The sequence below is a fragment of the Roseovarius autotrophicus genome, assembly GCF_018069895.1.
Lineage (GTDB): Bacteria > Pseudomonadota > Alphaproteobacteria > Rhodobacterales > Rhodobacteraceae > Roseovarius > Roseovarius autotrophicus.
Genome location: NZ_JAGQDH010000007.1, coordinates 109,936 through 157,150, shown reverse-complemented (window position 1 = coordinate 157,150; position 47,215 = coordinate 109,936). Strand labels below are relative to the sequence as shown.

Sequence of the window (47,215 nt, the reverse complement as noted above, 5' to 3'; positions counted from 1 at the left end):
ATCTCCATACCGGCCCGCGGCACGTTAAAAGCCGCACAGAGAGGCCTGACACATGACCGCACTCGATCACATGCTCAGAAAGTCAAAATTTTCCTTGCACAACGGGAGGCATCCACACATGGCTTCCGGCAGGTGGCCCGCCAGAGTTGCCGCGAGTCGAAACCGGAGGATGAGTGCATGAGCGAAGTGCGGCTCACGTTGGAAGAGGACGGGCCATCTGCGGATGCGACGCCTGTTTCCTACGCAATCCTCGATCAGTCTCTGTGGCTGCGGTTTCAGCAGGCCGAGACGCTGCACGAATTCCTGGAGACCTGGCTGGCGCTTGTGACACGGCAGGTGGACGGGCTGTCGAGCGGTCTGCTGCTGGTTGGCGAAGTGCCTGACGTGGGGCCGTTTCAGGCGGTCGCGCACTGGCCCGCAGGCAGCAGCGAGGCACCGCAGGATCTGGCCGATGCGGCCGGTCGCGCGGTTCAGGAGCGCAGCAGCATCGTTCTGGGCGAAGCGACAGAGCGGCGTGTGCTGGCGCATCCGCTGGTGGTGACAGGCCGTCTGTTCGGGGCCCTGGCCGTCAGCGCCCCGCCGAAGGCTGCGGCCACTCCGGTGCTGTTTCGCCGCCTGCAATGGGCCGCTGGCTGGATCGAGGTGCTTTTGCGCCGCGAGCAGGAAGCCAAGGATGCCGAGTTGCGCGAACGGGTGACCGTTGCCTTTGACATGCTGGCCAGCCTTCTGGAGCATCCGCGTTTCGAGGAAGCCGCCGCAGCGCTGGTCACGGAGCTTGCGCGCAGACTTGACTGTGAGAGCGTCAGTCTGGGTTTTCTGGGTCGTCGCGGGGTGCGGGTCCGCAAGGTATCCAACGCCGCCAGTTTTGGCCGCCGCAGCAGCCTGATCCGCGAGGTCGGCAGGGCGATGGACGAGGCCGTGGACCAGGAGGCGGTGATCCTCTGGCCGGTGCCCGGGGACTGGGAGTTCCGCGTCACCCGTGCCCATGAGCATCTCGCCCGGTCGCATGACGTTGGCGCCGTGCTGACCATTCCGCTGATGGCAGAGGACCGCATCGTTGGTGCTCTGACATTCGAGCGACGCGAGGGAGCGCCGTTTTCCGCCCAGGACGTCGAGGTCTGCGATGCCGTCGCCGCCGTGGCCGGACCCATCCTGGAGGATCGCCGCCGGCTCAGCCGCTGGCTGCCGGTCAAGGTTCTCGCCAGTTTGCGCGAACAGTTGGTGATGCTCTTCGGGCCGACGCATTTTGGGGCGAAGCTGGCAACCGTGAGCGTGGCGGCGGTGGCGGCGGTATTGTGGTATGGCTCCGTGGAGTATGCCGTCAGCGCACCCGCGCGATTGGAGGGAACCGTGCAGCGCAGCATCGTTGCTCCGTTCAACGGTTATCTCGCCGCGCAGAACGCCCGCGCCGGCGATCTGGTGGCCGAGGGAGAGATCATCGCGGTGCTGGACGAGAAGGATCTCTCGCTGGAACACCTGCGGCTTGCCACCGCGCGTCAGCAGCGCATGCGCGAACTGGACCGCACCATCGCCGACCGCCAGATGGCCGAGGCCAACATCATTCGCGCCCAGCTCGATCAGATCGAGGCACAGATTGCGCTGGTGGACGAGCAACTGTCGCGCACCCGCATCCGCGCGCCATTCGACGGCTATATTGTCGAAGGCGACCTGAGCCAGCAGGTCGGTGCCTCCATCGAGCGGGGGCAGACGATGTTCCGCCTCGCCCCGCTCAATGCCTTTCGTGTGGTGCTCGAGATCGACGAGCGCGACATCGACGAAGTCGCGCCCGGTCAGCGTGGCAGCCTCCGGCTGGCGGCATTTCCCGAAACCGCGCTGGACTATGCGGTCACGACCGTCACGCCGATGGCCCGGCAGGGCGAGGGGCGCAACTATTTCCGCGTCGAGGCCAGCCTCGAGGGCGATCTGGAGCGGCTGCGCCCCGGAATGGAGGGGGTCGGCCGCACCGCCATCGAGGCGCGCAGGCTTGGCTGGGTGATGTTCCACGATCTGGCCGACTGGTTCCGGCTTCAGGCCTGGCGGTGGTTGCCATGAGGATCGGTGGACGATGACCGGGCGCAACTGGACCAGCTCTTCGTGGTATCGGGTCTCGGCTTACCGGCCGAGGTTGCGCAGCCACGCCCGCATCCACCGCCACCTCTATCGCGGCAAGATATGGTTTGTGCTGCAGGACCGCGTCTCGGGACGGTTCCACCGCTTCACCCCAGAGGCGTATCGGCTGATTGCGATGATGGACGGCGCGCGGACGCTGGATGACATCTGGCAACTCGCCGTAGGCCAGTTCGACATCGACGCGGTGACCCAGGATGAACTCGTACGGCTGGTTGGTCAGCTTTATTCGGCGGATGTTCTGGCGGGCGATGTCCCGCCCGACATCATGGAGATGTCGGAGCGTGGCCGACGCGCCGCGCGGCAACAGATCGTGCGGTCGGTGCTGAACCCGCTGGCGCTGCGGCTGCCGCTGTTTGATCCGGACGACTTTCTGACCGCGACCATGCCGATGGTTCGCCCGCTCTTTTCCTGGTTCGGCTGGTCGGTTTTCTTCGGCGTTCTGGCCTATGGTCTGGTGCTGGCCGCGACGCATTGGGGTCCGCTGACCGAGAATGTCACCGACCGGGTTCTGTCGGGCGAGAACCTTGTCCTGCTGCTGGTTGCCTATCCCCTGATCAAGGCCTTGCACGAACTGGGCCATGCCTATGCCATAAAGCGCTGGGGCGGATCGGTGAACGAGATCGGGGTGATGTTCCTCGTGCTTATGCCGGTGCCTTACGTGAACGCCTCGGACAGTATTGCCTTTTCCTCCAAGTGGCGGCGGGCCCTGGTGGGGGGCGCGGGCATTCTGGTCGAACTCTTCTGCGCGGCCATTGCCATGATCGTCTGGGCCGGCGCCGAAGAGGGGCTGGTGCGGGCCTTTGCCTTCAACGTGATGCTGATCGGAGGGGTCTCGACGCTGTTTTTCAATGGTAACCCGCTGTTGCGGTTCGATGGTTATTACGTCCTGTGCGACATTGCCGAGATCCCCAACCTGGCGCAGCGGGCCAACCGCTATCTTGGCTATCTGGTGCAGCGATACGGTTTCGGAATGCCCTGGGTCGAGAACCCGGTCACCGCGCGTGGCGAAGCACCATGGCTGTTTGTCTATGCCATTGCCGCCTACCTGTACCGGCTGTTCATCACCGCCGCGATCGTGTCTCTGGTGGCGACGCGGTTCTTCGTGGTGGGGCTTTTGCTGGCGATCTGGGCGGTGTTCCTGATGATCGTGCTGCCGATGCTAAAGGGGGTATGGTTCCTGCTGACGTCTCCTGTGCTGCGGCGCCACAGGGGGCGGGCCTTTGCGGTGACGGGCACGGTGCTGGCGCTTGTGCTGGGCGTGCTCCTCGCCTGGCCGGTGCCGCACAACACCCTGGCGCAGGGGATCGTGCTGCCCGAAGCGGACGCCTATGCCAATGCGGGCGCCGAGGGCGAAATCGTCGCGCTGCATGTCGTGCCGGGCCAGCAGGTGCGGGCGGGCGATCCGCTGCTGAGCATCGAGGATCCGCTGATCCGGGCGCGGCGCGGGGTTCTGGTGGCACAACTTGCCGAGATCGAGCGCAGGCTTGCCGCCGCGCGCCCGTCGGAACAGACCACATTGCGCATCTTCGAGGATGAGCTTGCCGCCATGCGCGCGGATCTTGCGCTCACGGACGAGCGTATCGCCCAACAGATCCTGCGTGCACCAGTGGACGGACAGGTGATCCTGCCAGTCGCCTCTGATCTGGTCGGGCGTCATGTGCGCCGGGGCGATCTTTTGGCGATGGTGGTCCCGTTCCAGGATCCGTTGCTGCGCGTGGTTGTGCAGGCTGACGCGGTAGAGCTTGTGCGCGGGCGCACTCTCGGGCTGGAGGTCAGGTTTGCCCGTGATCCGGGCGTTGCGCATCCGGCGCGCGTGCTGCGCGCGGCACCGGCGTTGTCGCGGACGCTGCCATCGCTTGCGCTGGCGACAGAAGGGGGTGGGCGCATCACCCTCGATCCGTCGCAGCCGCGCGAACGACTGCAGGCTATCGAAGGTGTCTATCAGATCGACCTCGCGCTTGAAGGCGCCTTTCCCGTTGCGGTCTATGGCGACCGCGTGCATGTGCGCTTTGCCCATGGCGAGGCGCCGCTGGCCGACCGACTTTACCGCGCTGCGGCGCGTGTATTCCTGAAATACTTTGTAACCCGTGAAACCGTGGCATAACCGGATCACAGACCCGGCGCCACCTGCATTGAGAAAGGATCGATATCATGGCTACGCAACTTCTTTTCTACGAACGGGCAACCCCGGTGACGGCCAAGGCGCATGGCGATGTGAGCGTGCGTTCCAGCGTCGGCTATGGCTTTTCCCGCAAGGTCAATTCGGTGCCGCTGACAGCGGTCGAGTTCGCCGCCGCAGCAGCGCATTACCCGATCGTTTTCGCCGGTGCCGAGGACCGCGTCATGCCTGCGGTGATCCTGGGCGCGCGCAGCAACGAGAATTTTTTCGTCGATGAGGCCGGAAAGTGGCGTGCGGGAACCTATGTGCCCGCCTTCGTGCGGCGTTACCCTTTCGTGTTCTCGACCGATCGCGACGGGCGCAACTTCATCCTCAACATTGATGAGACCTATGAGGGCGTGAACCGTGACGGTCGTGGCGAAAGGCTGTTCGACAGCGACGGCAACCAGACGGTGTATCTTCAGAACATCCTGCGTTTTCTCCAGGAATATCAGGGTCAGTTCCGGCGCACCGAGGCGTATTGCAAGCGTCTGAAGGACCTCGACCTGTTGCAGCCGATGCAGGCGCAGTTCTCTCTGCCCGACGGCGAGCGGCGCTCGCTTTCTGGCTTCATGGCGCTGGACCGCGAGAAGCTGAAGGCCATCAAGGACGCGGATCTGCGCGCCATGTTCGATACCGACGAACTGGAATGCACCTTCCTGCACTTGTTTTCGATGCGGCATTTCCAGAACATGGTGGAGCATCTGGCGACACCCGCCCCCGAGGCCGCCGCTGACGCAGACGCCGGCGCGAGCCCGGCGCAAGAGCCCGCCGATACCTGAGCCGCGCTGGCCCGGCCATGAGCGATACCAGCCCCATATGCGCCGGGTTCGCCCCGCCGCCCGTTCGCTACTATGCCGAGCGGCGCGACCGCGATCCCGGTTGGCTGGACGAGGCGGGGCAGGCATTGCTGGGCCGTGCCGCGCGACTGGTTGCGCGCGGTGCGGTGCCCTTGTCCGACCGGCTGGAGTTGCTGGCTATCCTGCGCCAGTCGCAACGCCTGGCCGGTCTGGACGAGGCCGCGTTTGACGAGGAGATCGCGCAGGCCCGCACGCGCCTGCGCCGCGAAGGGTTGGGGCGCGGAACGATCCGGCTGGGTCTTGCGCTGGCGGCCGAGACCGGGTTCCGCTGTCTCGGTTTTCGCCCGCGCAAGGTGCAGATCCGCGGTGCGCTGGCGCTGCTGCGCTGCCGTCTTGTGGAGATGGACACAGGCGAGGGCAAGACGCTGACCGCCGCACTTGCTGCCTCGGTGGCGGGTATGGCCGGGGTCCCCACCCATGTCATCACCGTCAACAGTTACCTGGCCGAACGCGATGCCGTGACGCTCGGGCCGATCTATGCGCGGCTCGGTCTTTCGACCGGCATGATCCTCGAAGATGCTGGCCCGGACGCGCGCCGCCATGCCTATCGCTGCGACATCACCTATGGCTCGAACTCGGACATGGCGTTCGACTACCTGCGCGACCGGTTGCGTTTTGGTCCAGAGGGGCCGCGCGGCCTTCGCCAGCGGCTGCGCCGCGTGACCGAGCCGCCCGACGCGCGCGACGAGCCGGTGATGCGCGGGCTTCATTTCGCCATCGTGGACGAGGCCGACAGCGTTCTGGTTGACGAGGCGCGCACACCGCTGATCATCTCGCGCCAGAGCGACCCCGAGGAGGAAGCCGCCTGGGCCACCGTCGCGCTCGATATTGCCCGGCGTCTGACAGGTGGCAGCGATTATCGCATCATCGGTGACGAGCGCCGGGTGGAACTGACCAAGGCTGGCCGCGAAACCGTCGCGCGCCTTGCGGCCGGGCGCGACGGCATCTGGCAAAGCCCGATCCGACGCGGCGAAGTGGTTCACCAGGCGTTGACGGCGCTGATGATCTTCAAACGTGGCGAGCATTACCTCGTCAATGACGGCAAGGTGCAGATCGTGGACGAATACACTGGCCGATTGCAGCCCGACCGGTCATGGTCTGACGGCATGCACCAGCTGGTAGAGGCCAAGGAAGGCGTCGAGATCACCGGCCAGAACCTTGCCATGGCGCGGATGACCTACCAGCGCTTCTTTCGCCGCTATCTGCGACTGTCAGGGATGACCGGAACAGCCCGCGAGGTCGCGGACGAGTTGATCATCGTCTATGGGCTCGTGACCGAACGGGTGCCGCCGCATCGCCCCTCGCGGTTGCGTTATCGTTTTCCTCGGGTCTTTCGCACCGAGGCCGCGAAGTGGCAGGCAGTCGTGGCCGAGGCGCAGGCCGAGGTCGCGCACGGGCGTCCGGTGCTGATAGGCACCCGGTCGGTGGCCGCCTCGCAGGCGGTATCCGCGGCCTTGACGGTGACAGATGTGCCGCACCGTGTGCTCAATGCCGAGACGCACGCCGAGAGCGCCGCCATCATTGCCGAGGCCGGGATTGCCGGTCGCGTGACGGTGGCCACGAACATGGCCGGGCGCGGGGTGGACATCGCATTGGGGGCAGGGGTGGCCGAGGCCGGTGGCCTGCACATCATCCGCACCGAGCGCCACGACTCGGGACGCATAGACCGCCAGCTTGCCGGACGTGCCGGCCGACGCGGCGAGCCCGGTTCGGTTTCGACCCTGCTGTCGTTGGAGGATCCCTTGCTCGACCTGATCCAGGCGCCGGTCACCCGGTTTTGTGCGCGGCTGCCGCTGATCGGGCTGGGGCCGCGCCTTCGCCTTTTCGACCTGGCGCAGGCCCGGGCCGAGCGTAGCCACGCCCGCGCCCGCAAGGATCTGGTGCGGCAGGATCGCCGCCTCAATCAGTTGATGGCATTTACCGGAGGACTGGAATGACCTGCAGGATATCCGTCATTGCCGTGGCGCTGGTCGCCATGGGCCTTTCCGCAGGGAAAGGCGGGGCGCAGGAATTCGACTGCATCATGGACCCGGCCGAGGTAATAGAGTTGGGCAGTGCCGCGACCGGGCTTCTCGATGTGGTTACGGTCGAGCGCGGCGACACGGTGCGCGCGGGGCAGGTGGTCGCGCGCCTGAATGCGCAGATCGAGGAAACCACGGTGGAGCTGTTGCGCATCCGCGCCGGTTCGGTCGCGGTGATCGAGGCGCAGCGTGAGCAACTGAAGATGATTTCTCGACGCCACGATCGGGTTGTGAAGCTGCGCGACCGCGGGGTGGCTACCGAGGAGGCACTGGATCAGGTCGAGGCAGAGGTTATCGCGGCCCGGAGCAATCTTTTGCAGGCCGAACTGAACCTGGATATCGCCCGAATGGAATTGGCCCGTGCCGAGGTCGTTCTGGCACAGCGTAGCATTCGCAGCCCCGTCGATGGCATCGTGCGCGACCGCGTGCGCACCGCAGGCGAATTCGTCGGCAGCGACGATCATATCCTCACGCTCGTGCGGCTCGATCCGCTGCGGGTGGAAGCGTTTCTGCCTGTCGGCCTGTTTGGTTCGGTTGTGCCCGGCGATCAGGCAATCGTGCGCCCGGTGACACCGTTGCAGGGCGAGTATGTCGCCACGGTCAGGTCGATCGACCGCGTGTTCGATGCCGCTTCGGCAACATTCGCGGTGCTGTTGGATCTGCCAAACCCCGACGGCGCATTGCCCGCCGGTCATCGCTGTCGGCTGTTTCTGGGCGAGGGCTGAGACGGCAGGCCCCCGGCGTTGCCCACTTCACAAAGGAATCACCTTTTCGTGAACGACGATTTGCAGTATACTCCGGTTAATTTTAAGCTCGCGTTCTCGCCTTTTCGGTTCTGTTGGGCCATGGAATTTTCATAGTGGCGTCAGGACATAGCCGTTTGTGTTCGGGGCCGGTCGAGCCTTCTCGCGGGGGGCTGCCATGTCTTTTCCTTTTGGACGGAACTCATTCGAGGCCGATGCCTCGGCGTTGATACCGGCAGATGCGGGCGAGGCATCGCGGCGTCCCAGGTGGTTCGCGGGTGAGACACCACACCGTTTCCTCAACCGTCTGAAGGCCGTTCGCAGCGGCCGGGTCCCGGTTCATGTCGCCGCCGTGCGGATCGAGGCGCTGGAACCGCGCTACCTTCTCTCGGCCGATATCATTCCGATGGCCGATCTGGACGGGGACGGGGCCTCTTGGACGCTGCGCTATGACGCCGTGGCCGAGGCATTTCGTATCTACGACGACGAGACCGGCGAACTGGTCGATGAGCGCGCGCGGGCCGATGTCAGCGAACTGCGGATCCAGGGCACCGGGGGCAATGACCGCCTGACACTGGATGTGGCGGGCGATTTCCCCGCAGGCGTGGATATCCTTTTTGATGGTGGCGCAGGCAGCGACACCCTCGTCGCGCGCGACGACGCCACCTGGGTTATCGACGGGCCGGACCAGGGCGCGCTGCAAGGGCTGCGCTTTGTCTCGGTCGAGAATCTGCAAGGTGCCGAGGATACCGACGATCTCTTTATCGTCGAGCAGGGGGGATCGCTTTCGGGCGGGCTGGACGGCGGCGACGGCGGCTGGGACGTGATGGAGGTGCGCGGCGCCTACACGAGTTTCGGCTACACCGCCACCGGGGCGCAATCCGGCTGGGTCGAGATGGACGGGGCGCGCGTCGTCTTTGACGGCCTGGAACCGGTCAGCTTTTCCGGCGCTGCCAACGATGTGACGGTCACATTGTCGGACCAGTCGGATGACGCGGTGATCAGCCAGTCGGGCAGTGATGTGACCATCGCGGGCCTGACCTTCGAGGACGCCACGATCAGCCTGCCGGTTGCCTCCATCACCGTGAACATGGGCGGTGACCAGGGGATATTTCCGAACCTTGACGATTTCATCGACGATGTGGATTTCGACATTCTCGGGCTGAGCCCGACCCGGTTCGCGCAGGGCGATATCCTGACGGTGCAGGGGGTGGTCGATCTGGGCGGTGCCGCCTTTGCCGTGAATGGCGAGGCCGGTCTGGACAAGGTGGTGTTCGCGGCAGGCAGCTCGCTGACCGCCGGTGCCATAACCATCAACGCCGAGCAGATTGTGGTCGAGGCGGGCGCGTCGGTAACGGGCAGTTCAGTCAGTTTCGAGGCTGTGGGCAGTGATAACGGACTGATCCCGATCGAGTTGACAGAGGGGCTCTACCTCGCTGCGCCCTATGCCGCGGTCGAGGTGATGGGCAACGTCAGCGCCTCTGACGGCGACATTGCCATCGCCGCGCGGACGGAGTCCTCGTTGGCTCCGTCGCAGGCCCAGGTGGGCAGCATCGGCGGTGCCGTGATCGTCGGGCTGCCGCGCGCGCTGGTGATGCTGGGCACCAAGGGGGACGGGGCCCCAGCCGGCGTGCTGAACGCCTCGGGCAATGTGGATATCGATACGGCGGTGATGGTGACGGTCACGGCCGAGGATGCCGCGGATGATACCAAGACGGATGCGGCGCAGGACGCCGCCATTGCCGTGACAACGTTGATCACCCGATCCGTCATCGGCATCCACGGCGCCAGCACCATCGATGCCGGCGGCGAGGTTACGGTGGATGCGGTGACGACGCTGGTCGTCGAGAATATCGCCGACGGCGGTGAGGGCGGGGCAGGGGCCACGCTGGCAGTGTCGGTCATCGTGGCCGAAACCGGGGTAACGCTGGGTGACGCCGCCAGCATCGGTGGCACCACCGCGCCCGACTCGGTTGCCCTGAGCGCGGCTGCCACGAGCGATATCACGACCAAGGCAACCTCTACCAAGGGCGGCGCGCAGGAAGGCACGGGCAATGAATCGCAGGCCCGTCTGGCCGATCCCAACAAGGATGGCGACACCTCGGATCGCGTCGCGACCGAAACGGGCAATGTGACCTTTGCCGGCGCGGTCGCGGTCTCGGTCCATGTGCCGACCACGCAGGTGCTGGTGGACACGTCGGGCGGGATCAAGACGCAGGCCGATGGGTCGGTTGTGCTGACCGCCACTCAGGTGGACAGGATCGACACCTCGGCCAGCGGCGAGAACAGTGACTCGGATGCCACCGGCGTGGCGATCGCCGTGGGCGTTGGCGTGGTCGAGGCGGATGTGCGCGCATTGCTGGGCGGCAGCACCGTCTATAACACCGGCAGCGTGACAGCCACGGCCACGCTGGAGGCCTCGGGCGGCTACAGTGTGACGGCGGTGTCTGGCGCGACGAATGCTTCCGAAAACAGCATCGCCGGGAGTGTCGCCATCCATGTCGTCCTCACGGATGTGGCGGCGCTGGTGCTGGATGGCGCGACGCTTGCGCTCAACGGCGCCAACCTGACCCTCTCGGCCAGCAGCACCACAGAGGTGGTCACCTCGGCCACACCGACCGAAACCGGCGGAAGCGGGGGCACCGGCATCGGCGTCGGAGCCTCGGTCGCGCTCTATGTGGGGGCGCATACCGCAGAGGCGGCGCTGCAAGGCAACGCGCTGGGCAATGGCACGGATGCGGGGCTGGGTTCGCTGTCGCTTTCGGCCACGGGGCTGCATGCCGACGCCACCACCGCCAATGGCGGTGCGGCCGGTGGGGGCACCACCGTGGGCGGCGGTGTGGCCATTGCCGTGGTGGACAACGCCACCCTCGCCGACCTGGGCGAGTCCGGGACGCTGGAGGCTGGCGGCGACATCTCCGCATCGGCCATCCATTCGGGCATCAGCACGATCCTGTCCGATGGCACCGCACTGGGTGGCTCGACCGCAGTGGGCGCGGCGCTGGCGCTTGCCTTCGTGGACAACCGTGCGTCCTCGACATCGCGGCGCAACGTGACCGCGGGCGGTCGGCTGTCGCTCGAAGCCGAGTCGGGCGGCAAGTCGTCGGCCACGGCCAAGGCTTCGGCCAAGGGGACCGAGACCGACAAGGAAAGCGCCAACACCGCCGACCAGCAACGCGATCAGCAGGTGGCCTTTGCCGATGGCCGCAGTTCGAAGGATCTGGGTGGCACATCGCAGGGCTCTGCCTCCACTTCGGACGGGGATATCGGCGTGGGCGCGGCTTTGGCGCTGAATGTCGCGTCGAACACGGCTCATGCAACGGTCGCAAGCGGCACCCTGCGCGCGGCCGACGTGACGCTGGTCAGCCGCGTCGAAATGGACGCGGCCACCAGCGCCGATGCCTCGGCCACGGCGACGGGAGGTGGCACGCAGATCGGCGCCGCCGTGGCGCTGACCATCGCGACGTTGGACAACAGCGCCTCGGTCGCGCCGGCGGCGTCGGTGATCCTGACGGGCAGCGGTGGGTTGAGCGTGCTGGCCGGACGTATCGGCGACGCGGTGAACGATTTCGGCGCAGCAGCGACCTCGGGCGCCTCGGGTGGCGACACGGGCATTGCCGGCGCCTTTGCGTTGCTGGTGCTGGATGCCGACACGCGCGCCGGGCTGGACGGCAGCGTGGAGGCCAACAACGGCGATGTCACGCTGACAGCCTCCGAAACCAGCGTCGATACGGTCAGCGCCACGGCCACGCAGAGCGGCGGTGCCTCGACGGGGGTTGGCGCCTCGGTGGCGATTTCGGTGGCCGAGCACCTGACCGTCGCGGAACTCGCCAATGGCGCGGCATTGACGGGCGCCTTCAGCTTTGTCGCCATGGCCGAGGGCGCGCAGACCGCCACCACCACAGCCGAGTCGGGCGCCGCATCCACAGGCACCAGCGTGGGCGGGTCGCTTGCCATCGACGTGCATGACCGTTCTGCGCTTGCGCGTATCGGCACTGGCGGGTTGCTTACGCTGGGCGGCACGGTCAGCCTTTCGGCGACGCAGTCGGGCGCAAGCCATGCCCGTGCCAAGGGCGATGCCACGGGCAATACCGCCGTGGGCGTGTCGCTGGCGCTGTCCTTCGTGGATGACGCCGCCGAGGCCGATCTGGACCGTGACCTCGTTGCCGAAACCTTGTCCATGAGCGCAACGGGCAGCGGCGCATCCAAGGCCGAGGCCATCGCCTCGGCTGCCGGAACCAGCAAGGCGAACGAGGCCGGAAAGGGCAACGATACGGCAGACAAGCAGGTTGCCGGCGCTGTCGGGACGGCCAGCTCGAAGTCGGGCAAGTCCCTCGATCCGGCAGCGGGCGGCAAGGACACCGCTGCCGGTGACGGCAACGGCGGTTCGGTCGCGGTGGGCGCGGCGGTGGCGCTGAACGTCGCCGCGGTGGGGGCGACGGCGGTGCTGGAAAACCGCACCGTGAGTGCCGATGTCACGCTCGAAGCGCGCGCCGACATGGATGCCGAGGCCATTGCCGACGGATCGGCCTCCACCGCCACGGAAAGCGAGGCCGACAGCGGCGACAGGGTGGGCATTGCCGTGGCGATCAACGTTGCCACGCTGGACAATCGCGCTGAAATCCTGGGCGGGACAATCAACGGCGCGGTCAGCGCCCGGGCGCTCATGGCAACAGGCGGGGATCAAACCCATGTGATCGGTGCCAGGGCGACCTCGGGTGCCTCGGGTGGCGATAACCTGGGCATCGCGGGCTCTTTTGCCTTGTTGATCGCCGAGACCGATACGCGCGCGGCCGTGGCAGGCACGGTCAACGCCGACGAAGGCGATGTCACGCTGGAGGCGGCGGCGACGCAGACCACGGTCGTGGAGGCCACGGCCAGCACCAAGGCGGGTTCGACCGGGGTGGGGGCCTCCATCGCCATTGGCGTGTCGAACATGCAGGTGGAGGCGGTCATCGCGGATGGCGTCGCCGTCAACGCTGCCCGGGATGTGACCCTTTCCGCGACGGGCAGTGGCGAAAACACCCTGCTAGGCCGCGGTGGTGCCGAGGCGAAAGCCGGAGGCACCGCCGTGGGCGGTGCCGTCGTCGTGGGGGTGATCGAACAGACCACGCTTGCGCGAATCGGCACCGGCGGCACGCTGCTCGCCACCGGGGCGCTGTCGCTTGACGCAGACCACCACGGCAAGACGACCACCACCGCCGAAGGAAATGCCAGCGGCAGCACCGCCGTGGGGGCCTCGATTGCCGTCGGTTTTGTCGAGGATACCGCCCGTGTCGCGGTCGCGCGCAGCCTTCAGGCCGCCAGCGTTACGCTGAGCGCGGTTGGTGATGGTGCCTCAGCCACCGCGGCGACCGCATCGGCCAAGGGCGCCGCTGATGACGGCAGCAAGGCCAACGACCAGAAATCCGCGGCCACCAATCTTGGCAATGCGAAGGCCGCAGGCACGGGTACCGGCTCCAAGGGCACCTCCTCTTCGGCCTCGCAGAATGGCAGCGATGTGAGCGTCGCCGCGGCGCTGGCCGTCAACGTTTCGTCCTCCGTTGCCGAGGCGGTGTTGTCGGGCGCCACCGTCACGGCAACTTCTGGCAACGTGGTGTTGCGCACCGAAAACAACATCGCAGCGGCTGCCAATGGCAGCGGCGAGGCGGCAACCAGCGCGGACAGCACAGCCGTCGGTATCGGGGTTGCCATCAACGTGGCCACCATGAGCAACGCGGCCAGCGTCGCATCCGGCACCGCGATCACGGCGCAAGGGCTGACGCTGGCCTCCACCATGCGCGAGGTGGACGGTAACGCCACCCATGATTTCAGCGCCAGGGCATCCTCTGCCGCCAGCGGAGGCGACACCGGCATCGCTGGCTCCTTTGCGCTGGGCGTCGTCACATCTGACACCACGCCGCTGTTCGAGGGCAGCATGCTGGCGCTGTCCGGTGGCGCCATCGACATCGACGCCGAGAGCCAAGCGCGCCATACCGTTCTCGCCTCTTCCAAGGGGCTAAGCAAGGGCAACAGTTCCACCGGCGTGGGTGCGTCCATTGCTCTGGCGGTTGTGTTTGACACCACGGATGCGGGTATCGCCGAAGGGACCGTGATGAACGGCACCGCAAACAGCGTCAGCGTGAAGGCCGTGTCGCGTTTCCTCGCCGCCGAAACGGACGGTGCCATCACCGAGGCGCTGGGCGGTGCGGCGGGCGATGGCACCGCTGTCGGCGGTGCTGTGGCGGTGACCTATGTCGAAAACACCACCCAAGCGCGGATCGGCAGTGGCGCGGGCAACTTCACCATGACCGGGGGGGCGTTGTCGGTGACCGCCGATCACGTTGCCGACATCGTCTCGAACGCCGATGCCGAGGTCGCGGGCTCGGGCACGGGCGTCGGTGTCGCCGTGGGTGTCAACATCGGCTTTGACCAGACCGATGCCCATGTCGGTCGGGCAATGACAACGGGTGAAAACCAGATCGCCAGCGCCACGGTCACGGCGGATGCGACGCTGCGCACCCTGGCCACCACCAAGGCCAGCGCCAAGGGCGCGGACAAGACCAAAACCGGTGATTCCGACAAACAGACCGAGGATGCGGGCAGTTTCGCGTCGCAGCAATCGGGCGGCAAGGCCACCAGGACGCCGACCCAGAGCGGCGACGGGATGTTTGGCTCTGCCAACAGCAGTTCTATCGATAATTCCGGCAGTGGCCTCAAGCAGGGGGCCGGCGGCTCCAACCAGTCGAGCGGCGGCAAGACCATCGCGGCGACTGTAGCCGTCAATTATCTCGGTGGCGGAGTGACGGCCGAAATCGCGGATGGCGCCAACGTGAACGTGGCGGGTGCGGTCACGGTCGAGACCACCAGCCGGATCACGGCCAAGGCACTGGCGCTTGGAACAGCCGTCAACATCGAGGACTCCAACAGCACCGGCGTCGCCGCCGCCGTGGGCCTGAATATCGTCGAGTTCGACGGTCTTGCGCGGATCGGCAATGCCGAGGTGACGGGCGGGTCGGTGTCGGTCCGGGCCGTGCAGCCGACGGACACGGCCAACATTTACCAGGTGCGGGCGCTCTCGGGTGCGGCGGCCGGGGCGGACGCGATCGCCGGGTCCATAGCCATCACCTATATCGATGTCTCGAACGCGGCGTTGGTGGCCGATGGCGCGACGGTGATGGCGACGGCGGGCGATGTCACGGTCGAGGCCGCGACGCTGATCGAATTGCAGAACCTCTCGGGCGGGGCGGCGCTGTCCACCTCGAACGGCGCGGGCGCTGGCATTGCGGTGTCGATCAACATCCTGAACGAGATGGATACGACCGCCGCGATCGGTGCAGGCGCCACGGTCACGGCGCAGGGCGGCCGCGTCACCGTGACGGCGACCGGCAGCTTCACCCCCTTCGAGGAGACGCTGGGCCTGAACACAGGCCTGGGGGCGCTGGACAACCAGAAGATCGGCCTGACCAACTTTGCCGCCGGGGTGGCGGCCGCGGGCAATGGCGCGGCCGTCGGGGGGTCGTCGGCCATCAACGTGCTGATGATCAACACTTCCGCCACGGTGGGCGATGGCGCCGAGATCGCCGGTGAGAACGGGATCAGCGTCAGCGCAGAGGACACGCTGACCCTGTTCACTGGCGCCGGCTCTATCGGCCTGTCCGCGGGCGGGGCGGGCGTGGGCATCGGTATCAATGTCGATGTGGTCCTGCGCTCCACCAGCGCCCGGGTCGGCAAGGGTGCGGAACTGATCTCGACTGACGGTGACGTGACGATCAAGGCCACGGCGGTGGAAGACCTGACTTCGGTCGCGGCGACCTTCGGGGTGGCTGCGTCGGAAGTGGCGGTGGCCTTCTCGGTCGGGGTGGCGGTTCTGGATACCACGACCGAAGCCATCGTTCAAAGCGGCGCGGGGAATGACGCCTCCTCGGTAGACGCCGGGGGCGACGTGACCGTCGCGGCATCGGGCAGCTTTGACATGCTGTTCATCTCGGGTGGTGTGGCTGCCTCGGGCAGTTCGTCGGCCATGGGCATCGCCAGCAGCGTGCTGGTGCATCTGGACACGGTCGAGGCGCTGGTCGGCGACCATGCGGAGATCATCACCGGCGGGACGAGGGGCTTGTGGGTCGATGCCTATAGCCACGAGAACGTGCTTGACCTCGTGGTGGCCGCGGGGGTGGCCGGGGGGGACGTGGGGCTGGGTGGCTCGGTCCTCGTTTCAGTGATGGAAGAGACGACGCGTGCCGCAATCGGCGATCACGTCACCATCCGGGCCTGGAACGAAGATGCCGGTATCGCCCCCGGCGTGTTCGTTACTGCCGAGGCGGAGAGCACCATGCTTTCGGCCGCAGGGGCGGTGGGGCTTTCGGCCGGCGTCGCTGGCATCGGGGCTGGCGCGAATGTCCATGCCGTGACCAAACGCACCGAAGCGCTGATCGGTAATGACGTCACCATTGCGGGCGACCCGGACGTAGAGGGGGCCCTTGCCCAGGGCAACATCGAGGTGGACGCGCGCGCGACCGAGGTTTTCAAGACCTTTGCCGTCTCGGCGGCGGCGGGCAACTCGGTGGGCGTGGGCGTGGCCGCCGACGTGATGGTGCTGACGCTGAACACCCATGCGCTGATCGGTGACAGGGCCGATGCCCGGACGCGCGGCAGCGTCAAGGTCCAGGCGGTGAACGAGACCGAGGCGGACATGATCATCGTCGGTGCCGCCGTGGGCGGCACGGGCGGCGTCGGCGCCAGCCTCGGCGTTGCGGTGATCGACAAGACCATCGAGGCGGCCATCGGCACGAACGGCACGGTGACGGGCCTGGGCTTTGCCACCACGAACGCGCGCAGCGGCGCCTATGAGATCGGTTCGCGGACCTCCAGCGAGGGTGTGAACACCGACGCCTTCACCTTTGAGGATGGCGCGCGGCCGACGGCGGACGATTTCGAGGTCGGGCTGCCCGGAAGCGAAACTCCGACCGATCTGGCGACCGAGGCCGACCCGACCGTGAACGATGGCGGCCAGCCGAAGGAGAAGCCCAAGCAGGACGAGATCGACTCGCCCGACCTGACCGTCGAGCGCACGGCCACCCTGACCGAAACGGCGACGCACGGTGTGGTGGTTTCGGCCAGCGGCAAGGATGACATCGAAGCCTTTGCCATCGGCTTTGCCGGGGGGGGCACCTTTGGTGTTGGTGTCGGAGCAGCGGTCAGCGTCGTGACCACGCGCACCACCGCGGATATAGGCGCCGACACGCGGGTGAACATCGACGGCGGCGATGGTCACGCCGCGCAGTCGGTTTTTGTGGTGGCCGCAAGCGATTTCAGCCATGTGGGCGTCGGTGCGGGCGGTGCCATCGGCGGGACGGTGGGCGTGGCACCCGGGGTGGATGTTTCGGTCATCGACCAGACCACCGCAGCCACAATTGGCGCCGGTGCCAAGGTCGCGGCGGCCGACGACGTGATCGTTTCTGCCGTGGCGCGGGAAAGTTTCTTTGTGCTTGGCGGTGGCGTCGCTGTCGGCGGAACGGTGGCGGTGGGTGGCGGCATCGCGGTGGCGACGGTCGAGACCAAAACCTCGGCGCTGATCGGGAATGGCGCGGTGATCACCGCTGGCGGCGATGTGGCTGCGATCGCTCAGGATGACACCGATTTCACCATGATCGCCTTTGGGGGCGGTGTCGGAATCGCTGCCGCGGGCATCGGTGCCGGTGTAGGCGTGGTGACGATGGTCAAGGACACCACAGCCATCATCGGTGAGGGGGCTGTCGTCGATGCGAAGGGCCTTGGCACGGGCGTGGGCGGCATTCTGACGGGGGACACGCCGACAAGCGGCGATTTCACGACCGGCGCGGCGCATGGCGTGATCGTTCAGGCCCGCAGCTCCGAAAGCCTGCTCAACCTTGCCTTTGCCGGCGGCGGTGGCCTCGTCGGGCTGGCCGGGGCGGTCAGCGTTTCGGTCATCGACAGCGATACCCTTGCGGCCATCGGCAAGAATGCGCGGATCAACCAGGACAGCGGCAACTTCGCCGCGAATGACGTGGGCGCGGCACAGGGCGTCTGGGTGATGGCGGCAAACCGCTTTTCGCTGGTATCCGCCGCGGGCGGTGTGGCTGTGGGCTTTGTCGGGGCCGGCGCTGCGGTCAATTTCGGCAGCGTGCGCAACGAGGTGGGCGCGCTGATCGACACCGGTGCGCAGGTGAAGGCCAAGGCCCGGGTGGAGGTCGCCGCATTGGCGGACAAGGATCTCAGGGGCTATGTCATCATGGGCACCGGCGGGGCCGTGGGTGTCGGCGGGGCGATCAACGTCTTTGCCATCGGCGACAATTTCGACGCCAGCTATACCGATGAGAACGGCACCACCGACAACGCCGCCGAGCTTGATGGCCAAAGCGTTACAGGCTACGCCAGCGACGAGGCCGGTGCGACCAGCAGCGCCAACGACGAGAGCCTCAACGCACTGATCGACGGCAGCGCAAGCGCGGATGAGAAGAGCGCCGACGGTCGCACCGCCGGTATCCTGGGCCAGGCCAAGCTCAACAAGAGTTTCAATCTCGACAACGATCTCGCGTATACGCCCCAGCCCGAAGCGGGGGTGACGGCGGTGGTGGCCGCCGGGGCCAGCATCGTGACCGCCGGCGATGTCGAGGTGGCGGCCAGCGAACGGATCGGGGTCCATTTCATCACCGGCTCGGGCGCGGTCGGCGTCGGGGCGTTTGGTGTCGGCGTGACCGTGCTGACCGTCAACAGCAATGTGCGCGCGCGGCTTGGCGGGTCCACGACCGCAGGCGGCGCCGTCTCGGTGCTGGCCAATGGCGCGCGGGAGGCCGATATCGTTTCGGTCGGCGTCGCAGGTGGTCTGGTAGCCATGGGCGCGACGGCGACCGTGGTCAACGACCGGGGCCAGCAGGTGGCCGAGGTCAGCGATGGCGCATCGGTCAACGGGGCGGCCACGCTTTCGGTCGAGGCGATCAACACCCAGGATTACACGTCGCAGGTCTACAGCGTATCCGGCGGAGGGGTCGCGGTGGGGGTGAACTTTGCCCGACTGAACCTTGACGACGGCCAGACAGGCACCGATGAGACAGTGGCCCGGATCGGGGCCAACGCGACGATCGGGACCACGCAAAAAGTGGGCGATGTCACCGTCTCGGCCAATTCGACCATCGACGCGCGCTCTGCGGTGTTCTCGGTCGGCGCCGGCCTGTTTGCTGGTGGTGTGAACTTCAGTTTTGTCGTGGCCGCGCCGCAGGTTCTGGCCGAGGTCGGCGCCGGAGCGCGGGTGTCCTCGAGCGGGGCCGTTCGGGTGCTGTCGCTGCTGGACAGCGAGGTGGAAACCGATGTCCTTTCGGTCACCATAGGCGCCATCGGTTTGGGCGTCAGCGTTGCCCAGTCCGATGCGAATGGCAGTTCAAAGGCAATCATGGCCGGGCGCATCATCGACAGCGCGTCAGTCAGGGTCGAGGGCAGGGGTATCGCCATCGCCGATGCCTATGCCGAGGCCTCGGGCGGCGGCCTGATCGCGGGGAATCTGCACCTCGCCCGGGCCAATGCGTCGCCCGTCATCGAGGGGCGTTTGAACGGGACGACCACCTCGGGCGGCACGGTGGAGGTGAGCGCCATCTCCGAAGGCAGGGCCCAGGCAGTCACCGAGAGCAAGGCCGGCGGTATTGCCGGTTTCGGCGCCGGCGAGGCGCAGGCCACCTTGGCCCCGACCGTGACGGCGAGCATCGGTGCCGGCACCATCACCGCCGGTAACCTGGTTGTGCGCGCGACTCACAATTTCGACAAGCCTGCGAACACCTGGCGTGCCTATGCCAAGTCCGAGGCATCAAGCGGCGCGGTGGTGGGCGCACAGGTCAATCTCAGCGTGGCCAGGGCGAATGCCACCGTGCGCGCTCAGATCGCCGGCAGCGTCAACGTTGACACCTCGGCGGCGGGTGGCACCGGCTTTGTCAAGATCGAGGCGCTGAGTGTGAACATGGCGCGGGCCCTGACCGACGGGCTGAACGTGGGCATCCTCGCCGCGGTGGGGGCGACGCAGGCCAAGGCCGAGGCCAACGGCACCACCGTGGCCGAGATCCTTGATCGGGGCGCGGTGTCGGCCTTGCCCAATTACACCATCGGCGCGCTCGACGTGACGGCGACCGGGCAGGACACGGCCTCGTCGGAGGTGAACGCCGCAGGCGGCGGCGTGCTGGCGGTGGGACTGAACAAGGCCGAATCCACCGCCGAGGGCGAAGTGCGCGCCGAGATCGGGCGCAATCTGGGTATTCTTGCCGAAGGCGATGTCACCGTCACGGCAACCGCGCGACCCGAGGTCGATGCCAATACCAAAGGCGTGAGCGGAGGCGGTATTCGTGTGGCGCGCTCCGAAGCCATCGCAAAGATGGAGCCGACCGTGACCGCGCGGGTGGATACGGGAACCACGCTTGCCGCCGGAGGCGATGTCATCGTCAAGGCCGAAGCAACGCCGCAGACCGGGGATGTGCCGACCTACCGGATCGAGTCGATCGACACCAACGCGAACACGCTGCGCATTCTCAGCCATGGCCTGTCCACCGGCGATGTCGTCGAGGTCGGGGACAACCCCAACGTGGATGAGCGCGATTTCAATGTCATCGTGGTGGGCGAAACCAACGATCTGATTGCCTTTGGCAACCGTTTTTCGGGCTCGGATACCGAAATCATCGACAACCGCGACGAGATCCGCTTTGCCCGCAGCCATAATTTCGTATCCGGGGACAAGGTAGTCCTGAGCAAGCTGACCGATGGCGCGCCCGATATCGAGACTGCGGCGGGCAGCACCTTCTGGGTGGTCGTGATCGATGCGCGCACGATCAAGCTGGTGGATGACCCGGCCAAGACGGCAGACGGCTGGTTCGAGGACAACGCCCTCAGGTTCAAGCCTTCGGACGTGTCGGGCACATGGATCGACCTGGGCACCGACGTGTTCGAGCTGGGCGATGCGCTGACCTACCGTGCGCCGGACGTCGGTCAGCAATTCGGCGTGGCCACCGTCGATCAGAGCGCAGCCAAGATCATTGCGGCGCTGGGCGAGGGCGGGCCGAACCTGTCGCAGGCGTCGGAATCCGTGGACAACAACCGCATCTATTTCGTCGATCTGATCGTGGACAGCCCGACCGAGGGCCACCTGATCGCGCATGGGTTCGCCAATGACGACCGTGTCGTCTATAGTTCCACCGACCCGAGCGGGCTGGAGACGGGCGCGACCATCGGCAACCTGGAACAGGGCCGGGCCTATTTCGTCGCCAATGCCGACGCCAATTCGGTGCAGCTCAAGACCGCGGCGCTGGTCAACAAGCCTGTCTATTACGAGCGTGAGGGAGCTTCGACCTACAAGGTCGTGCTGACGGATGGCAGCGACTGGGCCGCTCTGGGCTACAAGGCCGGTGACGTGTTCGAAATCTCGAACGCGCCCGGCAACAACGGCAGCTATACGGTCGCTGCGGTGAACGGCGCCGAGCTCACGCTCAACGAGACGCTGAGCCGCGTCACGCGGATCGACCAGTCGATGACGGTGGGCAGCCGCGACATCGACCCAAGCGCCGGGGTGGACAACCGCTATACCCTTACGCTGTCCTCGGGTAACTGGGGGCCGGGCTTTGCCGAGGGTGACCAGATCACGCTGAGCGGTCTGGGCACGCTCAACGGCACGCGCACGATCCACAGCGTCAGCGGAAACCAGATCACCCTGACCCTGAGCGCCGGCGGTGTGAGCGGCAGCTTTGGCGACGCGCAGGTGCAGCGGCTGAACCCCGAAACCGACACATTCGACACCCCGATCATCGACCTTCAGCCCAAGAAGGATACCGACGGACCGGGCAGCGCCAACCCGGACAAGGCGGATGACAGCATTCACCAGCTGACCCTGGTGGAAAACACCCCGATCGGCGGGCTGGCCGACGGACAGGTTTATTACGTTGTCGGCAAGACCGGTAGCCAGGTGCAGTTGGCTCAGGCGCCCGGCGGCACGGCCATTTCCTTTACCGTGGCGCCGAACGATGGGGCGGACCACCTCCTTGGCGCCTTCGGGATCGATCTGACGTCCGCCGACACGACCGATCTATACGAACTGCGTCTTGATCTGGCGGGGTCCGGCTTTGCCGGGAAGATCCTGACCGCCGAGGATGACGTATCGATTGCCACGATCGCGCCGCAGTCGGGCGATGGCGTCTCGGCTGTAACGGTGCGCGGCTCGGGCGGATCGGTGCTGGTGGATGCGGGCATCAACAAGGCGCAACTCGACATTGCGCCGGTGGTGCTGGCCGAGGTGTCGGCCGCGCTGCTCTCTGCCGATGGCACCGTGACCATCGACGCCACTGGCAAGATGAACGGCTCGGCGCTTGGCCGCAACGGCAATGGCGGGCTTGTGGCCATCGGGCGTGCGGACGCGCTGATCAACCAGGATGCCGGCACGGAGCGCATGACGGTGGACGCAAAGATCGGCACCGGAACCCAGGTGATCGCCGGGGGCGACCTGCGGATGCAGGCGACGGGCACGGGCGCGTTTGATGCCGACAGCAGAACCACCACGGGCGGCGCCGTGGGTCTCGCACGAGGACGTGCGCTGGTCGATGCCGACTGGGCCGCGCGCATCGACGTGGGCGCCAATGCGCTGATTCTGGCCGGTGGGCTGGTCGATCTGCACGCCACTGGCGGCATGACCGGGCAGGCCATGGCACGATCCACCGGCATCGGCATCGGCGGCGATGGCGACTCGATCGCCAGATTTATCATGGACGGTTCCGAAATCGGGATATCGGTCCGTCATGGTGTGCTTGTCGAGGGCCGCGAGGTCCGGCTGCATGCAGAGGGCACGGGCACCAATGTCAGCGTCGACTCGGATGGTCGCGGCGGCGGCTTCTATGCCGAGGGCGAGGCCGATACCGGTGCGAAGCTGGTGCTTGATACGGTCATCAGCATCCTCGACAATGACGCACCCGGCACAGGGGCTCGGATCACGGGTTGGGAAGGTGTGGACCTGATTGCAGAGAACCACGCCAACACGCTTAAAACCCGCGCTTTTGCGCGCTCTACCGGGTTGTTCGGTTATGTCGATTCAGACACCCGGACCTTCTTTGACCTGGATGCCCGCGTGTTTGGCGACAGCGGCGGCGTCAATGGCACGCTGATCACGGCGGGGCCGCGCGACACCGGGCGCGCCAACCTCGCGGATTTCGAATACGACCCCATCGTCGCGGGCGATGCCCGACGGCTGGCGTTCCATATTCTGGCCGAGAACCGCTCGAACGTAATCAACGACGATGCCAGGGTTTCGAAGCGGTCGCTCGCGGCAGGCGGCAGCGATGAAAGCCGGTCAGGCGACGCGCGTCGCGACGAGATCGATTTTTCCAGCAACGTGCTGATCCTGTCGGGGCGTTCGCCCCAACTGGTGACCAAGACGCTTTCGATCAGCCCGGACGCCACCATCGACCGCGCGGTCAATGTCACGATCAACGATACGCAGGGCGGCGGTGGAGCCGCCATCAGTTCGGGCGAGATCAAGTCGGACGTGATCGACGTCAACGACATCACCAATCCAGGCCCGGGCGACGTGGTGTTCAAATCGACCGATATTTCGGGGTCGGGCGGCATCTGGACCTTCCGCGAAACGCTGCAGCGGGTCGAGATCCTGAACCTGTCCGACAAGAGCATCCGCATCAACGACATCGACGTGACTGCAGACCGGCAGCCGCTTGTGGTGTTGACACCGACCGGTTCGGCGGACCCGCTGTCGCTTACCTTCGATATCGTCAATGACGTGGCACCCACCTATATCGGCATTGCCAATACCGGCACCGCCGATATCCTGCTGAACGGTATCATCAACAACCCGATCGGGGTGACGAGTATCGTGGCGCAGAACGGCTCGGTCCTGGGCGATGCGCTGCGACCTGAGGCGATCATCCGCACCCAGACGCTGAACATTGATGCCTCGGGCGATGTAGGCCGCGATGCAGCCACCCGCGTCGCGGTGGACATCGTGAAGTCAGACGGCGTGCCGGAAGCGTTCGCGTTCCGCACCAGCCAGGTCAACGGGCTGAGCGACACGATCTTTCTGGGTCTCGGCAATAGGTTCCATGAAGGGCAAATGGTGCGGTATGACGCCACCGGCACGCCCGTTGCGGGACTTGAGGATGGCGTTTTCTACTACGTCTCCTTCGGTGATGCCGCTTTTGACGCTGATCTCGGCATGAGCGGCGTGCAACTGTTCCGCGATGCCGCCCTGACCGATCTGGTCAACATTGCCCCGGCGGGTGCGTTGACCGGCACCCACAGCCTGACCGGGGTCGAGACCTTCACCGTCGATGCGGGCAGCAACGCCTTCCTCGACATACGCGCGTTGCTGCGCACCGGCGCGGTGGCGGATTTTGCTGACGATCCCTTCCTTGTCGTCAATATCGACCGGGTTTCTGCGGGCAATGATGCCGATCTGCTGTTGCGGCCAACCTATTTCCAGACCGGCGAGGGGGACTCGGGCGGTGTGGTGGTGCGTCACCGTGGTGTTGCGCCGGTTGGCGAGAAGCAGTTCACCTATTACACGAATTTCGTGAAGGCGAACCCGGCCCCAAGCCAGAGCCCGGTGGGCGTCAGTCGTGGCGCCTATGGCGAGGGAACGGTCGAGCTGGCGAGCACCTATGACTTCCGCGGGCTGGACCTGACCGGAGCGCGGACGCTCGCCGGGCTTCAATCCGGCGCTGTATCGGGTGAGGGCAATGTCAATGTCGTGGCCGCCAAGAGCGGGCCGACCGATACCCGTATCAACGTGCTGGCGCTGGTCGAGGTGGACACCACCGGCACGCAGGTGGGCGAGGGGCATATCTCTGTGCTTGCCAACGGCTGGATCGCACTGACCGAGGTCACTGGCGACTTCCGCGTGGGCGAGATCCGCTCGACCGCGAATGACGTGCTGATCTACTCGCCGCAGCGCATCATCGACGCAGAAGGCGACGACAACCTGACGCCGGCGGATGTTTCGGGGCGCAGCATCACCATGGTGGCGGCCTCGTCCTTCGTGAACCCTGACGCAGGCGACGTGCCGGGCGAGATCGTGTTGCCGACCGTCGCGCCGTCCGGACTCATCGGTGGTATCGGCCAGACCGACAATTTCCTCGAAATCGACCTGGACAACCGCGGCCTGCACGAAGGCGTGCTGCGTGCCCATGACAGCACGGCGACGGCGTCGCAGGGCATCTTCCTCGACGAGGTTGCGGGCGATCTGCGCATCCACACCGTGCATACGATCAACGACGTGTCGCTGCGCACGGTGGCGGGCTCGATCATCGATGCGCGCAACGATGACGCGGCCAACATCATCGGGCTGAGCGTCCATCTCGATGCCAACGGCGTGGGCGCCAGCATCGGCGAGCATCACAACCCGCTGGAAATCGACAGCCGCGCCGGCCTCCCGCGCGAGGACGACCTGACGGTGGCGACCGACGACGTGGCGCTGGAGGCGACCGACAACATCTGGCTGACCGAGGTCGCGGGCGAACTGCGTCTCGTGCTCGCCCACACCTATCTGGGCGATATCGAGCTGACCGTGCGCGAGAGCGCGGCGCAAGGCGAGGATCTGCAACTGATCCGAGACGGCGCCGCCCGCTTTGCCGAGAACAACAATTCCGCACCGTCCGGCCACATGGACGCGCTGCGACCGCTGCCGCACGGTCTGGTCCTGGCAGAACAGGGCTCGGTGACGCTGCGGGTTGGCGACGATATCGAGACGCATGAGAATTCGGCCATCGTGGCGGGTCGCTTCATCGACATTTACGGCGATCATGGCAATGCCGATCCGGGCTTTGGCACCAACATCCTGCTGCGCGGCCAGATCATTGCCGGTGCGGTGATGGTGGTGGCAGGCAACCGCGCGCCGGGCATCCCGGCCGGCACGCAGGGTGATCGGCCCATCGGCACCTGGCGGCCCGACGACCGTGACACGGATGTGACATCGGCTGACCGGCTGACCCGCATCTTTGGCAATACCGACAGCGATCTGTTCCGCTTTGGCGATCCGTCGGGCGCCGCCGGTGGCACCCAGTGGGGCGATGCGGGCTACATTTTCCTTGGCTCCAAGACCCGTGCATTTGGCGGCGACGGCGAGGACCGTTTTGAGGTGTATTTCCTGCAGGACATGGCCGCGCAGACCTCGCCCGCCATCCAGACGGCAAGCTTCGTCACAGACCAATACACCACGGGCGAACCGCTGCCGGCCTTTGTCACCCAGATGAATGTTCTGGCAGAGCATACGCTGACGCTTGACGGGCAATCCGACAGCGACAGCTACAAGGTCTACACGCTGGGCAGTCAGGGCGACGAGCGCAACTATATCATCAATGTCCTCGACACCGGCGCGCCCGATTCCGGCACCGACACGCTCGATATCTTCGGCCATGACGGCGACGACGACATCTTCCTGCTGCGCGCGGCGGCCTTCCTGCCCAACGAGGTGGCGAACCGGCCTGGCTATGTCGCGCTGCTGCATGGCGCCGTTGACCAGTATCAGGACGTGATTCAGGGCAACGAGGCATCAAGCGAGGTGCAGCGGATCAGCTATGACACCGGCATCAACGGGAGGCTCACGGTCGAAGGGCTGGGCGGCAACGACCATTTCTTCAGCGACGATGTGACGGTCATCGCCACGCTCGACGGCGGCGCGGGCGACGACAGTTTCCAGATTGGCCAGATCTTCGGCTTGAACCGCAACGAGGCCGATGGCAACCTGTTGCCGCAGGACGAGTTCCCCGGCCTGCGCCCGACCACGCGCGGCTGGCTCAGCAACGGTTCATCCGCACCTCTGCTGGTGCAGGGCGGCACCGGCAATGACGAGTTCCGGGTTTATTCCAACCAGTCCGAACTGCGTCTTGAGGGCGATGACGATAACGACCTGTTCATCGTCCGCGCCTTTGCCATCGCGGCGACAACCGATTACGACTGGAACCGGGACGGCATGATCGACCAACTCGATCTTCAGGCCGGGCTGGACCTGCTCACCCTTGGCTTCGAAGATGGGGCCGCTGCCTTCGAGGCCGAGATCGAGGGGCGCGATGACGCCGAATTCCTGAAGGTCGCGCTCAAGGATGGGGTCGATTACGTCTTTGATCGCAATGGCGATGGCGGCATCAACTTCCTCGATGTCTTTCTGACGGTGGATGACACCACCGATGACGTGATCGTGCTGGACGCGGACGGCGTGGCACAGCCGCAGATCGGGCTGGGCTTTTCCATCGCGCAGGCACCCGACATTCGCGCCGGGGGCGGCCAGGACGAGGTGCGCTACAACGCCAATGCGCCGGTTTCCATCGACGGCGGCACGGGCTTTGACAAGCTGGTCGTGCTGGGCACCGAGTTTGCCGACGACATCGTCATCACAGAGACGGCCATTTACGGCGCCGGGCTGAACGTCCGTTACGCCAATATGGAAGTGGTGGAGGTGGACGGTCTGGAGGGAGATGACCAGTTCTTTGTCCAGTCCACCGCATTCGGAGTGGCCTATCGCATCATCGGCGGGCTGGGTTCGGATGTGATCAACGTCGCCGGCGACGTCACCGCCGATATCATCACCCGCGAACTTGAGGGTGTTTCGGGCGCAATCGACCATCTCGTGCGGTCCGATGATGTCTTTTATGACGGTCTGGTCATCGACGGGCTGGATTACAACGTGGCCAGAGATGGTGAAGGGCTGGTTGTCATCGACGAGGGGACGGACGGGTTTACCGTCGTGCGCGAAGGCTCTGATCCGTTGGACAGCTACGTTGTTCGCCTCGCCCGCGCGCTGGAGGCAGGCGAGGTGGTTTATGTCACCGTATCGGCCGCCCGTTCCCCACAGGAGGAACGCGACGACAGTTTCGAAAACCCCGCGCCGCTGGCCAACGGGCAGGGCGACACTCTGCTGGTGTCCACCAATGCGCCCGCCGGTATCGGTGTCGAGGCGGCCGATATCCTCGGGATCGACGCATTGCAGAGCGACGTGGACAAGAGCTTCCTTCGCGAGGTGGTGATCGACGGGCAGACCTTCCTGGTGCCGCAGCGCGCAGTCGTGCTGCGCTTTGACAGCGACAACTGGGATACTGGCGCCGAGGTCTTCCTGCACGCGGTGGACGATCTGCGTGCTGAAGGCGACCGCGTGGTGGTCATGCAGCACTCTGTGCTCTCAACCACCTCGCCGGATTATGACGGCATCGCCGTGCGCAACGTCGAGGTGCAACTGCGCGACAACGACACCCCTGGCATTCTGGTGCGCCAGCTTGACCCTGTGACGGGTGAGGAAGATGGCCGCACCATCGTTGTGGAAGGCGACGACATCACCGGCCTGTCCGACCAGATCGGCGTTCAACTTGCTCGTGAGGTCGCGGCCGGCGACACCATCGTTGTCAAGCTTAACCTGGGCGGGCTGACCGGCGATCTGGCGCTTGCGGACCAGACCGACAGGGCGATCACCATAACCTCGTCGGATTCCCGCTTTGACGCGGCGCACCTGACGCTGACCTTTGATCACACCAACTGGAACGACGAGGTAATCCTCGAGATCGTCGCCCTGAACGACGATGTGGCCGAAGACCCCGAAACGGCGGTGATCGGCTTTGGCATGAACCTCGGCAGCGTCACGCAGGCGATGACTGTGGGGGATTGGGACGACGGCGGCACATCACGTCTTGCGTTGTCGCTGCAGACCGCCAGCTGGGTTTCGAAAGGCTTTGATATTGGCCAGGCGGTGATTCTGACCGGGCTTGTCGGCATCGCGGATGGGACAGAAGCCGTGATCGCGGGCTTTGCCACCGGCGGCGTGGTGATGCAGTTGGATCTGGCGGCTGAGGGGGCGACCCTTGGCGAGGCTCCGGTGATGACCGTGTCCAAGGCCGATCTGAACGGTGACCAGACCGTCAACGCGCTGGGCGACTATGTGGTGCCCAACCTGCGCTCGGGTACCGGGCTTCTGGCGATCACGGTGCTTGACAACGATACACCTGGTTCGCTCGTGCTGGAAACCGGGCGCGACACCGTGCTGATCCCCGATGACCCGGCCACGCCAGGCGACGAGTCCGTCTCGGACAGCTATCGTCTGCGGCTGACGCAGGCCCCCACGGCGGATGTCGAGGTGGCGTTGCTGACCGACGGGCTGGCGGATATCACGGCGGTGGACGGCGTGCCGGTCAGCTATGCCGAAATCGGCGGGCTGCGTCCGGTTCAGGTGTTCAACGGCACCCTCGACTTTGATGGCAACACCCTGACGCGCGGCGCGGGCAGCGATCTCGGCAGCTTCGTGAACGAGGGATGGAAGGCGGGCGACCTGCTGCGTATCGGTGCCGATCCCACGCTATACACGGTGACCGAAGTCACCGGGTCCATGCTGATGCTGGATGCCAATACCGGGCTGAATGAAACGGTCGAGGATGTGATCCTGTCGCGGGTGTTCGAGGTCGAGACCTGGACTGGCGCGGCCCGGCTGGACCTTGTGGACGGTGCCTGGCGGCTGGTGCGGCTTGAGGCCGAAGTCACCGGGGCAATCCCTGCGGACGAGCCGGGTTTTGCCGTGCGCGGCTGGCTGAACGAGGGTTTCCTCGAAGGTCAGACGGTGCGTATCAGTGACGGAATCAACAGCATCGACGCCAAGATCGCCATCATCCGCGGCTTCAACCAGACGCAGGATGCGGCGATACAGTTCACGCTGGATCCCTCGGTCGATTTCGCAGCCGCAGATGCTGGATGGCTGGCCGGTGATGTCACCGTGACCGTCACTCGCATCGCGGCGGTGACGATCTTTACCCCTGATAATTATTACATGCTCCAGACGATCGAGCTGACGGCAGACCCGTATTACGAGGTGCCGACCACCCGTGAAGGGGTCAAGATCTTCCCGGTCAAGGCACACCGGCTGTCCGAGATCCGTGGCCCGCTTGCGGTGGAGGGGGGGCCGGCAGGGGCCGACCGTTCTCTGACAAACGGTGTCAAGCTTCCGGGCGAGGCGGACACCTTCCTTTTCGCCATCGGCGCGCAGCCACCCGAAAGCCAGCAGATCGACGTTCTCAACATCTACAACGACGGCTCCAAGGCCGACAGTGCCGGGGTGTTGACCGAAACCACGCTGTCCGGCTTCGGCATGGGGGCCGACCTCGTCTTCCCGAACGTGTCCGGCCCGCTGCATGGCGAAGGGCCCGAGGGCGAGGGCGCGCAGACCCTGATCTTTGCTGGCGGTATCAGCTTTGGCAAGGTCAACTTCGGCGCCGCTGGCGTGGCCAACGATGCCACCGTGAGCACGGTCGAGGTGGTCAACCTGATGCTGGGCGAGGGTAATGACGATCTGCTTGTGACGGGCACGCTGAACCCGGCCCCGCATGTCTCGGCCGAAAACGAATTCACCTTCATCGAGGGCTGGAACGACAGCGATTACCTGTTCCTTTATGACCGGACCGATTTCAAGGGCCAGCTGGTCGTCACGCGCGAGGGATTCAACTGGAAGGGCGAGGGCTTCCTTGTCGGCCAGGAGGTATTCGTGGTGGATGGCAACGGCCTGCGCCATGCGCTGGGCCGAATCGTAGCCATCGAGGACGCACTGGCCTACGGCGCGGAGGACATCGACCCGGCCACGGGCGAACCTTACCGTGATCCCAGCGACAATTCGCTGCTGATTCTCGACGCCACCGCCTTGCCGGCGCTGCCGGACGATCTTGACCTGACAGACTCGGTTCGGATCGTGGCTGAGGACAAGGATGTCGCGCAACTCATCGACACCACCGTTCAGAGCGTCAGCGCCGGTGTGGCCGTGCTGCGCTGGGAGGCGATCAACGGCGCCGGTGACTTGCCGGCGGACTGGACCGAGGCCGGGGTTCTTGAAGGTCATCTGCTGCATGTGGACCGCGCGGTCGGCGGAAGCGTCGAGCGCATCGACCTGCGGGTGCGCCGGATCGACGGGTTGACGATAGAGGTCGAGGCTGCTGGCCAGCAGCCGCTCGATTTCGTCACCGATGAGGAGGTGAACGGCCTGTTCTGGGTTCAGGGCAAGCACGGCGGGCTGACGGTGCTGCATGGCGGCGGCAACCGCTACATCAACACCCAGGGCAGCTTTGATTTCGATGCCGAAGCCAACAGCCTGACCCGGCTGGACGGGCGCAGCTTTGCCGAGGTGGGTTTTGAGGTCGGGCAGGTGATCCAGCTCGAAGGCGAGGAGTTTACCCGCGAAATCGTGGGCTTTGCCGATGCCGATCCGACCGAATACGGCGCCGAGGGCCTGTTCCGGACCTGGGGGAGCAGTTCTGTCATAGTCCTGAGCGCACCGCTGCGTGCGGGTGGCACGGTGCTCGACAGCGGCGCACAGGGGCTGCTGGTCCATGTGGCCGAGGCGCTGGAGACGACGATCACCCGCGAGGTAAAGATCGAGGTGAAGGCGCTGACACCGGGCGACGACTCGAGCCTTGCGACAGTCGTGCGCCTGACCGACGGCGCTGGCTGGGGCGATCTGGGTTTCTTCGCCGGCGGCGTGGTGTTCATCGAGGGCTTCGCCGGGGCCTTCGCGATTGCACAGGTGAACGGTGACGAGATCGTGCTGCAGGATGCGGCACTGGGAAGTTGCACCGACCATGACGGCATTGCCACGCTGACGATCACCACCTTTGACATTGCCCGGTCCGGCGGGCAGCGCGTGGGCGGAGACCATTTCATTGTTACTGGCGGGGCAGGACCCGACAGCCCGCTGGTCATCTATGGCGACACCAGCCAGGACGGCATCTGGTATTCGGGCCGCAGCTATGACCGGCTGGGCCTTGAATTCGGTCCCAAGCCTTTCGATCCGTTCCCGCTGCTGCCCAACGACCAGAACGAGGATGACACCTGGATCTTTGCGCTGGCCAACCCGTTCAAGCTGCATGGCAACGACATCATCGACGCCTCGGCGCTGTTCGCGGACATCCCTGATGCGGCCATCACCATCTCGGTGGGGATCACCGCCTTCGGCGGGATGGGCAACGATACCATCATCGGCTCGCAGACCGGCGACCACCTGGCCGGTGGTTCGGGCGACGATGTGATCATTGGCCAGCGTGGCAGCGACCACATCTACGGCGACAGTGGCTTCAACGTGAATATCCTGACGCGCGCGCTGACGGTGGCCACGCTGGACGCCAGCCCCGCGCCGGGGGTCGATCCGACCACACCCAAGGCCGAGGGCACCTTTGCGCCCATTCCCAGCCCCGTGCGCGACCCGATGGGCAATCGTCCGGCGGATACCACGGGTCTGCTGAACATTCCCGGCGCGGGTTCTGACTGGATCGTGGGCAACGGCTCGGGCATAGAGGACGGCACGCCGGATATCATCTTTGCCGACCATGGCGAAGTGATCCAGCTTGTGATCGACCCCAACGCGCCCTTTGCGCTGGACCAGAAGATCCAGACGACTTTCCTCTCGACGGTCATGGCCATCAACTCGTTGCAGCCGCAGACCGGCGGCGACGATGTGGTGTTCGGTTCGGAGAACGACGACATCATCATCGGTGGCGCGGGCAACGATGCGCTTGATGGCGGAGAAGGCGATGACCTGATCTTTGGCGACAACGTCAGCCTCAGCCGTATGGGTGAGATCGACGACAACCTTTACGATGACATCCAGAGCCTTCGGTTCCAGACGCTTGCGGGTGTGCTCATGTATTCGCGCAGCGACCGCCCGGTATCGCCGGGCTATGATCCGGATGCGGTCACCGGTGACAACAGCGGCGTGCTGATGGTCGCTCTCGATGACCAGGGCGCCCCGATCGCCCGCGATTTCCGTGACCCGAACGGGCCGTCATGGTGGGCGGAATATGAAATCGACTATGCCGAATATCACAGCTTTGCGGTGGAGGCCGGGAGCATCGGCGCTGGCAGCTTCGGCAACGACTATATCGCCGGCGGAGCGGGCAACGACTATATCTTCGGCCAGCTTGGCAACGATATCCTGCAGGGCGACGGAACCATCCTTGGCGCCGTCACCGGCCGCGGCAACGGCACTATCGGCGGGTTTGCCGATCTCACCCGCTATGTCAGCGCGGCCCGCGAGTTGCCGACTGTCAACGCGCCTGTCGGGGCCTTGCTGGTGGTGTCCGCTCTCGCTGCGGACACCGATGGCAGCGACTATATCGAGGGTGGCGGCGGCTGCGACACGATCTTCGGCGGGCTTGGCCAGGATGATATCGTCGGCGGTTCGTCCGACATGTTCAGCCTGACCGAGCGCGAGAACCGGCCGGACGGTGCCGACATGATCTTTGGCGGTGCAGGCGACCGGATCGAGCGCAACGATGAGCGCCTGCCCGGTGATGGTACCGGAGAGAGCGATCGCCATGCCCGCGATGCCGATGTCATCGTCGGCGACAACGGTAATATCATCCGCCTTGTCGGGGTGAATGGCGTCGATCTGCTGGAGGCAAGGAACATTGATCTGACCGATCCGGATACGTTTGGTCCGGCCTATGCCGATCTGGCCAACACGCGTAACGGCATGTTCCTGTCCTATGCGTATGACAGCGTGGCGACACTCGAGTCCTCCTATGCACCCGAAGGTGGCGAGCGCATCGTCGTGCGCGGCGTCACCCTGCTCGACTACACGCCGGGCGGACCCGACTGGGATCCGGCGGCGCTCAGCGACATCGGTGGCAATGACGAGGTCCACGGCGAGACCGGCGACGACGAGATTTACCTTGGCCGTGGCGATGACATCGCCTTTGGCGATGCCGAACATGACAACATCATCGGCGGATGGGGCAACGACTGGATATCGGGCGGCACCGGGATCGACGGCATCATCGGTGACGACGGGCGCATCTTTACCAGCCGCAACACGCGGATGACCGGCAATGGCGCTTGGGGCAGCGAATATGCCGAAAGCCTGTTCGGCATCTACAGCCTGCTGGCAAACGACCCGGATCGCCGCACCAGCCAGGGCAACGTGATCAATGAACTCATCTACACCCCGGGGCGGGTGCAGGAAGAACTGATCAACGTGGAGTTCGAGATGGTCAAGTCGGTTGATCTGACGCCCTTCGACAGCCATCGCGATTCGTCTTTTGTGCCGCGTGACTCGGCTGATCCGAACCAGCACAACCCGCTTTACGCCGACGACATCATCTTTGGCGGCCTCGGGCGCGATTTCCTGCATGGCGGATCGGGCGACGACGCCATCGGCGGGCATGAGGCGATCTGGGAAGGCTATGTGCAACTGCTCATCGACGGTGAGGCGTCAGGGCTGATCCGCACAGATTTCACGCGTCCCTGGAATCCGGGCAATATCCTGATGTTCGGCGATGGCCGCCCGCACTGGAACGAGCCCAACCCTGTGGAGCAGCGCGTCGGCGAGTTCTGGCTCTACGACGAATACGACCCGCGCCGCACCATACTGTTCCATGAAAACGGCGAGGTCTGGAAGGACGACGATTTCGACGGCACGCTCTATCATTTCTTCCTGAACGCGCCGGACAACGAAGGCGTGCTGGTCGAGAGCTATGTCGAGTTTGCACCAAATGGCACACCAATTGGCGTGATGGTGCCGGTGCACAGCGACGGGGACGACCGCATCTTTGGCGGCATGGGCAACGACTGGCTGGTGGGGGGCACCGGGCGCGACCACATCTATGGTGGCTTCGGCAACGACCTTATGAATGCTGATGACGTGATGGGCGAGCCGCGCTTTGCCACCATCTCGGGCGGCTCCATCTCGTCTTACGACACCGGGACGTTCGGATCGGCCGACGCGATGGACGATGGCCTTAACAACACGCCCGAGACGCACATGTCCTGGGAGGATCGCGTGTTTGGCGGTGCCGGGCTGGACATCCTGATCGGCAACACCGGCGGCGACCGGCTGATCGATCATCTGGGCGAGTTCAATTCCTACATCGTGCCTTTCGCGCCCTTCGGCATCGCCACGGTCAGCCGGCAGGTGCCGCCGCAGCTCTGGGATTTCATCACCGCGCAGGCGTTTTCGGACGGTGTGGACATGACCCGCGCCGCCGACATCGGCCCCAACCAGCAGTCGCGCTATTCCAACGTGCTGCAACATCAGGGCAATCCCTACGGCGAAATCGGTCTCGTGACGCAGCGCGATCACGGCTACTGGCAGGATCAGTCCGGCCCGCCGACGGACCCGCAGGCAGGCAATATCCCAGGCGGGCGGCGCGATATCCTGCGCACGGCAGATTTCGACGATCGGACGCTTCAGGGCTTCGAAGTGGATACCGGCGTGTTCCGGGCGTCGATGGGCGTCATGAATGTCGAGGCCGATCACAGCGGCAAGGCATCGGGCATCTTCCTGCTGGATGATTACTTGCCGACCTATTACGAAGTCGCGGCCACCTTCAATCTGGACAAGCCAAGAGCCGGGCAGAAGGCAAACGCCTATATCGTTTTCGACTACTATTCCGATGTCGATTTCAAGTTTGCGGGGATCAACGTCTCTACCAACAAGATCGAAATGGGATATGTCGACGAAACCGGCTGGCACTATCTTGTGCAGTCGAACAAACCGGTTCAGATCAAGCCGAACACCAACCACGATGTCCTTGTTGCGGTCAACGGAAACAACGTCACGGTCCAGGTTTTCGGCGTCAACTGGTTCACCTATGACTTTACGCCAAGGATCGACGCCTATGGCCTGCCGGTGCCGCTGAACGGCGGCATGGTCGGCATCGCCATGGATAACTCCGGCGGCCGGGTTGATAATTTCCGTGTGCAGGTCCTGCCGCCGGACTGGACCCTGAACGAGACCGACGATTTTTCACCGCCGGTCGCAGAACTTCCGCGGGTAAGCCAGTCTGCCGGCTGGGTAGAGGCCAGCGGCAGATTGACCGGAACGGTGAACGGCACCGCCCCGGCCGTGCAGACAGTGGAACTGGGCACAAGGCTGCTGTCGAACAGCACGCTTGAGATGGAGGTGGAAATCCGCACCGCCGGCATCGCGGGCTTCGTGTTCGACCGCTACGATGCGCTGAATTACAAGTTCGTCGCACTGGACGTGAGCGGCGACCGGGTCATCGTGGGCCATGCCACCCCCGAGGACGGCATGGTCATCGACGCCGCCTATGCCTATTCGCTTACCGCCGATTCCGATTACCGTCTCAAGCTTACCGCGCAAGGCGCCGGTCTCATGGTTTCGGTCAACGGTGTGCAGCTGGCCAGCTACGGTTTCAATGCGGCGCTGGTGGATGGCGGTTTCGGGCTGATGGTGATTTCGGGACAGGCCAGTTTCGACAACTATCGCCTGGCCACCGATGACCAGCAGTTCAACGCGGCACTCAAGCTGGCCCAGGACTCGGTCGCCACGCTTTCCTCGGATGGCTATATCGAGGTCGATCCGATCGCGGATGCGGACCTGCGTCGGCTCTATCAAGCCGCGCTGAACGACTGGGCCGAAGCCGGCCTTGTTTCCGACACGGAGCTGGAGAGGCTGTCTGCTGTGCGTCTGGTGGTCACCGATCTGGAAGGCACAACGCTGGCCCGCGCGATGGAGGACACGATCCTGATCGATCTCACCGCCGCCGGTGCCGGCTGGTATATCGACGCCGATCCCGAGGCCGATGACGGCTTTGCACAGGGGCTTGTGACCACGGGGGTCGATCTTCTGACCGTGTTGCGTCACGAAATCGGGCATCTGCTTGGCAAGGAGCACGACACCATCTTGCTGATGGCCAGCGAGCTTCAGGCCGGCATGCGGATCGGGGTAGACGATGCGGTTTCGGTGACGACGGAACCGACCGCCGAGCCAGATAGCGCGCCCGAGGCCGAGCCGGTCGAGGGCTCCGGGGCAAGGCCGCTTCGGGGCGATGGCCGGGGGCCGAACCGGGCCGATGCCGGTTTTGTGTTCGATCCCGCGACAGGGGCGCTGGTCGATCCGGACGAGGCGCGCCAGCTCTTTGCCAGCCGCAACAGGGAGGTCGGCAACGTGGTGCTTCTTGGCGCCGGCGCGATCCTGGCCAACAAGCGCACCGCAGAACCCGTCAAGGTCCGTGGCGCGGTCTTGCAGCCAAAAGTGGACGCGCCGCCGCAGTCGCACTGGTTCCGGCGCCTGTTCGGCTAGGTTTCCCGGTGCCGCCCCGTCGGTTCCTGCGCGCGCCCGGCAGCGGCAGCGGCACGTGCAGGCCGCTGCGGCCTTCGGCTTGGGCGGACGAGGGCGATTCAGGCGAAACGGTCGGGGCTGATGCGCGCCTGCGCGGTGTGACGTGGCCCCAAGAAACCGGGCCATTCACAATGGGAGTTAGTTCTTGTAACGCTCTCCGAATGCAAGGCTCGCTCGGCATGCGAGGGTGTCGAGCACGGGACAGTCCGGCACCGCATCGTCCGCGCATTGTGCGGCGGTCCGCAGAGGCAACCACAGGAAACGGATGACCCGGCTCAATCCCTCAGGATTCCAGGCAGATCGAGCCCGTGTTCGCGCGCGCAATCAATGGCGGTCTGATAGCCGGCATCGGCATGGCGCATCACACCGGTTGCCGGATCGTTCCAGAGTACATTTCTCAGGCGCCGGTCAGCATCAAGGCTGCCATCGCAGCAGATAACCATGCCGGAATGTTGCGAAAAACCCATGCCGACGCCGCCGCCATGGTGCAGGCTGACCCAGGTGGCGCCTGACGCGGTGTTGAGGAGCGCGTTCAGAAGCGGCCAGTCGGACACGGCATCAGAGCCGTCTTTCATGGCCTCTGTCTCGCGGTTGGGGCTGGCGACAGACCCCGAATCCAGATGGTCGCGCCCGATGACGACCGGGGCCTTCAATTCGCCGTTGCGGACCATTTCGTTGATCGCCAACCCCGCCTTGTGGCGATCGCCCAGCCCGATCCACATGATACGGGCGGGCAGGCCCTGAAAGGCGATGCGCTCGCGCGCCATGTCGAGCCAGTTGTGAAGGTGGGCGTTATCGGGGAAAAGCGCCTTCATGCGCGCATCGGTCTTGTAGATATCCTCGGGATCGCCCGAGAGCGCGCACCAGCGGAACGGGCCGATGCCCCGGCAGAAGAGCGGGCGGATATAGGCGGGCACGAAGCCGGGAAAGGCAAAGGCGTTCTCCAGCCCTTCCTCCAGCGCGACCTGGCGAATGTTGTTGCCGTAATCAAGCGTCGGCACGCCTGCGTTCCAGAAGTCCACCATGGCCGCGACATGGGTACGCATCGAGGCGCGTGCGGCGGCCTCCACCGCCTTGGGATCGGTCTCCTGTTTGGCGCGCCATTCCGCGACGCTCCAGCCCAGGGGAAGGTAGCCGTGGATCGGATCATGTGCCGAGGTCTGGTCGGTCACGATATCGGGACGCGGGCCGCCCGCCTTCATCCGGCGCACCAGTTCGGGGAACACCTCTGCCGCGTTGCCGATGAGCGCCACGGATTTCGCCTCGCCCGCCTTGCACCAGCCGTCGATCATGGCCAGCGCCTCGTCAAGGTCGTGGGCCTTGGCGTCGCAATAGCGGGTGCGGATGCGGAAATCGGCGCGGGTCTCGTCGCATTCCACGGCCAGACAGCAGGCCCCGGCCATCACGGCGGCCAAGGGCTGCGCCCCGCCCATGCCGCCCAGACCGGCGGTCAGGATCCAGCGGCCCTTGAGGTTTCCGCCGTAATGCTGCCGGCCTGCCTCTGCGAAGGTCTCATAGGTGCCTTGGACGATGCCCTGCGTGCCGATATAGATCCACGATCCGGCGGTCATCTGGCCATACATGGCCAGTCCCTTGCGGTCCAATTCGTTGAAGTGATCCCAGGTCGCCCAATGCGGCACGAGGTTGGAATTGGCGATAAGAACGCGCGGCGCGTCCGCATGGGTGCGGAACACGCCAACGGGCTTGCCCGATTGCACAAGTAGCGTCTCGTCGGCCTCAAGCGCGCGCAAGGCGTCGCAGATGCGGTCGAAATCCTCCCATGTGCGCGCCGCGCGCCCGATCCCGCCATAGACGACAAGCTCATGCGGGTTCTCGGCGACATCGGGGTGGAGGTTGTTCATCAGCATCCGCAAGGGGGCCTCGGTCAGCCAGCTTTTCGCGCTGATCTCGGTGCCGGTGGCGGGATAGATGTCACGGGTGTTGTGGCGGGGATCGGTCATGGTCAGCCTCTCAACTCGGGGGCCAGCGTGGCCAGTTTGTGCAGGATATCCGCCAGCACCGGGCGCAGCATCGCGGCGCGGGCGGGGTCATAGGCGAAGGGCGGGGATTCCGAGGCCAGATGGGTGGATTGGGCCAGTTCCATCTGGATCGCGTGGATATTGTCCTTCGGGCGGCCATAGTGGCGGGTGCACCAGCCGCCCTTGAAGCGGCCATCAAGCACGGTCGGGCGGCCCGTGGCCGTGCACCGCTCAAGAACCGCCTGCGCGATGCGCGCATCGCAGGTGGTGCCGTCCGCCGTGCCGATGTTGAAATCCGGCAAGGTGCCCTTGAAGAGGAACGGGATCTTCGAGCGGATCGAGTGGCAATCATAGAGGATCGCCACGCCGTGACGTGCGCGCACCCGTTGCAGTTCGGCGGCCAGCGCCGCGTGATAGGGCGCGTGATACGCCCCCCGGCGCGCCTCGATCCCGGCGGCGTCGGGGGGCAGATTCCAGATCGGTTCACCGTCGAAATCGGTCAGCGGGACAAGGCCGGTGGTGTTCTGCCCCGGATAGAGGCTTGATCCTTCGGGTGGGCGGTTGGCGTCGATCACGTAGCGATGGAAGGTGGCGCGCACGGTGGTGGCACCGGGCAGGAGACCATCATAGAGCCGGTCCACATGCCAGTCGGTATCGGCAAGCGTTTGCCCGCGTGCGTTCAGCCGTGCCGCAATCTCGGGCGGCACATAGGTTCCCACATGCGGCAGGCCGAGCACCACTGGGCCGTCGCCCTGTTCGACGATCACCGGCGTCATGGCCGCACACCCTCCAGCCCCGCCGCCGAGATCAGCGCGCCGGAGCGGATCATTTCCGCCGCGCGCTCCAGATCGGGGGCAAGGAAACGGTCTGCCCCGAGCGGGGCCACCTCTGCGCGCAGCGCGGCAATCACCGCTTGCAGGCGCGGCGAGGTCTGTAGCGGCGTGCGAAACCCGATGCCCTGCGCGGCGCAAATTGCCTCGATCCCGAGGATGACCGCAAGGTTGCTGTTCATCCGCCCCAGCCGCCGCGCGCCATGGGCGGCCATGCTCACATGGTCCTCCTGATTGGCCGAGGTGGGGGTCGAATCGGTGGAGCAGGGATTGGCCAGATGCTTGTTCTCGCTCATCAATGCTGCGGTCGTCACCTCGGCGATCATCAGCCCCGAGTTCAGGCCCGGCGCGGGCGTCAGGAACGGCGGCAGGTCATGGCTCAGCGTCGGATCGACCATGAGCGCGACGCGGCGTTGCGCGATGGCCCCGATCTCGGCCAGCGCCAGCGCGATGATATCGGCGGCGAAGGCCACCGGCTCGGCATGGAAGTTGCCGCCCGACACGATCCGCCCCGGCCCCAGGACAAGCGGATTGTCGGTGACGGCATTGGCCTCGATTTCCAGCGTGCGCGCGGCGTGACGAAGCAGGTCGAGCGCGGCGCCCGCCACCTGCGGCTGACAGCGGATGCAATAGGGGTCTTGCACGCGGGCGTCATCGTCCCGGTGGCTCTCGCGGATTTCCGAGCCGTCCATCAGCGCGCGCATCTCGCGGGCCACCTCGATCTGACCGGCATGGCCGCGCAGATCGTGGATTTCGGGCTGCAAGGGCGCGGTGGAGCCCATGATCGCATCGGTGGACATCGACGCCGTGACCATCGAGGTGGTGGCCGCGCGCCAGCCGTCGAAAAGGCCGGTGAGCGCAAGCGCGGTGGAAAACTGGGTGCCGTTGATAAGCGCGAGCCCCTCCTTGGGGCCAAGCACGACGGGGCTGAGGCCCGCACGGGCAAGCGCCTCTGCGCCGGGAAGCCGCGCGCCCGCGACTGTCGCCTCGCCCGCGCCGATCATGACGGCGGCCATATGGGCAAGCGGCGCAAGATCGCCAGAGGCCCCGACCGAGCCTTGGGAGGGGATCACCGGCACGACGCCGCGCGCCAACATCCCCTCGATGAGCGCGACGATCTCCCATCGCACGCCCGAGGCCCCGCGCCCGAGGCTCAGAAGCTTGAGCGCCATCATCAGCCGTGTGGTGGCGGGATCGAGCGCGTCGCCCACGCCGCAGCAATGCGACAGGATCAGGTTGCGTTGCAGCGTCTCGGTATCCCCGGCGGCGATCTTGACCGAGGCAAGCTTGCCGAAACCGGTATTCACGCCATAGACCGCCGCGTTCCCCATCGCTGCGCGCTGCACGGCTGCGGCTGCAGCCTCGACGCCGGGGCGGGCGGCCGGATCGAGGCGTGCGGGCAGCCCGTCGCGCCACAGCCGTTCAAGTTGTGCCAGCGTGGTGGAACCTGGGGTCAGACTCAGCATGCGCGTCCTCCAAAGATGCGGGCGTGAAGCGGGTTGAAGCCGATGCGATAGGCAAGTTCGGCGACGGTTTCGACATTCCAGACCGCCAGATCGGCACGCTTGCCTGCGGCGAGGATCCCGCAATCCGTGAGTCCGAGAGCGCGGGCGGCATGGATGGTGACGGCGCGCAGGGCCTCGTCCGGGGTCATCCGGAACAGGGTGCAGGCCATGTTCATGGCCAGCAGCAGCGAGGTCAGCGGCGACGAGCCGGGATTGCAGTCGGTGCCAAGCGCCATAGGCACGCCATGGGCACGAAAAGCGGCGATCGGCGGCAATTGCGCCTCGCGCAGGAAGTAGAATGCGCCGGGCAGCAGAACGGCAACGGTTCCGGCGGCGGCCAGGGCGCGGGCATCGGCCTCGGTCGCGTATTCGACATGATCGACCGAAAGCGCCCGATACCGCGCCGCCAACTGGCATCCACCCTGATGCGACAGTTGCTCGGCATGCAGCTTGACCGGCAGGTCAAGGCGGCGCGCGGCATCAAAGACCCGTGCGATCTGGGCGGGTGAAAAGGCGATCCCCTCGCAGAAACCATCGACCGCATCGACCAGCCCCTCGTCATGGGCCGCTTGCAAGGTGGGGATGCAGATCTCGTCGATATAGCGGTCGCCATCCTGCCCTTTCGGCACCGCGTGGGCCCCGAGAAAGGTGGTGCGCAGCCGCACCGGGCGCGCCCGCCCGAGGGCACGGGCGACACGGAGCATCCGCAACTCGGTCTCGCGATCAAGCCCGTAGCCCGACTTGACCTCGATGGTCGTCGCACCTTCAGCCAGCAGCGCATCCAGCCGCGGCAGAGCCTGTGCCAGCAGGTCGTCCCCGGAGGCGTTGCGCGTGGCTTCGACCGTCGAGACAATGCCGCCGCCCGCGCGGGCGATGTCCTCGTATGAAGCGCCTTCGAGCCGCATCTCGAACTCGCGCGCGCGATTGCCGCCATGCACCAGATGGGTGTGGCAATCGATCAGGGCAGGGGTAATAAGCCGCCCTTCCATGTCCTGGCGCGCGAGGCTTGTGTAATCGGCGGGCAGCGCGTCCTCGGGTCCGACCCAGAGGATCCGGTCGCCCCCGATCACCACCGCCCCGCGCCCGTCAACCGGCGCGACCGGCATGGCCAGCCTGGCGTTGGTCAGAAGTTGCGGCTGCGGCATTTGCATCTTGATTCCCCCTTCGCTTTCGCAGATTATGTCTATACTTAATTTTCGAGTCAACGGGCAAACGACGGGGAACGCGATGACCGCCAGAACCATAACTGCACTGCGTATCTGGGCCGAACAGGCGCTGTTGGCCGGAGGCTGGGCGCGCGATGTTGCAGTGACGCTGGATGACGCGGGGCGAATCGCGGCGCTGCGCCCCGACAGCCGACCCGAGCCGGGCGCGCGGCGCGTGGGCGCGCTTCTGCCTGCGCCGGCCAATCTGCACAGCCATGCCTTTCAGCGCGCCATGGCTGGCCTCACCGAGCGCCGCGGCCCTGATCCGCGTGACACGTTCTGGACATGGCGCCAGCTCATGTTCCGCTTTCTCGACCGGCTCGGCCCCGACGATGTGCAGGCGATCACCGCCTTCGTGCAGATGCAGATGCTCGAATCCGGCTATGCCGCGGTGGCAGAGTTCCACTATCTGCACCACGCGCCCGGCGGTCGGCCCTATCAGTCACTGGCCGAGATGTCGGCGCGCGTCGTGGCCGCCGCAGGGCAAAGCGGGATCGGTCTGACGCTGCTGCCGGTGCTTTATCAATACGGTGGCTGCGACCAGCGCGCGCTGGCCGCGGGGCAGATCCGTTTCGGCAACGATCCTGATCGCTTTGCCCGCCTCGTCGATGAGGCCGGGCAAGCGCTGGCCGCGCTGCCCGGCGATGCCCGGCTGGGCGTGGCGCCGCACAGTCTGCGGGCGGTCTCGCCCGAGGGACTGGCGATGGCGGTTGCGCTGCGCCCCGACGCACCATTGCACATGCATCTGGCCGAACAGGTGGCCGAGGTCGAGGAGGTGCAGGCGGTCCGGGGCGCACGCCCTGTCGAATGGTTGCTGGATCATGCGCAGGTCACCGCCCGCTGGTGCCTGATCCATTGCACCCAGATGCAGCGCCGGGAGACCCTGACGCTGGCGGCCACGGGCGCGGTCGCCGGTCTTTGCCCGATCACCGAATCCAGCCTTGGCGACGGGATTTTCGACGGTGTGGCCTGGACCGGTGCAGGTGGCCTCTGGGGCATCGGCTCGGACAGCAACATCCGTATCAGCCTGTCGGAGGAGTTGCGCAGCCTCGACTATTCGCAGCGCCTGCGTGACCGTTCGCGCGCGGCGCTGGCGACTGCCGACCGCTCTACCGGGCGGGTGCTTCTGGAAAGCGCGGCGCGCGGCGGGGCAAAAGCCTGCGGGCGCGATGCGGGCGTGCTGGCAGTGGGCAAGCTGGCTGATCTTGTGGCGCTGGACACTGGCCATGTCGATCTGGAGGGGCGGCAGGGCGACAGCCTGCTTGACGCCTTCATCTTCGCCGCCGATGATCGCGCGGTGTGCGACGTCTGGTCGGCAGGGCGGCATCTGGTGAGCGAGGGAAGGCATGTGAAGCACGATGACATCACCCGCGCCTATCGCGCCGTGACGCGGCGTCTGGCGGCGTTGTGATTGCCGGCTCCGTCACATGGCAATCGCTGCGTGCCGAGGCGCTGCGCCGCATCCGCAGCCGGATCTGGCCACCCGGCGCGCAGATCCCGCACGAGGCCGATCTTGCCGAGGAATTCGGCTGTGCGCGCGCAACGGTGAACCGCGCGCTGCGCGATCTGGCCGAGGCGGGCTATCTCGAACGGCGGCGCAAGGGGGGCACGCGGGTTGCGCTGACCCCGGTGCGCAAGGCGACATTCGAGATATCCATCATACGCCAGGACATCGAGGGACGCGGGCAGGGATATGGCTACCGGCTTCTGGCCGACCGGCTTGCGCCTGCCCCGACAGAGGTTCGGAAAGCCCTGCGCCTGATGGACGGCAGCATGTCCGAACTGCGCTTCGTGCGGGCGTTGCATCTGGCCGATGATCGGCCCTTCTGCCTGGAGAGCCGCTGGCTCAACCCTGCGGTGGCCGGGCCCGGGCTGTGCTTTGACGCGCAGAGCGCGAATGAGTGGCTGGTGCGCAACATTGCCTTCTCGGGCGGCGATCTCGGCTTTTACGCCCGCGCTGCCGACCGCGCGCTTGCCGCGGATCTGGCATGCGATGAAGGCGCGGCCCTGTTCGCCGTGGACCGCACCACCTTTTCCGATACCACGCCGATCACGGCGGTCACGCTGACCTATGCGCCGGGCTATCGCCTGGTCACGGAGATGTGACGCGCCCCGCTTGCGCGCAGCGGCTCCGCGCGAGGCGTGAACGCGAATGATCGCACCTGAGACCCCCGATATGCCGTGGCGGGCGGACGCCATCCTTGTCATCCGGCTTTGGCCGGTCATCTCCGTCAGGCTGCTGAACCGTCAGCCGCTTTGGCAAGGAAGGGTTCCGGGGTGTCGTGGCGCTTTAGCCCTGGTGCGGCGCACTGGGAGGACGGTGCCTCGGCCTTCATTTTCCATTGATGCGCTGCGCCTGTGGCGGCTCACCGTTTTTGTGCGCATCGCAGGGGGCTCAGTTGAGGCGCCGGCCGGTGTCCGGGTCGAAGAGGTGCAGGTTTTCGCCGGCGATCGACAGGCGCAGAGTGGTGCGCTCGGCATCGGCGCGGTGCACGCCCGGCAGGCTGGCGGTGAAAGCCGCACCCGAAGCGAGGCGGCCATGCAGCAGAGTGTTTGCGCCCAGTGGTTCAGCTAGCATCACCTGCATCTCGATGGGGCCTTGCGGATCGGGGTTGAGATGTTCGGGGCGCAATCCGAGCAGCACAGGCCCGCGCAACGCGCCCGGATTGGGCAGGGTGGCCGCGCCAAGGTGCAGACCGTCCTCGCGCGCCTCGGCGGGCAGCACGTTCATCGCCGGGCTGCCGATGAACTGCGCCGCAAAGCGGGTGGCGGGACGCTCGTAGACCTCCATGGGCGTGCCGATCTGCTCGGCTATCCCCGCGTTCATCACGATCATGCGGTCGGCCATGGTCATCGCCTCGACCTGATCATGGGTGACGTAGAGCGCGGTCACGCCCAGCTTGCGTTGCAACTCGCGGATCTCGAGGCGCATCTGCACGCGCAGCTTGGCATCGAGATTCGAGAGCGGCTCGTCGAAGAGGAAGACCGACGGTTCGCGCACGATGGCACGCCCCATGGCCACGCGCTGTCGCTGACCACCCGAAAGGTCACGCGGGCGGCGGTCCAGAAGTGCGTCGAGTTGCAGCAGTCGCGCCGCCTCGGCCACCTTGGCGTCTATCTCGGCCTTGGGCAGGCCCTTGATGCGCAGCCCGTAGCCCATGTTCTGCGCCACGCTCATGTGCGGATAGAGAGCGTAGTTCTGGAACACCATGGCGATGTCGCGGTCCATCGGTTCGCGGTCGTTGGCGCGCTGCCCGCCGATGCGCAATTCGCCCTCGGTGATCGTTTCCAGCCCGGCGACCATGCGCAGGAGGGTGGACTTGCCACAACCCGAGGGGCCGACGATGACGATGAACTCGCCGTCGGCGACCGAAAGGCTTACGCCCCCGATCACCTCCTCGGAGCCGAAACGCTTGCGGATGTTGTCGAGTTCTACCGTCGCCATGTCTATTTCTCGCTGTCCACGAGGCCGCGGATGAAAAGTTTCTGCATCGAGATGACCACCAATACCGGCGGGATCATCGCAAGGATCGAGGTGGCCATGATCACCGGCCAGTCGGCCACGTCGTCTCCTGAAGGGAACATCTGCTTGATCCCCATCACGATGGTGTTCATCGACGGGTCCGTGGTGATCAGGAGCGGCCAGAGATACTGGTTCCAGCCGTAGATGAAGAGGATCACGAACAGCGCCGCGATATTGGTGCGGCTCATCGGCAGGAGAATGTCGCGGAAAAAGCGCATCGGGCGCGCGCCATCGACGCGGGCGGCCTCGGCCAGTTCGTCGGGCACGGTCATGTAGAACTGCCGGAACAGGAACGTGGCCGTGGCCGAGGCGATGAGCGGAAAGATCAGACCCGAATAGCTGTTGAGCATGCCAAAACCCGCGATCACCTCGTAGGTGGGCAGGATGCGCACCTCGACCGGCAGCATGAGCGTCAGGAAGATGAGCCAGAAGAACAGGTTGCGCCCCGGAAAGCGGAAATAGACGATGGCGAAGGCCGACAGCAACGAGATGATGATCTTGCCGACCGCGATGCCCATGGCCATCACGAGCGAGTTCATCAGCATCACCGCCACCGGCACATTGACCCCCGAGAAAAGCGCGGCGGTGTAATTCTCGACCAGCCGGTCGCCGGGCCAGAGCGGCATCGGCGGGCGCACGATCTCTGGTTGGGTAACGGTCGAGGCGACGAAGGCCAGCCATATCGGAAAGAAGATCACCAGCACGCCCGCGATCATCCCCACATGCGTCAGCCAGAGCCCCGCGCCGTGCCGTTCCACCATGCCTGAGGATGTGCTCATCAGTAATGCACCCGTTTCTCGATATACTTGAATTGCAGCACCGTAAGCACACCCACCACGAGCAGCAGGATTACCGATTGCGCTGCCGAAGATCCGAGATCCTGGCCCACGAACCCGTCGGCATAGACCTTGTAGACCAGGATCGTGGTGGCCTGTTGCGGCCCGCCCGCGGTGATCGTGTGGATCACGCCGAAGGTCTCGAAGAAGGCATAGACGATGTTGACCACCAGCAGAAAGAATGTGGTGGGTGACAGAAGCGGCAGCACGATGGTGAAGAAGCGCCGCCAGAAGCGCGCGCCGTCGATCGCCGCCGCCTCGATCACCGAGCGGGGCACTGCCTGAAGCGCCGCGAAGAAGAACAGGAAATTGTAGCTGATCCGCCCCCAGGCCGAGGCGACGACGACAAGACCCATGGCCTCC

General features: G+C 65.7%; 15 protein-coding genes (1 of these 15 cut by a window edge). 8 read left to right on the top strand and 7 right to left on the bottom strand.

Annotation, left to right across the window (positions count from 1 at the left end):
* Positions 1-177 precede the first annotated feature (177 nt).
* The 6 genes from KAK09_RS10240 (at position 178) to KAK09_RS10215 (ending at position 36,935) form a co-directional block, all read left to right on the top strand.
* On the top strand, positions 178-2,052 hold the full coding sequence (locus KAK09_RS10240) for a GAF domain-containing protein (RefSeq protein WP_210878837.1): 1,875 nt from the start codon (positions 178-180) through the stop codon (positions 2,050-2,052).
* 13 nt (positions 2,053-2,065) lie between these two features.
* Positions 2,066-4,234, top strand: coding sequence for a biotin/lipoyl-binding protein (locus tag KAK09_RS10235; RefSeq protein WP_210878836.1), 2,169 nt, complete (start codon positions 2,066-2,068; stop codon positions 4,232-4,234).
* Positions 4,235-4,281: 47 nt separating this feature from the next.
* Positions 4,282-5,070: a SapC family protein gene (locus KAK09_RS10230; RefSeq protein WP_210878835.1), complete on the top strand. Its 789-nt coding sequence runs from the start codon at positions 4,282-4,284 to the stop codon at positions 5,068-5,070.
* 17 nt (positions 5,071-5,087) lie between these two features.
* Entirely contained in the window at positions 5,088-7,085 is a 1,998-nt protein-coding gene (locus tag KAK09_RS10225; RefSeq protein WP_210878834.1) for a preprotein translocase subunit SecA, read from the top strand.
* Positions 7,082-7,894 (top strand): efflux RND transporter periplasmic adaptor subunit, encoded by an 813-nt coding sequence (locus KAK09_RS10220; protein WP_210878833.1) that lies wholly within the window; start codon positions 7,082-7,084, stop codon positions 7,892-7,894. The genes KAK09_RS10225 and KAK09_RS10220 overlap by 4 nt, the downstream gene beginning before the upstream one ends.
* A 196-nt stretch (positions 7,895-8,090) precedes the next feature.
* Positions 8,091-36,935 carry an LEPR-XLL domain-containing protein gene (locus KAK09_RS10215; protein WP_210878832.1) on the top strand — a complete coding sequence of 9,615 codons (28,845 nt, stop codon included), beginning with the start codon at positions 8,091-8,093 and terminating at the stop codon, positions 36,933-36,935.
* A gap of 314 nt (positions 36,936-37,249) precedes the next feature.
* Here KAK09_RS10215 and hutU read toward each other — a convergent pair whose 3' ends face one another.
* The 4 genes from hutU to hutI are packed head-to-tail and all read right to left on the bottom strand — an operon-like array spanning position 37,250 to position 42,433.
* Positions 37,250-38,935 (bottom strand): urocanate hydratase, encoded by a 1,686-nt coding sequence (gene hutU / locus KAK09_RS10210; RefSeq protein ID WP_210878831.1) that lies wholly within the window; start codon positions 38,933-38,935, stop codon positions 37,250-37,252.
* Positions 38,936-38,937: 2 nt separating this feature from the next.
* Complete coding sequence (hutG, locus tag KAK09_RS10205) at positions 38,938-39,729, bottom strand: N-formylglutamate deformylase (RefSeq protein ID WP_210878830.1); 792 nt, start codon at positions 39,727-39,729, stop codon at positions 38,938-38,940.
* Positions 39,726-41,249, bottom strand: a complete 1,524-nt coding sequence (hutH, locus tag KAK09_RS10200) for a histidine ammonia-lyase (protein ID WP_210878829.1) — start codon at positions 41,247-41,249, stop codon at positions 39,726-39,728. Before hutH ends, hutG begins: the two co-directional genes overlap by 4 nt.
* Positions 41,243-42,433, bottom strand: coding sequence for an imidazolonepropionase (gene hutI, locus KAK09_RS10195; protein ID WP_210878846.1), 1,191 nt, complete (start codon positions 42,431-42,433; stop codon positions 41,243-41,245). Before hutI ends, hutH begins: the two co-directional genes overlap by 7 nt.
* Positions 42,434-42,515: 82 nt before the next feature.
* Here hutI and KAK09_RS10190 point away from each other — a divergent pair, with 82 nt between their 5' ends.
* Positions 42,516-43,904 carry a formimidoylglutamate deiminase gene (locus tag KAK09_RS10190; RefSeq protein WP_210878828.1) on the top strand — a complete coding sequence of 463 codons (1,389 nt, stop codon included), beginning with the start codon at positions 42,516-42,518 and terminating at the stop codon, positions 43,902-43,904.
* Entirely contained in the window at positions 43,901-44,599 is a 699-nt protein-coding gene (locus KAK09_RS10185; protein ID WP_336244445.1) for a GntR family transcriptional regulator, read from the top strand. Before KAK09_RS10190 ends, KAK09_RS10185 begins: the two co-directional genes overlap by 4 nt.
* Positions 44,600-44,888: 289 nt before the next feature.
* Here the strand turns inward: KAK09_RS10185 and ugpC are convergent, their stop codons facing one another.
* The 3 genes in view from ugpC to ugpA are tightly spaced (at most 17 nt apart) and all read right to left on the bottom strand, a layout consistent with a single transcriptional unit that may run on beyond the window.
* Positions 44,889-45,938 (bottom strand): sn-glycerol-3-phosphate ABC transporter ATP-binding protein UgpC, encoded by a 1,050-nt coding sequence (gene ugpC, locus KAK09_RS10180; protein ID WP_210878827.1) that lies wholly within the window; start codon positions 45,936-45,938, stop codon positions 44,889-44,891.
* Between the two features lie 2 nt (positions 45,939-45,940).
* A complete protein-coding gene (ugpE, locus tag KAK09_RS10175) occupies positions 45,941-46,777 on the bottom strand; it encodes a sn-glycerol-3-phosphate ABC transporter permease UgpE (protein ID WP_210878844.1) in 837 nt (278 codons plus the stop codon).
* A gap of 17 nt (positions 46,778-46,794) precedes the next feature.
* Positions 46,795-47,215, bottom strand: partial view of a sn-glycerol-3-phosphate ABC transporter permease UgpA gene (ugpA, locus tag KAK09_RS10170; RefSeq protein WP_210878826.1) — the end only. The gene runs 461 nt beyond the window's last position; 421 of the gene's 882 nt are visible here — the last part of the coding sequence; its start codon lies beyond the right edge, outside the window; its stop codon occupies positions 46,795-46,797.

Excerpts from the sequence above, each read along its gene's own strand:
- KAK09_RS10240 (WP_210878837.1), top strand. The coding sequence starts at position 178 with ATGAGCGAAGTGCGGCTCACGTTGGAAGAGGACGGGCCATCTGCGGAT.
- KAK09_RS10235 (WP_210878836.1), top strand. The coding sequence starts at position 2,066 with ATGACCGGGCGCAACTGGACCAGCTCTTCGTGGTATCGGGTCTCGGCT.
- KAK09_RS10230 (WP_210878835.1), top strand. The coding sequence starts at position 4,282 with ATGGCTACGCAACTTCTTTTCTACGAACGGGCAACCCCGGTGACGGCC.
- KAK09_RS10225 (WP_210878834.1), top strand. The coding sequence starts at position 5,088 with ATGAGCGATACCAGCCCCATATGCGCCGGGTTCGCCCCGCCGCCCGTT.
- KAK09_RS10220 (WP_210878833.1), top strand. The coding sequence starts at position 7,082 with ATGACCTGCAGGATATCCGTCATTGCCGTGGCGCTGGTCGCCATGGGC.
- KAK09_RS10215 (WP_210878832.1), top strand. The coding sequence starts at position 8,091 with ATGTCTTTTCCTTTTGGACGGAACTCATTCGAGGCCGATGCCTCGGCG.
- hutU (WP_210878831.1), bottom strand. The coding sequence starts at position 38,935 with ATGACCGATCCCCGCCACAACACCCGTGACATCTATCCCGCCACCGGC.
- hutG (WP_210878830.1), bottom strand. The coding sequence starts at position 39,729 with ATGACGCCGGTGATCGTCGAACAGGGCGACGGCCCAGTGGTGCTCGGC.
- hutH (WP_210878829.1), bottom strand. The coding sequence starts at position 41,249 with ATGCTGAGTCTGACCCCAGGTTCCACCACGCTGGCACAACTTGAACGG.
- hutI (WP_210878846.1), bottom strand. The coding sequence starts at position 42,433 with ATGCCGCAGCCGCAACTTCTGACCAACGCCAGGCTGGCCATGCCGGTC.
- KAK09_RS10190 (WP_210878828.1), top strand. The coding sequence starts at position 42,516 with ATGACCGCCAGAACCATAACTGCACTGCGTATCTGGGCCGAACAGGCG.
- ugpC (WP_210878827.1), bottom strand. The coding sequence starts at position 45,938 with ATGGCGACGGTAGAACTCGACAACATCCGCAAGCGTTTCGGCTCCGAG.
- ugpE (WP_210878844.1), bottom strand. The coding sequence starts at position 46,777 with ATGGTGGAACGGCACGGCGCGGGGCTCTGGCTGACGCATGTGGGGATG.